General features: G+C 66.0%; 55 protein-coding genes and 1 pseudogene (2 of these 56 cut by a window edge). 33 read left to right on the plus strand and 23 right to left on the minus strand.

Translation table 11 applies throughout. The features are described from left to right. The 3 genes and pseudogenes from C935_RS0107305 to C935_RS13395 all read left to right on the plus strand — a co-directional run. Positions 1–227, plus strand: partial view of a hypothetical protein gene (locus tag C935_RS0107305; RefSeq protein WP_018861861.1) — the 3' portion only. The gene continues 100 nt to the left of window position 1, outside the view; the window shows 227 of its 327 coding nt (coding positions 101–327); its start codon lies off the left edge, out of view; it ends in the stop codon at positions 225–227. Next, positions 220–615 carry a thiol-disulfide oxidoreductase DCC family protein gene (locus C935_RS0107310; RefSeq protein WP_018861862.1) on the plus strand — a complete coding sequence of 132 codons (396 nt, stop codon included), beginning with the start codon at positions 220–222 and terminating at the stop codon, positions 613–615. Before C935_RS0107305 ends, C935_RS0107310 begins: the two co-directional genes overlap by 8 nt. 117 nt (positions 616–732) lie before the next feature. After that, positions 733–1,275, plus strand: a pseudogene (locus tag C935_RS13395) (histidine phosphatase family protein). A 26-nt stretch (positions 1,276–1,301) separates the two neighbouring features. On the opposite strand, the gene C935_RS0107325 reads toward C935_RS13395, so the two are convergent. Next, a complete protein-coding gene (locus tag C935_RS0107325; RefSeq protein ID WP_018861865.1) occupies positions 1,302–2,585 on the minus strand; it encodes a phosphatidylserine/phosphatidylglycerophosphate/cardiolipin synthase family protein in 1,284 nt (427 codons plus the stop codon). Positions 2,586–2,699: 114 nt separating this feature from the next. Between C935_RS0107325 and C935_RS0107330 the strand changes: the two genes are divergently transcribed. Beyond that, positions 2,700–3,140, plus strand: a complete 441-nt coding sequence (locus tag C935_RS0107330; RefSeq protein WP_018861866.1) for a nucleoside deaminase — start codon at positions 2,700–2,702, stop codon at positions 3,138–3,140. A gap of 176 nt (positions 3,141–3,316) precedes the next feature. Then, on the plus strand, positions 3,317–3,814 hold the full coding sequence (locus tag C935_RS0107335; protein ID WP_018861867.1) for a hypothetical protein: 498 nt from the start codon (positions 3,317–3,319) through the stop codon (positions 3,812–3,814). A gap of 306 nt (positions 3,815–4,120) precedes the next feature. Here C935_RS0107335 and C935_RS0107340 read toward each other — a convergent pair whose 3' ends face one another. Further along, on the minus strand, positions 4,121–4,873 hold the full coding sequence (locus C935_RS0107340) for a Crp/Fnr family transcriptional regulator (protein ID WP_018861868.1): 753 nt from the start codon (positions 4,871–4,873) through the stop codon (positions 4,121–4,123). Positions 4,874–5,062: 189 nt separating this feature from the next. Here C935_RS0107340 and C935_RS0107345 point away from each other — a divergent pair, with 189 nt between their 5' ends. The 7 genes from C935_RS0107345 to C935_RS0107375 all read left to right on the plus strand — a co-directional run bounded on the left by C935_RS0107345 (position 5,063) and on the right by C935_RS0107375 (position 14,492). Continuing rightward, positions 5,063–6,940, plus strand: coding sequence for a DUF294 nucleotidyltransferase-like domain-containing protein (locus C935_RS0107345; protein WP_018861869.1), 1,878 nt, complete (start codon positions 5,063–5,065; stop codon positions 6,938–6,940). Between the two features lie 55 nt (positions 6,941–6,995). Further along, positions 6,996–7,259: a DUF4212 domain-containing protein gene (locus C935_RS0107350; RefSeq protein WP_018861870.1), complete on the plus strand. Its 264-nt coding sequence runs from the start codon at positions 6,996–6,998 to the stop codon at positions 7,257–7,259. Between the two features lie 7 nt (positions 7,260–7,266). Further along, positions 7,267–9,045, plus strand: a complete 1,779-nt coding sequence (locus tag C935_RS0107355; RefSeq protein WP_018861871.1) for a sodium:solute symporter family protein — start codon at positions 7,267–7,269, stop codon at positions 9,043–9,045. Between the two features lie 230 nt (positions 9,046–9,275). After that, positions 9,276–11,123, plus strand: coding sequence for a putative nucleotidyltransferase substrate binding domain-containing protein (locus C935_RS0107360; protein ID WP_018861872.1), 1,848 nt, complete (start codon positions 9,276–9,278; stop codon positions 11,121–11,123). 37 nt (positions 11,124–11,160) lie between these two features. Beyond that, complete coding sequence (locus tag C935_RS0107365; protein WP_081616586.1) at positions 11,161–11,898, plus strand: 3'-5' exonuclease; 738 nt, start codon at positions 11,161–11,163, stop codon at positions 11,896–11,898. A 91-nt stretch (positions 11,899–11,989) separates the two neighbouring features. Further along, the gene (acs, locus tag C935_RS0107370; RefSeq protein ID WP_018861874.1) at positions 11,990–13,948 is read left to right on the plus strand and encodes an acetate--CoA ligase; all 1,959 of its coding nucleotides are present in this window, start codon (positions 11,990–11,992) and stop codon (positions 13,946–13,948) included. 166 nt (positions 13,949–14,114) lie between these two features. Then, on the plus strand, positions 14,115–14,492 hold the full coding sequence (locus tag C935_RS0107375) for a winged helix-turn-helix domain-containing protein (RefSeq protein ID WP_018861875.1): 378 nt from the start codon (positions 14,115–14,117) through the stop codon (positions 14,490–14,492). Here the strand turns inward: C935_RS0107375 and C935_RS0107380 are convergent. Beyond that, the gene (locus C935_RS0107380) at positions 14,489–17,815 is read right to left on the minus strand and encodes a bifunctional diguanylate cyclase/phosphodiesterase (protein WP_018861876.1); all 3,327 of its coding nucleotides are present in this window, start codon (positions 17,813–17,815) and stop codon (positions 14,489–14,491) included. The genes C935_RS0107375 and C935_RS0107380 overlap by 4 nt on opposite strands. Positions 17,816–18,107: 292 nt before the next feature. On the opposite strand from C935_RS0107380, the gene C935_RS0107385 reads away from it, so the two are divergent. After that, the gene (locus C935_RS0107385) at positions 18,108–18,332 is read left to right on the plus strand and encodes a hypothetical protein (protein WP_018138473.1); all 225 of its coding nucleotides are present in this window, start codon (positions 18,108–18,110) and stop codon (positions 18,330–18,332) included. 44 nt (positions 18,333–18,376) lie between these two features. Then, positions 18,377–18,580, plus strand: coding sequence for a hypothetical protein (locus tag C935_RS0107390; protein WP_018861877.1), 204 nt, complete (start codon positions 18,377–18,379; stop codon positions 18,578–18,580). A gap of 45 nt (positions 18,581–18,625) precedes the next feature. Here C935_RS0107390 and C935_RS0107395 read toward each other — a convergent pair whose 3' ends face one another. The 8 genes from C935_RS0107395 to sdhC all read right to left on the minus strand — a co-directional run bounded on the left by C935_RS0107395 (position 18,626) and on the right by sdhC (position 23,989). Beyond that, positions 18,626–18,961, minus strand: a complete 336-nt coding sequence (locus C935_RS0107395; protein WP_018861878.1) for an STAS domain-containing protein — start codon at positions 18,959–18,961, stop codon at positions 18,626–18,628. A 67-nt stretch (positions 18,962–19,028) separates the two neighbouring features. Beyond that, positions 19,029–19,442: an ATP-binding protein gene (locus C935_RS0107400; RefSeq protein WP_018861879.1), complete on the minus strand. Its 414-nt coding sequence runs from the start codon at positions 19,440–19,442 to the stop codon at positions 19,029–19,031. Positions 19,443–19,487: 45 nt separating this feature from the next. Next, positions 19,488–20,441 (minus strand): NifU family protein, encoded by a 954-nt coding sequence (locus C935_RS0107405; RefSeq protein ID WP_018861880.1) that lies wholly within the window; start codon positions 20,439–20,441, stop codon positions 19,488–19,490. After that, positions 20,395–20,649 (minus strand): succinate dehydrogenase assembly factor 2, encoded by a 255-nt coding sequence (locus C935_RS0107410; RefSeq protein WP_018175480.1) that lies wholly within the window; start codon positions 20,647–20,649, stop codon positions 20,395–20,397. The genes C935_RS0107405 and C935_RS0107410 overlap by 47 nt, the downstream gene beginning before the upstream one ends. Further along, a complete protein-coding gene (locus tag C935_RS0107415; RefSeq protein WP_018861881.1) occupies positions 20,649–21,350 on the minus strand; it encodes a succinate dehydrogenase iron-sulfur subunit in 702 nt (233 codons plus the stop codon). Before C935_RS0107415 ends, C935_RS0107410 begins: the two co-directional genes overlap by 1 nt. A 151-nt stretch (positions 21,351–21,501) precedes the next feature. Next, positions 21,502–23,277, minus strand: a complete 1,776-nt coding sequence (gene sdhA, locus C935_RS0107420; protein WP_018861882.1) for a succinate dehydrogenase flavoprotein subunit — start codon at positions 23,275–23,277, stop codon at positions 21,502–21,504. Beyond that, on the minus strand, positions 23,274–23,612 hold the full coding sequence (gene sdhD, locus C935_RS0107425; protein ID WP_018861883.1) for a succinate dehydrogenase, hydrophobic membrane anchor protein: 339 nt from the start codon (positions 23,610–23,612) through the stop codon (positions 23,274–23,276). Before sdhD ends, sdhA begins: the two co-directional genes overlap by 4 nt. Further along, a complete protein-coding gene (gene sdhC / locus C935_RS0107430) occupies positions 23,609–23,989 on the minus strand; it encodes a succinate dehydrogenase, cytochrome b556 subunit (RefSeq protein WP_018861884.1) in 381 nt (126 codons plus the stop codon). Before sdhC ends, sdhD begins: the two co-directional genes overlap by 4 nt. A 188-nt stretch (positions 23,990–24,177) precedes the next feature. On the opposite strand from sdhC, the gene C935_RS0107435 reads away from it, so the two are divergent. Together C935_RS0107435 and C935_RS13365 are read left to right on the plus strand one after the other, a co-directional pair. Further along, entirely contained in the window at positions 24,178–25,224 is a 1,047-nt protein-coding gene (locus C935_RS0107435; protein ID WP_018861885.1) for a folate-binding protein YgfZ, read from the plus strand. A 3-nt stretch (positions 25,225–25,227) separates the two neighbouring features. Beyond that, positions 25,228–25,392 carry a hypothetical protein gene (locus tag C935_RS13365; RefSeq protein ID WP_012983248.1) on the plus strand — a complete coding sequence of 55 codons (165 nt, stop codon included), beginning with the start codon at positions 25,228–25,230 and terminating at the stop codon, positions 25,390–25,392. A 45-nt stretch (positions 25,393–25,437) separates the two neighbouring features. Here the strand turns inward: C935_RS13365 and ribBA are convergent, their stop codons facing one another. The 5 genes from ribBA to glyA form a co-directional block, all read right to left on the minus strand. Beyond that, a complete protein-coding gene (gene ribBA, locus C935_RS0107445; protein ID WP_018861886.1) occupies positions 25,438–26,544 on the minus strand; it encodes a bifunctional 3,4-dihydroxy-2-butanone-4-phosphate synthase/GTP cyclohydrolase II in 1,107 nt (368 codons plus the stop codon). A gap of 27 nt (positions 26,545–26,571) precedes the next feature. Continuing rightward, the gene (locus tag C935_RS0107450) at positions 26,572–27,255 is read right to left on the minus strand and encodes a riboflavin synthase (RefSeq protein WP_018861887.1); all 684 of its coding nucleotides are present in this window, start codon (positions 27,253–27,255) and stop codon (positions 26,572–26,574) included. A 138-nt stretch (positions 27,256–27,393) separates the two neighbouring features. After that, on the minus strand, positions 27,394–28,569 hold the full coding sequence (gene ribD / locus C935_RS0107455; protein WP_018861888.1) for a bifunctional diaminohydroxyphosphoribosylaminopyrimidine deaminase/5-amino-6-(5-phosphoribosylamino)uracil reductase RibD: 1,176 nt from the start codon (positions 28,567–28,569) through the stop codon (positions 27,394–27,396). After that, a complete protein-coding gene (nrdR, locus tag C935_RS0107460; RefSeq protein ID WP_018861889.1) occupies positions 28,569–29,120 on the minus strand; it encodes a transcriptional regulator NrdR in 552 nt (183 codons plus the stop codon). The genes ribD and nrdR overlap by 1 nt, the downstream gene beginning before the upstream one ends. A gap of 22 nt (positions 29,121–29,142) precedes the next feature. Next, the gene (glyA, locus tag C935_RS0107465; protein ID WP_018861890.1) at positions 29,143–30,402 is read right to left on the minus strand and encodes a serine hydroxymethyltransferase; all 1,260 of its coding nucleotides are present in this window, start codon (positions 30,400–30,402) and stop codon (positions 29,143–29,145) included. A gap of 586 nt (positions 30,403–30,988) precedes the next feature. Between glyA and C935_RS0107470 the strand changes: the two genes are divergently transcribed. The 9 genes from C935_RS0107470 to C935_RS0107510 all read left to right on the plus strand — a co-directional run bounded on the left by C935_RS0107470 (position 30,989) and on the right by C935_RS0107510 (position 41,130). Then, the gene (locus C935_RS0107470) at positions 30,989–31,678 is read left to right on the plus strand and encodes a PEP-CTERM sorting domain-containing protein (RefSeq protein WP_026278712.1); all 690 of its coding nucleotides are present in this window, start codon (positions 30,989–30,991) and stop codon (positions 31,676–31,678) included. A gap of 345 nt (positions 31,679–32,023) precedes the next feature. Beyond that, a complete protein-coding gene (locus tag C935_RS0107475) occupies positions 32,024–32,656 on the plus strand; it encodes a PEP-CTERM sorting domain-containing protein (protein ID WP_026278713.1) in 633 nt (210 codons plus the stop codon). 234 nt (positions 32,657–32,890) lie between these two features. Next, positions 32,891–33,892, plus strand: coding sequence for a TAXI family TRAP transporter solute-binding subunit (locus C935_RS0107480; RefSeq protein ID WP_018861893.1), 1,002 nt, complete (start codon positions 32,891–32,893; stop codon positions 33,890–33,892). Next, complete coding sequence (locus C935_RS0107485) at positions 33,889–36,681, plus strand: TRAP transporter permease (protein WP_018861894.1); 2,793 nt, start codon at positions 33,889–33,891, stop codon at positions 36,679–36,681. The genes C935_RS0107480 and C935_RS0107485 overlap by 4 nt, the downstream gene beginning before the upstream one ends. A 27-nt stretch (positions 36,682–36,708) precedes the next feature. After that, positions 36,709–37,113 carry a DUF302 domain-containing protein gene (locus C935_RS0107490; RefSeq protein WP_026278714.1) on the plus strand — a complete coding sequence of 135 codons (405 nt, stop codon included), beginning with the start codon at positions 36,709–36,711 and terminating at the stop codon, positions 37,111–37,113. Between the two features lie 11 nt (positions 37,114–37,124). Next, the gene (glcE, locus tag C935_RS0107495) at positions 37,125–38,237 is read left to right on the plus strand and encodes a glycolate oxidase subunit GlcE (RefSeq protein ID WP_018861896.1); all 1,113 of its coding nucleotides are present in this window, start codon (positions 37,125–37,127) and stop codon (positions 38,235–38,237) included. Positions 38,238–38,240: 3 nt separating this feature from the next. After that, the gene (glcF, locus tag C935_RS0107500; RefSeq protein WP_018861897.1) at positions 38,241–39,506 is read left to right on the plus strand and encodes a glycolate oxidase subunit GlcF; all 1,266 of its coding nucleotides are present in this window, start codon (positions 38,241–38,243) and stop codon (positions 39,504–39,506) included. A gap of 64 nt (positions 39,507–39,570) precedes the next feature. Beyond that, positions 39,571–40,752, plus strand: a complete 1,182-nt coding sequence (locus tag C935_RS0107505; RefSeq protein ID WP_018868450.1) for an alanine--glyoxylate aminotransferase family protein — start codon at positions 39,571–39,573, stop codon at positions 40,750–40,752. Between the two features lie 48 nt (positions 40,753–40,800). Beyond that, entirely contained in the window at positions 40,801–41,130 is a 330-nt protein-coding gene (locus C935_RS0107510) for a hypothetical protein (protein WP_018861899.1), read from the plus strand. 108 nt (positions 41,131–41,238) lie between these two features. Here C935_RS0107510 and C935_RS0107515 read toward each other — a convergent pair whose 3' ends face one another. The 3 genes from C935_RS0107515 to C935_RS0107525 form a co-directional block, all read right to left on the minus strand. After that, on the minus strand, positions 41,239–41,988 hold the full coding sequence (locus C935_RS0107515) for a 1-acyl-sn-glycerol-3-phosphate acyltransferase (protein ID WP_026278715.1): 750 nt from the start codon (positions 41,986–41,988) through the stop codon (positions 41,239–41,241). Between the two features lie 169 nt (positions 41,989–42,157). Beyond that, complete coding sequence (locus C935_RS0107520) at positions 42,158–42,571, minus strand: rhodanese-like domain-containing protein (RefSeq protein WP_018861901.1); 414 nt, start codon at positions 42,569–42,571, stop codon at positions 42,158–42,160. Between the two features lie 92 nt (positions 42,572–42,663). Then, entirely contained in the window at positions 42,664–44,697 is a 2,034-nt protein-coding gene (locus C935_RS0107525; RefSeq protein WP_026278716.1) for a thioredoxin domain-containing protein, read from the minus strand. Between the two features lie 72 nt (positions 44,698–44,769). Here C935_RS0107525 and lgt point away from each other — a divergent pair, with 72 nt between their 5' ends. The 3 genes from lgt to C935_RS0107540 are packed head-to-tail and all read left to right on the plus strand — an operon-like array spanning position 44,770 to position 46,926. Then, positions 44,770–45,615: a prolipoprotein diacylglyceryl transferase gene (lgt, locus tag C935_RS0107530; RefSeq protein WP_018861903.1), complete on the plus strand. Its 846-nt coding sequence runs from the start codon at positions 44,770–44,772 to the stop codon at positions 45,613–45,615. Between the two features lies 1 nt (position 45,616). After that, entirely contained in the window at positions 45,617–46,435 is an 819-nt protein-coding gene (locus C935_RS0107535; RefSeq protein ID WP_018861904.1) for a thymidylate synthase, read from the plus strand. Then, positions 46,435–46,926, plus strand: a complete 492-nt coding sequence (locus C935_RS0107540) for a dihydrofolate reductase (RefSeq protein WP_018861905.1) — start codon at positions 46,435–46,437, stop codon at positions 46,924–46,926. The genes C935_RS0107535 and C935_RS0107540 overlap by 1 nt, the downstream gene beginning before the upstream one ends. A 24-nt stretch (positions 46,927–46,950) precedes the next feature. Here the strand turns inward: C935_RS0107540 and C935_RS0107545 are convergent, their stop codons facing one another. Both C935_RS0107545 and C935_RS0107550 read right to left on the minus strand, forming a co-directional pair. Further along, entirely contained in the window at positions 46,951–48,495 is a 1,545-nt protein-coding gene (locus C935_RS0107545) for a BCCT family transporter (RefSeq protein WP_018861906.1), read from the minus strand. A 24-nt stretch (positions 48,496–48,519) separates the two neighbouring features. Next, positions 48,520–48,951, minus strand: a complete 432-nt coding sequence (locus tag C935_RS0107550; protein ID WP_026278717.1) for a YbhB/YbcL family Raf kinase inhibitor-like protein — start codon at positions 48,949–48,951, stop codon at positions 48,520–48,522. Between the two features lie 464 nt (positions 48,952–49,415). Here C935_RS0107550 and C935_RS0107555 point away from each other — a divergent pair, with 464 nt between their 5' ends. The 3 genes from C935_RS0107555 to C935_RS0107565 are packed head-to-tail and all read left to right on the plus strand — an operon-like array spanning position 49,416 to position 53,614. Beyond that, complete coding sequence (locus tag C935_RS0107555; protein ID WP_018861908.1) at positions 49,416–50,816, plus strand: MBL fold metallo-hydrolase RNA specificity domain-containing protein; 1,401 nt, start codon at positions 49,416–49,418, stop codon at positions 50,814–50,816. Between the two features lie 21 nt (positions 50,817–50,837). Then, the gene (locus tag C935_RS0107560) at positions 50,838–52,517 is read left to right on the plus strand and encodes a Na/Pi cotransporter family protein (protein WP_018861909.1); all 1,680 of its coding nucleotides are present in this window, start codon (positions 50,838–50,840) and stop codon (positions 52,515–52,517) included. Continuing rightward, entirely contained in the window at positions 52,514–53,614 is a 1,101-nt protein-coding gene (locus C935_RS0107565) for an RNA ligase (protein ID WP_018861910.1), read from the plus strand. Before C935_RS0107560 ends, C935_RS0107565 begins: the two co-directional genes overlap by 4 nt. A 13-nt stretch (positions 53,615–53,627) precedes the next feature. Here the strand turns inward: C935_RS0107565 and C935_RS0107570 are convergent, their stop codons facing one another. Then, positions 53,628–54,218, minus strand: coding sequence for an RNA ligase partner protein (locus C935_RS0107570; protein WP_018861911.1), 591 nt, complete (start codon positions 54,216–54,218; stop codon positions 53,628–53,630). Between the two features lie 136 nt (positions 54,219–54,354). Here C935_RS0107570 and C935_RS0107575 point away from each other — a divergent pair, with 136 nt between their 5' ends. Continuing rightward, on the plus strand, positions 54,355–55,206 hold the full coding sequence (locus C935_RS0107575; protein WP_018861912.1) for an HDOD domain-containing protein: 852 nt from the start codon (positions 54,355–54,357) through the stop codon (positions 55,204–55,206). 84 nt (positions 55,207–55,290) lie between these two features. Further along, entirely contained in the window at positions 55,291–55,881 is a 591-nt protein-coding gene (locus C935_RS0107580; protein ID WP_018861913.1) for a BLUF domain-containing protein, read from the plus strand. Between the two features lie 19 nt (positions 55,882–55,900). On the opposite strand, the gene guaA is transcribed toward C935_RS0107580, so the two are convergent. Next, a protein-coding gene (guaA, locus tag C935_RS0107585; RefSeq protein WP_018861914.1) for a glutamine-hydrolyzing GMP synthase crosses the window boundary here: on the minus strand, positions 55,901–56,958 show its 3' portion. It continues 520 nt past the right edge of the window; the window shows 1,058 of its 1,578 coding nt (coding positions 521–1,578); its start codon lies beyond the right edge, outside the window; it ends in the stop codon at positions 55,901–55,903.

Below are 56,958 nucleotides of genomic sequence, written 5' to 3' on the forward strand. Positions count from 1 at the left end.
AGTTGCTGGATCGGCTGGTCGACACCCTCGATCACGAGATCGGATTGCTGGGCGATACCTGCAACGGTGATGTACTGCAGGCGTTGGCGATGGCGCTCGCCGTACGGACCGACATGATCCCCGCACACCCGGAAATGACGCACGACCTGGCACGGGACGTCGTCGAGCGTGCACTGGGGTCGCTGCAGGCCGAATATCAGTACATGGGCCCGGTGGGCCATGCGTGACCGCCTGTCTGGCGACCGGCGTCCAGTTGTCTTTTTTGATGGCGGCTGTCCACTTTGCCGGCGCGAGATCGGCCACTATCAGCGGCTGGATCCGGTCGGTCGCCTGGACTGGAAGGACATTCATGCCGACCCGGGGCCACTGGAGCCATGGGGAATCGGCTGGGATGTGGCGATGCGGCGTATGCATGTGGTTGATGCCCAAGGGCGTATCCACAGCGGCGCTTGGGCGTTTGTAGTCGTCTGGCGGCATCTGCCGTATTACCGCGCACTGGGGGAGGCGCTGTACCGAGTGCCGGCTGTCGTGTGCCTGATGGACCGGGTGTATGACTGGATTGCCGTGCGACGCTGGCGATCGCGCTGCAGCGATGGGGCCTGTCGCTCGGATTAGGGAAACACTGGTGGTTGCTGGTGGGTCAGGTGACTGACTGTTTCGGCGTCTGCTGGCGCCGCGTTACTTGAGGAAACCGGAGCCGTGAAACAGCTGCTGGTGGGGCTCGCTTTCGCAATGGGTATAGTGCTGGGTGCGCCGGGCTGGGCGGATGACCTGGACACAGAGCGGGCAATTGTGGGCCAGTTGCAGGAGCCCCATCGGATCCTGCTCATGCGCCATGCGGCGGCGCCGGGTATCGGCGATCCCCCGGACTTCGATCTTGCAGACTGCGACACACAACGGAATCTCTCCGAGGCGGGCCGGGAACAGGCGCGCGGGCTTGGCGAGCGCCTGCGCGCCGCCGGGCTGGAAGAGATCCGTGTTTTCGCGGGTCCCTGGTGCCGCAATGCCGACACGGCCCGGCTTCTGGGGTACGGTGAACCGGAAATTCTGGATGCGCTGGGCTCGATCATTTCGTACCAATGAACTCGATCGGGAAGCCGCATGCGTGCCTGGCATCAGCATCTTGCGGAAGAATTCGCGCGCGCCGCGGGCCCGGCGGTGTATGTCACGCACCGTGCGAATATCATGGAGTTGTCCGGTCGCAACATTGGCGCGGGCGACATGGTGGTGGTGGAGATCGATGCCGAGGGTGGAGCCCGGCCTGTCGCCGACTGAGAAGGCGGACGCCGACACCCGGACGCCTACATGTATGGCCCGATGATGCGCGCGATCCAGCCGTAGATGCGGTACTTCCAGGGCCGGTTTTCCCAGGCCTCGATCGTCATGCGCTCGGCCTCGGCCTTGTCTTCCTCGATCAGTGCCCGGATGGAGCGGGCAAAGTCTTCGTCATAGACGTTGAGATTGGTTTCGTCGTTCAGGCGGAACGAGCGGTTGTGCAGATTGGCGGAGCCGATGGTGGCCCAGCGGTCATCCACGCTCATCAGCTTGGAGTGGTACATCCGCGGGTGGTATTCGTACAGCTCCACACCGGCTTCGAGTATCGGACGCCAGCGATTGACCGACGCGTGGCGCACGAAGCCGAAGGTCATGGTGTCGCCCGGCATCAACACGCGGATCCGGACACCGCGTTCGGCGGCCTCGGTCAGGGCATCGAGAAAGTCTGGATCGGGATAGAAATACGCCGTTCCAATCGTTACCTGGTCTTCGGCTGCGGCCAGGGCGTGCAGGAACATCTTGCGAATGCGATGGCGCCCCTCGCGAGGGGCGCTGACTACGACCTGCGCATCCAGATCACCTTCCTCCTCGAGTTCCGGGTAATAGGCATTGCCCAGCAGCAATTCGCCCATGGCATCCAGCCAGGTCTCCATGAAGGCCGCTTGCAGGTTGCCCACCACGGGCCCGCTAATGCGGAAATGGTTGTCGCGGTAGGGTTCGTGGTCCTCGTCGGGTACCCAGGAATCCGCTACGTTGGCGCCCCCGACGAATCCCGTGTGGCCGTCCACGACCAGGATCTTTCGGTGCGTGCGGTGGTTGAACCGCGACATCTCGTACCAAGACGGTTTGCGCCAGCGCACGACCTCCGCGCCGGCATCGGTCATGCGGTCGAACTTCTCCTGGGCGGCCGCCACGGAGCCGATGTAATCGATGACCACGTGCACCTTCACCCCACGCTCGGCGGCGCGCGCAAAGGCCTCAGCGAAGCGGGCGGCCTGATAACCCCAAAATTCGTATACCTCGAACGTAACCGTGTGTTCGGCGTTCTCGATCGCCTCGATCTTGGCGTCATAGATGGCCTCTCCGTCGCGCAGCAGCTCCAGACTGTTGCCGGAGACGATCGGCTGTTGCAGCGTGAGCCCCATTCCGCGGCGAAACGCACTGTCCGAGGTGCCGTAGTCGATGGCCACCGGGACCTTCACCCGGTCGGGTTTCGGGAGGAGGTTGAAGAGGGCAACGTTTGCCAGCACGAAGGCGAGCGCGAGGCCCAGGAGGATGCCGACAGGGATGCCGATGACGCGGCGGCGCATGGAGGGCCTCTTGTATCGAACCCGCTGCAAGGAAACGGGGGGATTGGGTGGCCGGTATCGCACCAGCATCGTTCAGTGTACACAATGCACAGTGAACCACCCTGGACGAATGTCATGAATCCGTTTTTGGAAGCCGCACTGGACGAAGCGCGAACCGGTTGGGACGAAGGGGGTATCCCCATCGGCTCGGTGATCGAGCACGCGGGACAGATTGTCGGGCGGGGGCATAACCGGCGGGTGCAAAATGGCAGTGCCATCCTGCATGCCGAGATGGATGCCCTGGAGAACGCCGGGCGGCAACCTGCAAGCGTTTACCGCGAGTGCACCCTCTACACGACGCTCTCGCCCTGCGCGATGTGCAGCGGGGCGATCGTGTTGTACGGCATCCCGCGTGTGGTGGTCGGCGAGAACGCCACCTTCATGGGAGAGGAGGACTGGCTGCGCTCGCGCGGCGTGCAGGTCGATGTGCTGCAGGACGCCGCCTGCCAGGAGCTGATGGCCGCCTTCATTGAACGCCACCCGGATCTCTGGCACGAGGACATCGGTTGCGAATAGCCCCGTTATGACCGGAACGCACTTTCTGGCGGGCGGATCGTGCTTGCCACCCGGCTCCTGTAGCAGCACAGGCCCGATGACCGAGAAATGCCTCATGGTGCGTTGCGCGCCCAGGTCGGGTGTTCTGGCATGGTTGCTGCTTTGGTGCCGGGTGCAATGCAGACCAGGAGTACCCCATGATCGATGGCATCGGAATGAACCAGGCGGCCCTGGCACGACCGACCCATTCGGCGCAAAACCTGAACAATGCCGGGCAGGCCGGCAACCAGGCACCACAGGCCGGACAGGCGGCCCACGCACAGCCCGCCCAGCCGGCCCAGGCCCAGCAGGCACAGACCGCCACGCAAGCGCAGTCGAACGGTCAAATCAACGGGCAGGGCGCGGGCGTCTCGACTTCTCCACATGTCGCCCAGCCGGCGTCCACCACGCAGGCCCCCTCGGCATACGAGGCGGCATTCTCGCCCCAGGGCGTGAACGCGACTCCGCCGACGCAGGCCACCGCAATGCCGCTGGCCGGCGGTCAGGTCAACGGGGCCCCGCAGGCCGACGATGCCTCCCGGATGGACGCCGTTCCGGACGACGAAGTGGACATGGGCCAGACCTTCATGCCCGACGGCTCGGTGCAGTCCAACTCCAACGAGAACCTCGGATCGCACTTTGACCTGCAGGCGTGACTCTAGGGAGACGCTGATTTAATCGCACGTCCGCGTTGGTGCCCCCTGTTTTCCGAGACAAGGCGCGTCGTGCAGCGGGTAGTGGTTCTACCCGCAAGCGGCGCAACGCAGGATCGGGGAACAGGGGGCACCAACCCCACAAGCCATTGAAAGCAGGGGCTCGGCCGCTTTTGCGCGCGCACTGCGTTGCGGTTCCCTTGTGCAGAATGACTGCACGGCAGTCACCGCGCCTTGTTCGCACGCAAAAGCGACTCGAGCGCGGACGTGCGATTAAATCAGCGTCTCCCTTGCGCCGGGCGTTTCTTGTTATGAGGCCTCACCCATGCAAACGGGGTCTGTCCTGCTCACCCAGTTCGCTTCGCAGTCCAGGTAGGCGCGATTGAATCCAGAGAAACGCACCAGCCCCTCCATGTCATGGATCCAGATCGCACCGCCATCGGTACGGATGAGATCCCGTTTTCGCAGCTGGCTGAACGACCGGCTCACATGTACCGCGGACATGCCCAGCGCATCCGCCAGCACGCTCTGGTTCATGGGAAGCCGCACCTCGTGCGACGGACGCTGCAGGCGGACCTTCATTTCCAGAATGAAATGCGCGAGACGCTCGGCAGCGGGGCGTCGGCCGATGTTGATAATGCGTTCCACCAGCATCGACTGTTCCCTCGCCAGAATCAGGAAGAACAACGAGGCAAGTCGTGGTGCCTGCTCGAACACCTCGGTCAGCCTCGTTCGCGGAAAAGGACACGCCTCGATGTCCGTCAGCGCGACGAAGTCCGAACGGGCTTCGTTGAACCCCATCTCGCGCAGACCCAGGATCTGCCCCGGCAGAAAGATGTCCAGCACCTGACGTCGACCATCGGCCAGGTCGCGTACCGCACAGGCCCAGCCGGAGCTCAACGTATAGAACCTCTCTGCCTCCTCACCAGCCGCACACAGGCAGGTTTCGGCGGCATAACGCTTCGGGTCCTTCTCCAGGTCCAGCAGCAACGCCTTCTCTTCGGGTACCAGTTCGGCAAACTGGCCGATCTGCGTGAGGATGCAACCTTCCAGCATTGTCATCGCTGGCTCCTTGTTACGCCAAAGTGCGGTCGTGTCACATAACGAAACACTGGTGTTACGTTAAGTAACGATCAGTAGAAAAATCGTACGCCCAAACGACTGATTCCCAATACTGACGATTCGTGGCGTGTTTTTTGCAGGAAATGGGCCATTTCGTGAACCGGTTCACCTCGGAGCCATGCCAACGCCATGACCGATGCGCTCGACAGCACCCGGGAATTCCTTGGCGCCCATGCCCCGTTCGATCAACTCGAACCCGACGCGCTGGAATTTCTGCTGCCGCGTCTGGAGAGTCGCTTCTACGCACGCGGGGCCCGCATTACTGACCCCGATGCCGGCCCCGCTCGCCGCTTTCACATCATCCGACAGGGCCGCATCCGCGGCGAGACGCCCAGCGAAGACGAACAGCTCTCGGGCAAAGCCTGGGAGCTGATTCCCGGCGAGTGTTTCCCGATTGGCGCCCTGCTTGGCCGCCGCGCCGTCCACACGGTGCACCGCGCGGCCGAGGACACGGTCTGTCTGGAACTGGACCTGGAGGACTTCGACCGCCTGCGCTCGCGATCCCGCGTCTTCAATGATTTCTGCACGCGACGGTTGGCCAACCTGCTGGACCGCCTGCAGCAGGGGCTGGATACCCTGTCCAGCCGCGACGGGGGCGCGGCCGGACAGCTGAATACACCCCTGGCCCTGCGGATCTCCCGGGGACCGGTGACCTGTCGGCCGGACACTCGACTGCGCGAGGTACTGACCACCATGCGCGACGAGCGCGTGGGCTCCGTGGTCGCCGTGGACGACGAACAGCGGCCGGTCGGCATCTTCACCCTGCATGATCTGCTTTCACGGGTGGTGCTGGAGGATGTCGGCCTGGACGCCCCCCTGGAAGCAGTGATGACATCCGACCCGGTCGCGCTGGAGGAAAGCGCCCCCGGCTTCGAGGGCATCGAGGCGATGACCGAACACGGGATGACGCACCTGTGCGTGGTACGCGACGGTCGCCTGGTCGGCGTACTCGGCGAACGCGACCTGCTGACCAGCCAGCCCCTGACCCTGGACGGCCTGGTACGCGAGATCCGCCGCGCCGACAGCGTATCGGCCATCGCCGAGCGGTTGCACCAGGTGCCACGACTGATCGAGGCCGTAGTCGGCCAGGGCGCCGAGGCGGATCAGGTGCTGCGCCTGATCACGCGCCTGAACGAACACGCCACCCGCCGCGTGCTGGCCCTTCTGCGCCCGCAATACGAGGCGATCGAAGGGATCGAGTTTACCTGGCTGGCCTTCGGCTCCCAGGCGCGCGAGGAACAGGCGCTGGTCACGGACCAGGACAACGGCATCCTGTTCGACACCGAGGACGGCGATGCGGACGCGATCCGCGAACGCCTGCTGCCCTATGCCCGGGCCGTGAACGAGGCACTCGCCGAATGCGGCTTCATGCTGTGCCCGGGCAACATCATGGCAGGCAACCCGGAGTGCTGTCTGAGCAAGACCGAGTGGGACCGGCGCTTTACCCGCTGGATCGAACAGGGCACACCCGAACATCTGCTCAAGAGCACCATCTTCTTCGACCTGCGTGCGGTGGACGGCGACCACGGCCCTGTAGAGGCCCTGCGTACGCAGCTGCTGCAGAAGACGGCCTACAACAGCCGCTTCCGTCGCCAGATGGCCGCCAACCAGCAGGCTTTTCGTCCCCCACTGGGGCTGTTTGGCGAGATCAAGAGCGGCGCGGACGGCATCGACATCAAGAAGCAGGGGCTAACGCCGTTCGTGGATGCGGCGCGCGTGATCGCCCTGGCCGCCGAACTGCCGGCCACGCGTACCCATGAACGGCTCGATCAGGCGGTCAGCGCGGAGGTCATGCGCGAATCCGACGCGCGGGACTATCACGCCGCCCTGCGCTATCTGCAAATGCTGCGTCTGCGCGCCCAGCAAAAGGCGCTGCGCGAAGGGCGCGACGACGACAACCGAATCCGGCCGGAGGAACTGGGCACCCTTGAGGGACGCATCCTCAAGGAGTCCTTCCGGCAGGCTCGCAAGCTGCAAGGCCAGCTTGAAGTGCAGTACCAGCTGTGACGAATCGCATAGACGAGTCACGGCGAACAACAAAACCTATGAGAGGAGCTACGTCATGTCACAAGAAGACCTGAGCCGGCAGGCCTACTGGCGCGCGCACCTGCGCCTGTTGGCCATCTGCCTCGCCATCTGGTTCTTCGTGTCCTTCGGGCTGGGGATCCTTCTGGCCGCGCCGCTGAACGCATTCTCCATCGGCGGGTATCCGCTGGGCTTCTGGTTTGCCCAGCAGGGCGCGATCTACACCTTCATCGTCCTGATCTTCGTTTATGCCTGGCGCATGAACGTCCTGGATCGCAAGTTCAACGTCCACGAGGAGTAAGCCTGTCATGGATCAACAGACCCTAAGTCTTCTCGTGGTCGGGGCGACCTTCGCCCTCTACATCGGTATCGCCATCTGGGCGCGTGCCGGTTCGACCAGCGAGTTCTACGTCGCCGGGCGCGGCGTCAACCCGATCGCCAACGGGATGGCCACCGCTGCGGACTGGATGTCCGCCGCGTCGTTCATCTCCATGGCCGGCCTGATCGCGTTCCTCGGCTTTACCGGGGGCGCCTACCTGATGGGCTGGACCGGTGGCTACGTGCTGATGGCCCTGCTGCTGGCCCCGTACCTGCGCAAGTTCGGCAAGTTTACGGTGCCGGAATTCATCGGTGACCGGTTCTACTCGAAGGTCGCGCGTGTGGTGGCGGTCATCTCGCTGCTCGCGATGTCCATCACCTACGTGATCGGGCAGATGCGCGGCGTGGGGATCGCGTTCTCCAACATCCTCGAGGTGCCGCTGGCCATCGGCCTGCTGTCCGGTATGGCGGTGGTGTTCATCTACGCGGTGCTCGGCGGGATGAAGGGGATCACCTACACCCAGATCGCGCAGTACGTGATCATGATCTTCGCCTATACGGTGCCTGCGGTCTTCATCTCGCTCACGCTCACGGGCCAGGTGTTCCCGCAGATCGGACTGGGTTCCACCCTGCAGGGCCAGGACACCTACCTGCTGGACGCGCTGGATCAGACCATGGTGGATCTTGGCTTCACCATGTACACGGCCACCGAGGGCGGCATGAGCATGCTCAACATGTTCCTGCTGACCCTGGCGCTGATGATCGGTACCGCCGGTCTGCCGCACGTGATCATCCGGTTCTTTACGGTTCCGCGTGTGCGCGATGCGCGCAAGTCCGCCGGCTGGGCGCTGGTCTTCATCGGCATCCTCTACACCACCGCCCCGGCGGTCGGTGCGATGGCCATCTGGAACCTCGTCAATACCGTGCATCCGGGTGAGATCGGCACCGAGGAAGGCCACCTGGCCTACGAGGACAAGCCGGCCTGGATGGAGCGCTGGGAACAGACCGGTCTGCTCGCGTTCGAGGACAAGAACGAAGACGGCCGCATCCAGTACTACAACGAGGACAACGAAGAGTTCGCCGCGATGGCGGAAGAGGAATACGGCTGGGAAGGCTCCGAGATCGTGACCCTCGACCGTGACATCATGGTGCTGGCCAACCCCGAGATCGCCGGTCTTCCGGGCTGGGTGATCGCGCTGGTGGCAGCGGGCGGTATCGCGGCCGCGTTGTCGACGGCTGCCGGGCTGCTCCTCGCCATATCGTCGGCCATCTCGCATGACTTGCTGAAGGGGGTCTTCATGCCCCGCATCAGCGAACAGGGCGAGCTACTGGCCGGACGTATCGCGATGGCGTGCGCAATCCTGTTTGCCGGCTACCTGGGGTTAAACCCACCGGGCTTTGCGGCCGAGGTGGTAGCACTCGCCTTCGGTCTTGCCGCCGCCTCGCTGTTCCCGACCCTGATGATGGGCATCTTCATGAAGAAGATGAACAAGGAAGGCGCGATCGCCGGCATGCTGGTCGGTCTGGTGACCACCCTGCTGTACATCTTTACCTACAAGGGGTGGTTCTTCTTCTCCGGCACCGCCATGCTCCCGGATACCGAGGAGTACTGGCTGTTCGGCGTGAACCCGACCGGCTTCGGCGCCATTGGTGCGGTGTTCAACTTTGTCGCGGCCTACATCGTGATGAAGCTGACCAAGGAGCCGCCGCAGCACATCCAGGAACTGGTGGAAAACGTGCGTGTCCCGCGCACCGACAACCCGAGCTGACGCTCTGCCCGGTCATGCCACTGGCATGACCGGGCCTGTCGGCCCACCATGAATGGATATGCTTAACATTCATGCAAGGAAGGGAGATCACCATCTCCCTGAGGTCGGCTCGGCGCATGCCGGGTCGGCCTTTTTTCCTTCGGGACAATTCTCCAGTGCCCGGGAGGGGCACTGGAGAATTGCTCTGACCCCGCCATCCACGCCGCGAAAGAAGGGTGCCCGGAACGCAGATGAACGGTGAGCTGGAAGAGATTCGCGAATTTCTCGAACGCTGCCCGGAACTCGCGCGGCTGTCCTCCGAGACGCGCACGGGCCTTGTTCGCCGTCTGACCCTGCGCTACCTGCGCGAGGACAGCCCGTTCCCACCCAGGGATGCGGAACCCGGCGAACTCTGGATCGTGCGCACCGGGGCCGCTGAACTGTACGACATGCAAGACCAGCTGCAGGACCGTCTGGGCGAAGGCGACCTGCTCAACACGACGCGGGTCGCCGACCTGCGCGGGCGCATCACCGAGGATGCCCTGATCTACCAGCTGGCCGCCGAACGCGCCCGCGACCTCGCCGACCGGGATGAAGCCTTCCACGAATTTCTGGAAACCGATTCGGATCGCTTGCGGGCCCAGACCATGACCTGGCCCGGGGGGGAGCGCAGCCTTCTCACCACTCCCGTGCGCGCCCTGATGACGCCGCGACCGATCATGTCGCCGACCAGCATCACCCTGTGCGAGGCGGCCCAGCGCATGACCGAGGCCGACATCTCGGCCCTGCTGCTGCACGAGCCGGGGCGGGAAGATGTCCCGGTGGGTATCCTGACCGACACCGACCTGCGCCATGCCCTGGCCGAAGGCACCGATCCGGGATGCAGCGTGGCCCGATGCATGGCACAGCCAGTGGCCTCGGTCAGCCGCGATACCCCGGCCTTCGACGCCCTGCTCCGCATGGCACGACGGGATATTCATCACCTGCCAGTTACCGATGGCGACGATGGCCCACTGGTCGGGATACTCTCCAGTACGGACCTGATCCGCCATCAGGGGACGAGCGCGGTCTACCTGGTGCGCGACCTGCGCCGCGCCGATGATCTCGACGCCCTGCGCGACGTAATGCGCGCCCTGCCCAGCCTGCAGGTGCAGCTGGTCGAGGCGGGGGCCGATGCGACCCAGATCGGCCAGACCATCACCACGGTGATCGACACGCTCACGCAGTGCCTGATCGAGCTGGCGGAAGCGAAGCTCGGCCCCGCGCCGGCCGCATATGCCTGGCTGGCCAGCGGCAGCCAGGGCCGCCACGAACAAACCGTACACACCGACCAGGATACGGCGCTGGTCTATGACGACATGGCACCGCCCGAAGCGGACGCCTGGTTCCAGCGCCTGGCCGACGAGGTCGGGGAGGGCCTTGCGGCCTGTGGCATCCCTCGCTGCCCGGGCGAGGTTGACCCGAGCCAGCCACAGTGGCGCCGAACGACCAGCGACTGGGAGCGCGAGCTGCGGCGGGTTTTGAGCCACCCCTCGCCACGCGATGCGATGCTCGCCAGCCATTACCTGGACCTCAGGGTCATCCATGGCCCGACGAGCCTGTTCGAACCGATGCGCCACGAGGCCCTGGAACAGGGCTATCGCAGCGAGGCCGTGCTGACCACCCTGGCCGACCAGGCGCGGGATCTACGCCCGCCGCTGGGGTTCTTTCGTCAGTTCGTACTTGAACGTGGAGGCGAACACGGCGACACACTGGACCTGAAGATGCGCGGCCTGATGCCAATCGTCGCGCTGGCTCGAGTGTTCGCCCTGCGCGCCGGTTCGGATGCGCGCGGCACCGTCGAACGACTGCGGGCCGCGCGACATGCGGGCATTCTGTCGGCGAATACCGGAGCCGACCTGATCGATGCCTGGCAGTTCATCGCCACGTTGCGCGCCCGCCATCAGGCCGACCAGATCGGGCGGGGCATCGTTCCCGACAATGCCCTGGCCCCGAGCGACTTGTCGGGACTGGAACGCAGCCATCTGAAGAACGTCTTTCGCCTGGTGGCCCATGCGCAGAAGGCCTCTCTGGCTCAGACCGAGCAGGTGCACGGGTGATCGGCCCCTTGCCGCCCACCCCCGAGGCACTCCGCTAATGCCCTGCCCGCTGCCCCAGGACACGCCATGGGTACGCCCCATCGGGCACTGGCGCTTTTGCCGCCGCCGCCAAAGGGCCGCACAACGCGCGCCGGCGGGGGCACTGCGCAGCTGCCTGGAATCTGTCCTGCCCTCCGCCCGGCAATCCGTTGCGACATGCCGGTTTCTCGCGGTGGATCTCGAAACCACGGGCCTCGACCCGGAGCACGATGTCATCCTGAGCATCGGCTGGGTCGCGATGGACGGTGTGCGCATCGACCTGGCCACCGCGGATCAGCGGCTGGTGCGCGCGGACTGCCCGGTCCCGGAACAAAGCGCCGTCATCCACCGCATTACCGACCGCGAGACGGCCGGCGGAGTCACCGTGGACACTGCCCTGGACGCACTGTTCGCGGCACTCCAGGGCCGCATCCTGGTGGCCCATCATGCGGCGCTGGAGCTGGGTTTCCTGGAGCAGGCCTGCCAGCGCTTGTACGACGTAAGCCCCCAGCTAGCCGTAGTCGACACCCTGCGCCTGGCGGAACGGCAACTACGCCGGGCGGGGCAACCCATTGCACTGGACGGCATGCGGCTTCACGCCCTGCGGGCACGCTACAACCTCCCCCAGTACCGTGCGCACGACGCGCTGTTCGATGCCCTGGCCGCTGGCGAGCTGTTTGCCGCCCTGGTCAGCCAACTTTCCCCGGACGCACAGGTTCCGCTGGAGCGGGTGCTGTTCCGGCCCGGATGGCTCTGAGCGGGCGGATGCCGGCGATTGACATGCTATCCTCACTCCCCAAAAACCCGCGTTTATGTGAACGCGCCCGAACGAAATCACGGAGGCCCTGATGAGCAACACCATCGAGTCCACGCTGCACGAGACCCGTCACTTTGCGCCGCCGGCAGAGTTCACGAAGAACGCCCGCCTGAAGCCCGAGGATCTCGAGGCCCTGCACAAGAAGGCCGACGCCGACTACGAGGGCTTCTGGTGTGACCTCGCGCGCGAGAAAATCGACTGGCAGGAAGATTTCACCGCAGGTCTGGACAGCTCGAATGCCCCGCACTACCGCTGGTTTGCCGACGGGCGCATGAACGTGTCCTACAACTGCATCGACCGTCATCTCGAAGTACGGGGCAACAAGACCGCGATCATCTTCGAGGCGGAAAATGGCGAGACCCGCAACCTGACCTACCGCGACCTCTACAACGAGGTTGGCAGGCTCGCCAATGCGCTCAAGTCCATGGATGTGGAAAAGGGCGATCGGGTGATCATCTACATGCCGATGAACGCCGAGGCCGTGATCGCCATGCAGGCCTGCGCCCGCATCGGCGCGATCCACTCCGTGGTCTTCGGGGGCTTCTCCGCCGATGCCCTGCGTGACCGTATCGTCGACTCCGGTGCGAAGCTGGTCATCACAGCGGATGGCGGCGTACGCGGTGGCAAGACCGTGGCCCTCAAGGCCAACGTCGACAAGGCACTGGATTCCAATCCGGCCGACGTCGAGAAGGTCATCGTCTGCAAGCGCGCCGGCAACGACGTGACCATGCAGGACGAACGCGACGTCTGGTGGGACGACGCCGTGGACGGCGAGTCGGTGGACTGCGAACCGGAATGGGTCGAGTCCGAGCACCCGCTGTTTCTGCTCTATACCTCCGGGTCCACCGGCAAGCCGAAGGGCATCCAGCACTCCAGCGCCGGCTACCTGCTGGGCGCGATCATCACCAACCAGTGGGTGTTCGACCTGCAGGGCGACGACGTCTACTGGTGCACCGCCGATGTCGGCTGGATCACCGGCCATACCTACGTCGCCTACGGCCCGCTGGCGATCGGCGCCACCCAGGTCGTTTACGAGGGCGTGCCGACCGTGCCCGATGCCGGCCGCTGGTGGAAGATGTGCCAGGACCACGGCGTGACGGTGTTCTACACCGCCCCGACCGCGATCCGTGCGCTGATGAAGGCCGGCGACGACTTCCCGTCCCAGTACGATCTGTCGAAGCTGCGCCTACTGGGTACGGTCGGCGAGCCGATCAACCCCGAGGCCTGGATGTGGTACTACCGCGTGATCGGCGGCGAACGCTGCCCGGTGGTCGACACCTGGTGGCAAACCGAGACCGGCGCCAACATGATCGCGCCGATCCCCGGCGCGACGACCCTCGTCCCGGGCTCCTGCACGCAACCACTGCCCGGCGTCGATGCCGACGTCGTCGACGAGGGTGGCAACAGCCTGCCGGCCGACCAGGGCGGATATCTGGTGATCAAGAAGCCGTGGCCCTCGATGCTGCGCACCGTGTGGGGCGACGATCAGCGCTACAAGGACACCTACTGGCCCAAGTTCGGCGGCAAGTACTACCTGGCCGGTGACTCCGCGCGTCGCGATTCCGAAGGCAACTTCTGGATCATGGGCCGCATCGACGACGTGCTGAACGTCTCCGGCCATCGCCTGGGCACCATGGAGGTCGAGTCGGCCCTGGTCGCGCATGCCGAGGTGGCCGAGGCCGCCGTGGTCGGGCGTCCGCACGACGTGAAGGGCGAAGCCATCGTGGCCTTCGTGATCCTGAAGGGCGACCGCCTGACCGGCGACGAGGCCGACGCCATGATCAAGGATCTGCGCAACTGGGTGGCCGATCAGATCGGCCCGATCGCCAAACCGGACGACATCCGCTTTGCCGACGGACTGCCCAAGACCCGCTCCGGCAAGATTATGCGCCGGCTGCTGCGCTCCATCGCCAAGGGCGAGGAGATCACCTCGGACACCTCGACGCTCGAGAACGAGGCCGTGATCCCGCAACTCCAGGGCAAGGCCTGAGTCACGGGCCGGGGCCCGGCGCCCCGGCCCTGCTTCGACCTTCCTGTAGGAGGCCAGCCCCCTGGCCGATCGGGCGCCGGAAAGGTCCGATCGGCCAGGGGGCTGGCCTCCTACAGTTCGCCCCCCTACAGGACACCATATCCGTTCCACCCGGGGCACCCAACGCATGACGACGCACCACTCCGATCACCCGCAAACCCCGCGCCTGCGCGTGCTGCTCGGCGAGGTCACGGCCATGGGTCCGGGCAAGGCCATGCTGCTGGAGGCCATTCGCGAGAAGGGCTCCATCTCGGCCGCGGCACGCAGTGTAGGCATGTCCTATCGGCGCGCCTGGGATCTGGTCGAGACGATGAACCAGAGCTTCCGCGAGCCCATGGTCGAGACGGCCAAGGGGGGCTCGGGTGGTGGCGGTGCACAGGTAACGGAATTTGGCGAGCGGGTGCTGGCGCGCTACCGGGAGATGGAAGCCCGCGCGACGGCAGCCATCCGCGAGGAGCTGGACGACTTCAGCGAATTCCTGGCCAACCCAGCCCGCCCGGACTAATACTCTTCCGCCACCAACCCTTCGGCCAGCAGCGCGGCAAAGCGCTCGGCGGGTAGCGGGCGGCTGGCCAGATAGCCCTGGTAGTGATCGCAGCCCAGCTCGCGCAGCGCGCCGAGCTGCTCGCGCGTCTCCACCCCCTCGGCCAGCACGCTCAGACCCAATCCGTGTCCCAGCGCCACGATCGCCCGTGCAATCGAGCGGTCATCGGCATCGTGCGCACCCGCCGCCAGGCCATCCACGAAGCTCTTGTCGACCTTCAGCGTGTCGACCGGGAAGCGCTTGAGCTGGGCCATGGACGAATACCCCGTCCCGAAATCGTCCACCGCGAAGCTAACACCCCGCTCGCGCAGTCGCTGGAGGATACGCCGGGCGCGCTCGGGGTCGAACATCAGTGCCGATTCCGTAATCTCCAGCTCCAGATACTTGGCCGGATAACCATGCCCCTCCAGCAGATCAGCCACCTGCTGGTCGATCGCCACCCGCTGAAACTGAAGTGCGGAGACATTCACCGCCAGGCGCACAGCCGGATAGCCGGCATCGCGCCAGGCCTGCCCCTGCGCCAGCACCCGCCTCAGCACCCAGTCGCCCAGCTCCACAATCAGGCCAGTCTGCTCCGCCACCGGGATGAAGCGTCCGGGCGATACGGGCCCCAGTTCGGGATCAGTCCAGCGCAGCAGGGCCTCGGCCCCGATCAGCACACCATCGCTGACGCGATACTGTGGCTGGTAGTGAACCTCGAGGCTGTCCTGCTCGATCGCACGCCGCAACCGGGCATTCAGGTCGATACGCTCGCGGGCCGCCTCGGTAAAGGCATCCGAGTAGTAGCGATAACTCCCGCGTCCGTCTTCCTTGGCGCGCGACAGCGCCGTGCCAGCCTCCTGCAGCAGGGTCTCCGCGTCGGCACCATGATCCGGGAACACGGCGATTCCGATGGTCGCGGCGATCTCGATCTCGACGCCATCGCCGATGTCTGCCGGACGCCCTACCTCGCGAAGGATGTCCTCGGCGACCAGCGCCGCATCGTCCACGTGGGACAGGTTGTCCGCCAGCACGGCAAACTCGTCGCTGGCCAGACGGGCGACCGTATCGGTCCCCCGTCGCCCCGCCTGCAGGCGATCGGCGACAATCTTCAGCAGGCGATCCCCAGCCGCATGGCCCCGGGAATCGTTGATGTCCTTGAAGCGATCGACGTCGATGATCAGCACGGCCAGAAGGCCCTGACGCCGGCGCATCAGCGCAATGGCCTGGGCCAGCCGGGCACGCAACAAACGGCGGTTCGGGAGCTCGGTCAGGGGATCGTGATGCGCGAGAAAGTCGAGCTCCGCCTCCGAGGCCTTGATACGGGATATGTCCGCAAATACCGAGACATAGTGGGTCAGGCGTCCCTCGCTATCGTATACCGCCGTAATGCTTTGCAGCTCGGGGAAGATCTCGCCGCTCTTGCGACGGTTCCAGATCTCGCCCTGCCAGTGGCCCTCGGTTGCCAGCTGGTGATACAGGTGCGCGTAGAACGCCTGATCATGACGCCCCGACTGGAACATCTTGGGTGTGCGGCCCACCACCTCGTCCTGGGTGTAACCCATCAGTTCCGTGAACGCGCGATTGACCGACAGGATGTGGGCCGTGGCGTCGGTAATCACCACACCCTCTCGGGTATTCTCGAAGACCACCGAGGCCAGCCGCTGACGTTCGTCGTGCTCACGGCGTTCGGTGATGTCCTCGATGATTGCAACCACGCGGTCGACGGCGCCATCGGCGGTACGTGTGCACTTCACGTCGATATCGGCGACCAGCACCCGACCATCGCGGCGCAACAGTCGCTGCTGAACGCTGTAGCCCTCGCGCTCGCCCGCACGCATCGCGGCATCCAGCTCTGTCGCACAACCGCGATCCTCGGGCACGGTCAGCCTTTCCCATTCGATCCGGGTGAGCTCTTCGGGGGCGTAGCCGAGCATCTGTGCCAGCAGCGGGTTGACCCGCTCCCAGCCTTCGCCACCCGGGCGCGAGATCGCCATACCGACGAACGGCATATCGAAGAACACCCTCAACAGCCGGTCCTGCTCGGCATGCGAGCGCATCAGTTCCAGGTGGTGGTGCAACCACTGCTGACGCCACAGCAGTGCCCCGACTGCGAGCATGATCAACCAGACAAACAAGGTGGCCGCACCCATCCAGACCGCCTGCTGGCGGGGCGCTATGGACAGCGGTGCAAGATCACGTTTCAGGATCAGGTCCCAGCCCGGTACCGCCAGCGGCTGCACGCCAGCGAGAAAGCCGCCCCGGGTGTCGTCGAAGGATGCTACGCGAACACCCGTCCGTTCCTGATCAAGGATCTGCCCGCGCAGCCGGGCGAAGGCCTGGGGCGGCTCGATAATGTGTCCACCCCTTGCGTTAATGCGTGCAATCGTGGCCCAGCGGGTGTCGTCCCGCACCACCACATGAGGGTCCACCGAGGCCGCATGCGGTCCTTCACTGATTGCCAGCAACGGGTACAGCGTATCGATCCCGGAAGACAGTACGACGACCGCCACCGCCGGCCCCTCGGGGTCCACACGATCCTGCACGGGTACGGCCCAGCTGATCCGGGCCGCACCATCGGTATTCGCATGCAGGCGGGGCACGCTCACCGTGCCGCTGGCCAGGGCCTCCGTGACCGCTTCCTCCACGGCTACGTCATCCACCACATTGCGCCCCACTTCCACGAGCGGCGTCCAGTCACGGTCGATCAGGGCAATGGCATCGTAGTCATAGCGCTCCTGCATCAGCTCCAGGCGATGCCGTACCTGCTCCAGGGCCAGCGTCGAATGCATCTGGGTAGCGGTTCGCGCAAATACCGAGAAGTCCCGAGCCTCGGCGAGCACCATCGCGTCACCTTCACGCTCGGCCAGCCATCGGTCCAGGAGCCCTCCCTTCAGAAAGGCCGAACGCCGAAGATCGTCGCGGGCTTGGTCCACCGCGGAGGTCGCCTGAATCTGCCAGGTGCCAAACGCCATGCCCGCCGTCGACAGAACAACCGCCAGGGCAAGAACGCTCCAGCCACCCGCGCCAAAGCGCTGCGTGATGGAAGGGGCCCGGGATGACCGGACGGTTCCCGCCACCTGTCCGACTGCACTCCAGCGCATCGCGACATACAAGGCCAGAGCCGATACCGTGATAAAGCCCAGCCCCTTGCCGAGATTGGCCAGCGTCAAGGCATCGCCAACCCCGGCGCCCAGCCACCAGGCGACGGCAACATCGGACAGGGTGACCCAGAGCAGGCCAACGAAAAAAAAGGTCCCGGCAATCCACTCAGGCGCACGCGATCGCTCGGTCGTTTCTTGCAACGTATTACTCCCCGATTTCGGGTGACAATGCGCGGAAGACGCCCACTGGACACTGCGTCCCAAACACGAAAAGGTTGAGGCAGGCGGCACGCAACAGGCCACCTGCGGTGGATTCCGCGGAATCCAGTGGAACCCTGTTCAGCAAGGGGCTGTCTCCACACACAGGAGCCGCGCAGCCGCAGCAGTATGCTGGATTCGCGAGGCACGCGGTTTGAGGCAGATCAATTGCTTCCCGCCAGCCCGACGGGCCGATCGGGCCACCAGTCACCCACCAGACGACAAGGAGCACGACATGGAGGCCACACTGAAGGACGGGACCCTGACCCTGAAGATCGACAAGAAGACCGCCGAGAGCATCGCGGAGAACATCACCGAGCTTGAGGGCGAGATCAGCAACGGGGCGCGCGCGCTCGGCTCCGTACTGCAGCAGGGCGTCTACGAGCTGGGGAACGAATTCCGCCAGCCGCCGCATGCCTTCGACGAGCACGCGCCCAAGCAGCCATCGATCGAGGACTGATCCGAGCCCTCTCGCACGTACACGGAACCCGCAAGGAGGACACCATGCACCTGGAAAAAGCCGAAAACGGCGAACTGGTGATCACAATGCCGGAGGCGGAGGCCTCCGATACCCTGGCCACGCTGAAAAAGCGCGCCGATGAACTGGACGAATGCGAAGAACTGACCGAGGCCCTGGAAGAGGCCGGGATCCAGTTGCCCACGCAGCCCGATCACATACGGCACGAGTACATGCCTCCGGCGGACTAACCACGCGATATACGACCCGGCCCGTCCCCGGGCCGGGTGTTTCCGTCAAGCGTTGACGCGCTCCACCGCCCCGCGGGGGTCATCGCACACCTCGAGGATGGTCAGGAAACCGCTGATCTCGAACACCTCGCGTATCGGATCCCCGATCTCGCACAACACCAGTCGCCCCCCGTTCTGCTTGATCTTCTTCGCGGTCATCAGCATCACCCGCAGCCCCGCGCTGGAGATGTAGTCGACATCACCGAACCGAATCACCAGCGAAGGGTGTTCCTCCATCCGCTGGAACAGATGGGCCTCGAATTCCGGCGACGTATTGCTGTCCAGGCGACCGGCCGGACTGACGACCAGCACGCCGTCGATCGTCTCTTCGTTGACTTGCATCGGTTCGCTTTGCCTGTGTTGTGTTGAGTGGATCTCTCGTCCCGCCACTCGCCCAGCGGCAATCGGATCAGACCGGCTGCTTGCGCAGGGTCAGGCGATTGACGCCATCGGCGGAGTGATAGTCGATCTCGTCCATCAGCGTCTTCATGAAGTGGATCCCCAGCCCGCCGACCTGACGCGACTCGATATCACCGTCGAGCTGGGCCTCGGGGGCATCGGTCAGCGGATTGAAGGCCTGGCCATCGTCGGTGACCGTGATCGTCAGTCCGTCGTCCGCCTTGCACAGATTCACCTCGATCGTGTGCTCCGCCTCATCATCGAAGGCATAGGTGATCAGATTGGTCAGCCACTCGTCCAGCACCAGATTGATCGGGTAGACCGAGGACATCGAAATCCCCGCCTCCTCGCAGAACGCTTCCACCTGCTCGGCCAGGTGCGGGATCTCCCGCAATTCAGTCCGGATCCGGAAAGCCCGCTGCATCATGCACTCCCTGATGGCGACCGACGCACGGACCGCCCCGTCGAATCAAAAGGTGTTCGCGACGCTTGCCACGCCCGGCGCGCGCGAGCGCACCAGGCGCTCGACCACGTTCTTCAGGTCCAGCGTCGAACGCGGACACCCCACGCAGGCCCCCTTGAGCCGCACACGCACAGTGCGCCCGTCGAGCTCCACGAACTCGATATCGCCGCCGTCCTGCATCAGGATGCGACGCGCCTCCTCGACAGCCGCGCGCACCGCGTCCTCGTCGATCGGCCCGTCCGCCGGGACATCGGCGGCCTCGCGCTCGGCGAAGGTCTGTGCCCGATCCAGGCGCAGTGCCAGTTCCGGATCGAGCTCCTCGATCGCGTCCAGCTCGTCCTCGCTGTACACATGATCCGGGTCGTCGTTCAGCAGGTGGGAGACATCCACCATCACCTGAGCCTTGTCGGGTCCCGCCATCGTCGGTCCTCCGCGTGATCGCATTCGCGCCAGTATAGCAACGGCCCGTTCCCGACCGGCCCGAAGCCGCACGCGCCAACCGGATTCCGGTGGCGCGACCGGCGGCCAGCGCAGGCGGACCCGCATCCGCCGCAGATCATCGCGATCCATGCGCGCGGCATGCAGCCAGAGCCGCATCAATCGGCCGCCGTCCCGCTCGCGCAGCACCAGCAGGACCATCCCGGCCAGCACCCGGCTGTCGGGCAACAATTCGACCCACGTCACCTGCTCCTGGCGCAGACCCTCGAGTGTCGCCACCCAGGTATCCCCCTCCGGCGTCTGTCCCAGCCAGACCCAGCCCGGTGCCACAGCACGGCGCTGCCACCACCAGCCAACCGCCGCCAGGCCCCAGACCGGCAGCAGCATCCACAAGGGGCTGTAGACCAGCACAAACCCGGAGACGGCGAGGACCAGCAGGATCTGCCCGGCTAGCGTCAGCCGTGGCAGAACGGAGTCAGGGTGCAGTCTCAGCCGCAGCGGCGGCGCGGATCGCCGGGACAAGCCGGGCTATTCCGTCATCCACCGTGGTCTGGCGACCCATGACCACATCCAGCAGCACATTGTCGGGGTAGTCGAGCAGGCGCTCGAAGGCATCGCGACCCTCCTGGTCCAGTTGCGCATATCCCTGCGCGAGAAACTGCCCGAGCAGCCAGTCGTTCTCCAGCATGCCGCGGCGGCAGCGCCAGCGGGTACGGCTGTCGGGTTCCATCAAAGCGATTTCTTCAGCATGGTGCGGCGAATATCGCCGATCGCCCGGCTGGGGTTCAGCCCCTTCGGGCAGACCTGGGTGCAGTTCATGATGGTGTGGCAGCGGTAAAGCTTCCAGGCATCGTCCAGCTGTGCCAGGCGGTGATCGGTGGCCTCGTCGCGGCTGTCCTGGATAAAGCGCGCGGCCTGCAGCAGTGCGGCCGGGCCGAGGAACTTGTCCGGGTTCCACCAGTACGACGGGCAGGCGGCGGAACAACAGCCGCACAGGATGCACTCGTACAGTCCGTCCAGTTCTTCACGATCGTCCGGACTCTGCTTGCGTTCGACCTCGGGCTCAGGGCTGTCGTTGATCAGCCAGGGCTCGGCTCTTCGGTACTGCTCCCAGAAGTTGCCCATGTCCACGATCAGGTCGCGGATCACCGGCATCCCCGGGAACGGGCGCAGCGTGACCGGCGCCTCCAGGTCCGCCAGCGGCGTGATGCAGGCCAGGCCGTTCATGCCGTTGATGTTCATGCCGTCGGAACCACAGACCCCGTGCTGGCAAGAGCGGCGAAAACCCAGGGAATCGTCCTGCTCCTTCAGTAGCAGCAGGGCATCCAGCAGCATCATCCCTGGCTCGACCTGGTCGTCGGGCAGGGTGAAGCGCTGCATCTTCGGCAGCGTGTCCGTCTCCGGGTTGAAGCGGTAGATCGAGAATTCCAATGGTCTCTCCTGTCAGCGTTGCTACAGGTTGCCTATTTCAATCCGGGCCCCTGAATCGCCGCATCCTGCCTCGCACAGCCCAGGGTGCGCAGGGCGCGTTGAGCCCCGCGAAACGCATCCTACGGCCCCGTATTTCGGCACCGGTCGATGATCAATAGACCCGCTCCTTCGGCGGGAACGAGGCCACGGTGTTCGGCTGGGTACGCACCGGCTTGTAGTCCAGGCTGTCGTCCACCAGCGAGTACAGGCTGTGCTTGAGCCAGTGCTGGTCATCACGCTCGGGGAAGTCGATGCGCGAATGCGCCCCGCGGCTCTCCTCGCGCCCCAGCGCGGAACGGATGGTCGCGAGCGCGCAGTCCATCAGGTTCTCCAGCTCCATTGCCTCGACCCGCGCGGTGTTAAAGGTGGCCGAGTGGTCGGCAATCACCGCGTGGTTCAGGCGTTCGCGCAGGGCACGTACCTTCTCCACCCCCTCGCGCATCACCTCGTCGGTGCGGAACACCGAGCAGTGGTCCTCCATTACCTTGCGCAGCTCCCGCCGGAGCGGCTCGATGCGTTCCGCCGTACCATCGCCCGGGTCCTTGCGGTCCCAGCGTGTGAGCCGTGCCATTGCCCGTTCCACCGCGCCCTCATCCAGCGGCCGGTGATACCGGTTCTCGGAAAGGTACTCAAGAATGTGATTGGCGGCCGCGCGCCCGAACACGAGGATATCCAGAAGCGAATTGCCGCCGAGGCGGTTGGCCCCATGCACCGATACACAGGCCGCCTCGCCGGCCGCGTACAGTCCGGGGACTGGATCTTCCGGCGTATCCTTGACCGGCGCGACCACCTGCCCGAGGCAGTTGGTCGGGATACCGCCCATGCTGTAGTGACAGGTGGGAAACACCGGGATCGGGGCTTCGATCGGGTCGATGCCGAGAAAGGTCATGCTCGCCTCGCGAATGCCCGGCAACCGGTGGTGAATCGCGTCTGCGCCAAGGTGGCGCAGATCCAGCAATACGTGATCGCGGTTGCGTCCGCAGCCACGGCCTTCGCGCACCTCGGTGGCAATGGAGCGGCTGACCACGTCGCGCGAGGCCAGGTCCTTCGCCCGCGGGGCATAGCGCTCCATGAAGCGCTCGCCATCGGCGTTGACCAGGAACCCGCCCTCGCCGCGCGCACCCTCGGTAATCAGCATCCCGCGCCCGGCGATCCCGGTCGGGTGGAACTGCACGAACTCCATGTCCTCCAGCGGCACCCCGGCTCGCAGGGCCATCGCCATGCCGTCCCCGGTATTGATCAGGGCGTTGGTGGTGGTGCGGAACAACTGCCCCGCCCCGCCGGTGGCGATCAGCGTGGTCTTGGCCTCGATCACGATCGGCTCGCCGGTCAGGATCTCGAAGGCCAGCACACCGAGCACGAAGCCCTGTTCGTCACGTAGCAGGTCCACCGCGAAGTACTCGTCGAAAAAGTGCGTGCGTGCGCGCAGGTTCTGCTGGTACAGCGAATGCAGGATTGCGTGCCCGGTCCGATCGGCCGCCGCACAGGTGCGCGCCGCCTGAGTCTGGCCAAAGTTCTGGCTCTGCCCGCCGAAGGCACGCTGATAGATATTGCCGTTGTCCAGGCGCGAGAACGGCACGCCGAAGTGATCCAGTTCGTATACCACCTTGGATGCGGCGCGACACATGTACTCGATCGCGTCCTGATCGCCCAGATAGTCCGAGCCTTTCACGGTGTCGAACATGTGCCAGTGCCAGGAGTCCGGCAGCACGTTGGCCAGCGCGGCATTCACTCCGCCCTGCGCGGCCACCGTGTGTGAGCGCGTGGGAAACACCTTGGAGACCACCGCGACCTTGGCATCGCCATTGGACAACTGCAGCGCAGCACGCAGGCCCGCGCCGCCGGCACCGATAATCAGCGCGTCGAATTTGCGCCGGGTCAGGTTCATGCAAGCCCCGTTCGAATCAGGAGGTAGAGGGCCCACAGGCCCAGAAAGATGAGCGCACCCGCGCCAAGGGTCAGCACGGTCAGGCGCAGTGCCAGTGGCTTCGCGTAATCGAGCACGACATCACGCAGCCCGATCCACGCATGCAACAACAGCAGCACGACAAACAGCGAACTGCCCAGCGCCACAGCCGGGTGCCCGACCACCGCCACCCAGGCCGCGTGATCCGCCGGCGGGGCGATCAGGAAATAGCCCAGGGTCACGATCACGAACAGCCCGACATAGACAGCCGTGATGCGCTGCAGCAGCCAGGCCCCCTGCCCCGACAGCAGCCTCACAGGATCAACCCCAGCCAAACGGCGAATGTGGCGAAGATCGCGGCGTACAGGGCATCACGTGCGGTGCGCAGCGAGCCCGCCCGGTCCTCGCCCACACCAAATTCCATCAGCAGAAAGCGAATCCCGGCGAACAGGTGATGCAGCAGCCACCACAGGCCGATCAGCAGCAGCGCCAGCCCAACCGGATGCTGGATGATCGCGGCCACCTGGGCAAAGCCCTCCGGGCTCGACAGCGAGCGATCCAATAGCCACAACAGCACGGGGATGGCGAGAATCAGGAGAATCCCGGTAATACGGTGCAGGATGGAAACCACGGCATTCAGCGGTAGGCGGATCTTGCGCAGATCCAGGAAAACGGGCCGTGCCGGAGAACTCATGCCACCCCCAAAACCGGATGATAAAAAATGTCGGGCTGACACCCTGCAAGAGGTTCGTCTACTATCGACCCGCTTGGTTCAGCCGGTCGCCCGACCTGTGTTGAGCTTACCACCTCAATCCGCCGCCGTGGGTCCCCAAGGCCACAAGCCGAACGGACACACGACGCGCTGCCACGGGAGAGTTTTCGATGCGCGAAGACTGGAAGAATCACCTGATCGACGCCGGGGCCGAGTTCGAGGACGACGACCTCCTGCACTACGGCAACCCCGAGCGCGAACGCCGCATGGCCATCAATGGCGAGGTGATCTGCGACCTGTCCCACCGGGGCCTGCTGGAGGTCCGCGGCGAGGATGCGACCGACTTCCTGCAGGGCCAGTTCGGCAACGACATCACCCAGGTCGATGCCAGCCACAGCCAGATCTCCAGCTATTCCAGCCCGAAGGGGCGCGCCTACGCGGTGTTTCGGGTGCTGCGCACCGCGGACAGCTACCTGCTGGAGATGCCGGCCGACCGCCTGGAGACGATCGCCAAGCGGCTGCGGATGTTCGTGCTGCGGGCCCATGTGGTAGTCGAACGCGCCGACGACTCGCGCATCCACTTCGGGCTTTCCGGCCCCGACGCGGAATCCGAATTGCAAAACGCCCTGGGGGCCTGTCCCGCGAACGTGGACGACGTGGTGGAAAAAGACGGTGTGACCATCGTGCGCGTACCCGGGGTGCACCCGCGCTTCGAGTTGTTCGGCGAGTTCGAGCCGATGCGCAACGCCTGGGACAAACTGAACGTGCGCTCGGGCCCGGTGGGGCCGCGCGAGTGGGCATTGCTCGACATCCTTGCCGGGATGCCGACCGTGGTCGAGGCGACCAGCGAGATGTTCGTGCCGCAGATGCTGAACCTGCACGCGCTGGGGGCGATCAACTTCGAGAAAGGCTGCTACCCGGGACAGGAGGTAGTGGCCCGCATGCACTACCTCGGCAAGCTGAAGCGACGCATGTTCCGCCTGGCGATCCATGCCGCGGAGCCGCCGCAGCCGGGCTCGCCGGTGTTTCGCGCCGACGGCAAGCCGGAGCAGTCGGATGGCGAGATCGTGGCCGCGGAGCTGCACCCGGACGGCCTCTACTCGGCCCTGGCGGTGTTGCAGGTCGCGGCTGCCCAAGGCGAACTGCGCTGGGGGTCACCGGACGGTCCGCCGGCGGAGGTCGTCGACCTGCCCTACGCGGTACCGGAAGGAGCCTGATCCATGCGATTCCTGTTCTTCTTTTTCGTCCTGATCCTGCTGGCGCTGTGGGCGGCCTTCTTCAGCCGCCCCAACAACCCCACGCTGTCCAACTGGCTATACGTGCTGGCCGGGGTCCTCGCCGTGCTGTTCCTGATCGGCTACCTGCGCCTGGACGGGGTGATATAGCGCGGACGCATCACGCAGAGCTCCCTGCGCTATTCGTAGCCCGGGCTATTCGTGAATGTAGTCGACGACCTCGAGCCCGAAACCGCCCAGGCCATGGAAGCGCTTGGGCGCTGACATCAGCTGCATGCGGCCCACACCGCAGTCGGCCAGAATCTGCGCACCGATGCCGTACATGCGCCACTCGGCCGAATTCTCGCGCCCTCCGCGCTCCTCCTGCTGAGGCTGCCCGAGCTGTTCCAGCCGCTGCGCCAGGGCCTCGGCGCTCTCGTGCTTGCGCAGCACCACCACAACCCCCTCGCCGGCCTCGTCGATGCGGCGCAGGGCATCGTCCAGCGGCCAGCCACGATCCGGGCCGGCATAGCCCAGGGTGTCATGCAGTGTGTTTTCCAGGTGCACGCGCACCAGGGTGTCCTGCTCCGGATTCGGCTCCCCGCGCACCAGCGCAAAGTGCAGCTGGTGGTCGACCTCGTCCTGGAATGACAGCAGGCGGAATTCACCATGCGCGGTCGGGAACGGGCGCTCCGAGACCCGCTGAACGGTCTTCTCGTTCTCGATGCGGTAGCGGATCAGATCCTCGATCGTACCCATCTTCAGGTCGTGTTCGGCACAGAAGCGCTCGAGGTCCGGGCGCCGCGCCATGGTGCCGTCCTCGTTGAGGATCTCCACGATCACCGCGGCCGGCTCGGCCCCGGCCAGGCGCGCAAGGTCGCAGCCGGCCTCGGTATGGCCGGCGCGCACGATCACCCCGCCCGGCTGCGCCATCAGCGGGAACACATGCCCCGGCTGGACGATGTCGCCCGGCTGCGCGTTTGGCGCCACGGCCGTGCGAATCGTGTGCGCGCGGTCATAGGCAGAAATACCCGTAGTCACGCCCTCGGCGGCCTCGATGGACAGCGTGAAGTTGGTGCCGTGCACATCGTTGGTGTCGGTCACCATCAGCGGAAGCGCGAGCTGCTTGCAGCGCTCGCGGGTCAGCGTCAGGCAGATCAGCCCGCGGCCATACTTGGCCATGAAGTTGATGTCCTCGGGGCGCACATGCGAGGCGAGCATCAGCAGATCGCCCTCGTTCTCGCGGTCCTCGTCGTCGACGATGACCACCATGCGGCCGGCCTGCAGTTCCTCGAGGATGGTTTCGGTATTGGAAAATTCCATGCGTGCCTTCGGTCGGGGGCCGTGCGCTCAGTCGCGCGGCCCGGGATGATTGGGGAAGCCCTGTTCGGCCAGCCAGGCCTCGGACAGATCGCCGGCGTCCGTGCCCGGCTCCGCCGCGCGTTCGCCCAGCATCAACCGTTCCAGGTAGCGGGCGATCAGGTCGACCTCCAGGTTCACCGGCGTACCCACGGCGTACACAGAGAAGCGGGTCAGCGACCAGGTGTGGGGGATGATGTTGACCTCGAACTCGGCCCCGTCGACCTGATTCACGGTCAGGCTGGTGCCGTCGATGGTGATCGAGCCCTTCGCCGCGATGTAGCGCGCCAGCGCGGCGGGGGCACGAAAGCGCACGCGGGTCGAGCGCGCGTCCGGCTCCATCGCGACCACCTCGCCCACGCCATCGACGTGGCCCGAGACCATGTGGCCGCCGAGGCGGTCGCCCAGGGCCAGCGCCCGCTCCAGGTTAACCCGGTCGCCGGGCTCCAGCCCGCCCAGCGTGGTCACGTTCAGGGACTCGCGCGAGACATCGGCGGCGAAGCCCGCGGCTGTCAGGTCGGTCACGGTTAGGCACACGCCGTTCACCGCGATGGAATCGCCCAGGCGCGTGTCCGACAGGTCCATTCCGGGGGCATCCACGTACAGGCGTACGTCGCCGCCACTAGGCGTCAGGCGATCCAGGCTGCCGAGGGTCTCGATGATTCCGGTGAACATGGGCCTTGTTTCAGTTGCAGGCCGCCCCGGGAGAGGGTGCCGCGAGCCGCCCATCTTAGGGAAACGCGAAGGCGTTCGCACCACACGATGGAGGACGTATGGATTTAGCACCCGACAAGGCACAGGACGATCGGACCATCAGGAGCGCGGGCGGGCCCGCAGGCGCAGGCTGTCGCCGACCCAGCGGCTTTCGAGGATCTCCAGCTCCGCGCGCTCGTCCATGCGCGCCAGCGGCCACTCCACAAGCGGGCGGGCACTCGAGCCCAGCAGCAACGGCGCCTGGTACAACAGCCACTCGTCCACCCAGCCCCCGCGGGCCAAGGCCCCGGCGAGGCCCGGGCCGGACTCCACATGCAGCTCGTTGACCTCGGCCCGCGCCAGTTCCGCCAGCACCTCGCCGAGATCCAGCCCGCCCTCGGGCGAGTCGCTGGCCAATGCGATCGGACGCACGTCCGCGCCGTGCCCGCGCAAGGTATCGGCCGCCGGCGAGCGCGCGGCATCCGGCCCGGTCAGGACCCACACAGGGCCGCTCTTCAGGATCTGGGCGCCGGGGGGCGTGCGCAGACGGGCATCCAGGATCACCCTGAGCGGCTGGCGGGTCGGCAGATCCGAGTAGTGCGGGTCATCGGGGAAGCCGGCCTGGGCGGCCAGCTGGTGCGGTTTCATGCGCACGGTCAGGCGCGGGTCGTCGGCCACCACGGTACCGCTGCCGGTCAGGATCGCCCCGGCGCGCGCCCGCCACAGCTGTACGTCGCGACGCGCCGCCTCGCCGGTAATCCAGCGCGACTCGCCCGAGGCCATCGCCGTGCGCCCGTCCAGGCTCGCCGCGAGCTTGATCCGGACCCAGGGGCGTCCCTGCTCCATGCGCTGGACAAAGCCCGGGTTCAGCGCCCGCGCCTCGGCCTCGAGCACCCCGGTTTCGACCTCGATCCCGGCCGCGCGCAGGGCCTCCATGCCGCCGCCACAAACCTGCGGATTCGGATCCTGCATCGCGATCACGACCCGGGCCACTCCGGCCTGGATCAGCGCCTCGGTGCAGGGTGGGGTGCGGCCGTAATGACTGCACGGCTCGAGCGTCACGTAGACGGTGGCCCCGCGCGCGTCGTCGCCGGCCGCGCGCAGGGCGTTCACCTCGGCGTGCGGCTCGCCGGCACGCCAGTGCAGCCCCTCTCCGACGACCTCGTCATCGCGTACCAGCACACAGCCCACCCGAGGATTGGGATCGGCACTGAAGCGGCCCAGATCGGCCAGCTCCAGCGCCCGCGCCATGTGGAGTCGATCGTCCACCGCCTGCTCGTGTCCCGGCTGTGCCATCAGTCGTCCTCCTGCGAATCCCCCGACGCGGCGGTATCCGTGTCGGAGAGTCCTTCATCGATCAGGCGCAGCTGTGAACGGCGCATCTCCGGCGTCAGGTCATCCTCGAGCCGTTCGATGGCCTCGCGGAAGGATTGCACGCTGGCAAAGCTCAGATAGATGGAGGCAAAACGGATATAGGCCACATGGTCCAGGGCATGCAAGGCCGCCAGGACCATCTCGCCAATACGGTCGGACTTGACCTCGGGGGCCGCCAGGGAGGCGAGCTGGCGCTTGATGTCGTCGATCACGCGCTCGACATCCTCGGTCTTCACCGGGCGCTTGTGCAGCGCCCGGCGCAGACCGCTGCGCAGCTTGTCCTCGTCGAAGGCGACGCGCTCGCCGGAGCGCTTGACCACCCGCGGCAGGCTGAACTCCGCCCGTTCGAAGGTGGTGAACCGCGCCCGGCATTCGCGGCACTCGCGCCGGCGCCGGATCTGTTCCTGCTCCGGGCCGGCCACCCGCGAGTCCACCACACGGGTGTCGTGGGCGCCACAGGCCGGGCAGCGCATGGCAGGCCGCCGCTACGCCGCGTTATTCGGGGGCGCCATAGACCGGGAAGCGGCGGCAGATCTCGACGACCTTGTCGCGGGTCGCGTCGATCACCTGCTCGTTCTCGTGGTCGTCCAGCACGTCGGCGATCCAGCCGGCCAGCTCGCGCGACTCGGCCTCGGTGAAGCCACGGGTGGTCAGCGCGGCGGTGCCGATGCGGATGCCGGAGGTCACGAACGGGGACTGCGGGTCGTTCGGCACCGCGTTCTTGTTGACCGTGATGTTGGCGCGACCCAGCGCGGCGTCCGCGGCCTTGCCGGTCATGCCCTTGGACACCAGGCTCAGCAGGAACAGGTGGTTGTCAGTGCCGCCGGAGACGATGTCGTAGCCGCGCTCGACCAGGACCTCGGCCATCGCGCGGGCGTTGGCGATCACCTGCTTCTGGTAGGTCTTGAATTCCGGCTCCAGGGCCTCCTTGAACGCCACCGCCTTGCCGGCGATCACGTGCATCAGCGGGCCGCCCTGGGTCCCCGGGAAGATCAGCGACTGGAACTTCTTGTTCAGCTCCGGCTGACCCTTGGTGATGATGAAGCCGCCACGCGGCCCGCGCAGGGACTTGTGCGTGGTCGAGGTGACCACGTGGGCGTGGTCGATCGGGTTCGGATATTCGCCGGCGGCGATCAGGCCGGAAACGTGGGCCATGTCCACCATCAGGTAGGCGCCCACGGAATCGGCGATCTCGCGGAAGCGCTTCCAGTCGACCACGCGCGAGTAGGCGGAAAAGCCGGCGACAATCATCTTCGGCTGGTGCTCGGTGGCCAGGCTCTGGACCTCGTCGTAGTCGATCAGGCCCTCGTCGGTGATGCCGTACTGCACCGCGTTGTAGATCTTGCCGGAGAAGTTCGGCTTGGCACCGTGGGTCAGGTGACCGCCGGCGTCCAGGCTCATGCCGAGCACGGTGTCATGCGGCTGCAGCAGGGCCATGTACACGGCTGCGTTCGCCTGCGAGCCGGAATGCGGCTGCACGTTCGCGTAGTCGGCACCGTAGAGCTCCTTGAGGCGATCGATCGCAAGCTGTTCAACGATATCCACGTACTCGCAGCCACCGTAGTAGCGCTTGCCCGGATAGCCCTCGGCGTACTTGTTGGTCAGCACGGAGCCCTGGGCCTCCATCACGCGCGGGCTGGTGTAGTTCTCGGAGGCGATCAGCTCGATGTGCTCTTCCTGGCGCTGCGCCTCCTTGCTGATCGCGCCCCAGAGTTCATCGTCGTAGCCGTGGATGCTCATGTCGATCGAAAACATTCGGATCTCCCGTTTCATTACTTTCGTGGATTCGGTTTCCCGGCGCGCCGACTCACCGGCGCAGGCCAGGGAAGGGGGAAACAAAGACGCGTAATGATAGGGGATGCGGGTCTTTTTTTCAGGCCGGCGCTGCGGCGTCGACCTGCCGGCGGCGGACCGACATGCCGTACCTGAACGACTTTATTGCAATTTTTTCAGAACGATACACCCGACGATCTCATTCGCTAATGCCGCCGTCATCACCGCGTTCGCGACATGGGACACCCTGCTCGCGCCCCCCTTGTCCAGTTTCTTTACACCAACCCGGACTCGAAAGCGGCCAACCCGACTCCAGGTGCACTCCCTTCGCCTGCAATGGCTACATTGATTCAACCACAGTAACAACAGTGTCGTATTTCTTTACGCATCCACTGCGACTGATTCGCGACAGCATCTGGAATATACGGCTATGCGTATGTTTTTCCAAACCGATTTTCCGCACCATCCAACATGGCACCGTTTCTGCTTCGAATTCATATGCAGGAGGACCGGACTGTCCGGAACCGCGCATTTTCCCGGAGGCAATACCCCCGGGGAGGCCAACAAAATGAAACCAACACGATTGACACCCTATTTCGCGAGTGCGGTCTTCTTGCTGGGCCTGGGATTTTCCGGCGCCGCGCAGTCTGCCGTAATTGACCCGTTGCTCGACTGCGCCAACCTGGACGGGGGCGTACAGAATCGCGTGACCACCAACATCGGCTGCCAGATTCTTTCTCCGCTGGGCGGGAATGTGAATGACCCCGTAGGGGGCGACCCCTCCAACTGGATCGTCAACACGGCCGGTGGCACGGGCTTCTTCGGCATCAGCAACTGGCAATACGATGGACGCTGGGAAGACCCGCCGGACAGCAATGGCGATCCCCTGGAATTCGATCCGGCGGACCCGACCCTCAACCTGGTCACTCTGAACGGCCACGCGCAGAGCGGGACCTGGACGCTCGATCCGAGCTTCGTCTACGGCGACCTGCTATTCCTGTTCAAGGACGGCGGCAGCACCAACCTGACCGGCTTCCTGATGACCGGCTTCAGCGGCTCCTACGCCACGCCGTTCACCAGTCCGCCCTTCCCGCTGCCGGGCGCGGGGAATGACAGGGATATCTCGCATGTGAGTATTTACTACCGTCCGGGCGTACCGGTCCCCGAACCCCGTACCCTGCTGCTGCTGGGCCTGGGGCTGGGCTTGCTGGGTATCGTCTTCCGGCGCAAAGCGCACAAGGGCTCGATTGCGGCCTGAGCATCCCCACTGCACAACACGAAGATGGCGCCACGTGGCGCCATCTTCGCGTTCAAGTCTTCTGGCCAGCGATGCATGTGCCCGGCCGCCGCCGGCCATGTCGGGATTTTTTACACCTGAACCCTGATCGTCCGCTGGTCCCTCCGCACCATTCGCTACAACCCGTTGTTTTGAGAACCCAATCACCGCAACACCCCCAAATTGGCATGGACCATGCTTAATTACCTCTCGGTGAGTGATGGCACTTTCGGGCGATGTCGGCCACAGCCGCATTCATGAGGGAAACACTACAAACCATGGAGGGACTTTGGTCCCATGGAGGTAGGTCCGATGTCATCCAAGCCTTTGCCCTCGTTCTTGGCCGGGACGTTGCTCCTGTTGAGCCTGTCGCTCTCCGGGACCACCCAGGCCGCCCTTCTCGACTGCAGTGCCCTGTCCGGCAGTGTCGCTGACCGCGTCACCAACAATGCCGGCTGTCAGATCCTGTCGCCCCTGGATGGTGCGGCTGCCGACTTCACCGCCGGGGACCCCTCGAGCTGGCTGGTCAATACTGCCGGGGGTACGGGATTTTTCGGGTTCAGCGACTGGCTGTTCGACGGCCGCTGGACCTCTCCCGGCACAAACAGCTCGACCCTCGCCAGCTTTGACGGCAATCGCCACAGTGGCCAATGGGCCCTGGATGCGGAATGGGAATACGGCGACCTGTTGTTCCTGTTCAACCATGGCAGCGGCACCAACCTGGTCGGGTTCCTGATGACCGGCATGAGTGGCAGCTACAACAGCCCCTTTACCCAGCCCCCGTTCGATTATCCCGGCATGGCCACGCGCAACATCTCGCATATCAGCGTCTATTACCGTTCGGGCGCGGCCGGCACCGTCCCCGAACCCCGGACGATGCTGCTGATGGGCCTGGGACTCGGGCTGCTCGGGCTGGTTCTACGCCGCAACCGACGATTGGGGCCCAGTTCTCCGGTTTGACCCAACTTCCTGCGACCCGCCACCAAGCAATCACGAGCACGCCCGCCGGGCGTGCTCGTGCATCTGACGGAGGGCTGTCCTGCGCGGGACCCCAGACTTCCCGAATGAGGATTGCCCTCATCGCTCCGGCCCACTGGCAAGATCGACCTGAAGGCGAACGTGCTATTTGATCTGCGTCTCCCTAGAATCCTCGGCACTGCCGCGATTCATTCCCGGCATAACCCCGGAGGGCGTATGAGTCGATCCAGTGTGCCGAGAGCCAACCGACCATGGCTGCAACGCCTGCTGCCATTGCTTGCTCTTGTCGGCCTGCTTGTTGCCCCCACCGCGCAAGCCGAGTCTCGATTCATCAACATCGGCACCGGCGGTGTAACCGGGGTGTACTATCCGGCGGGACAGCATCTGTGCCGCCTGTTCAACACCCGGCGCGGCGAACACGGGATGCGCTGTACGGCCGAAAGTACCGGCGGCTCGGTATTCAATCTCAACATGATCCGTTCGGGCGACATGGATTTCGGTGTCGCGCAGTCGGATCTTCAGCACCACGCCTACCGGGGCTCCGGGCGCTTCGAGGAATTTGGCCCCGCCGCCCACTTGCGAGCGGTCTTCAGCTTGCATGCCGAACCCCTGACGCTGGTGGTACGCCCCGACTCGGGTATCGAGGGCCTGGATGACCTGCCCGGCAAGCGCGTCAACATCGGCAACCCGGGCTCCGGCCAGCGCATCCTGATGGAAGACCTGATGGAAGCACTGGATTGGGACCATGCCACCTTCCGCCGGGTCAGCGAACTGCCCTCCCGCGAACAGGCCCAGGCACTGTGCGACAACCGCATCGATGCCTTTGTCTTTTCGGTTGGGCATCCCTCGGCCGCGATCCAGGAGCCCATCGCAACCTGCGACGCCCGCCTGGTTTCGATCACGGGGACAACCGTCGACCAGTTGGTCGAGGAGACCCCCTACTACCTGCGAGCCGTGATCCCGGCCGGCACCTACCCCGGCCAGGACGACGACATACACACCTACGGTGTCGGCGCCACACTGGTCACCTCGACCCGCACCTCGGACCGGGCTGTATACGAGATCACCCGCGCGGTTTTCGAGAACTTCGAGACCTTTCGCGGCCTTCACCCGGCTTTCGCACCGCTGGAACGCGAGACGATGGTGGACGAGGGACTGTCGGCCCCCCTGCACCCGGGGGCCCAACGCTACTTCCGTGAAGCGGGGTTGATTGAATGAGCGAGACCAGGGGGACGACCGAACCCGCCACGGAATCGGCGGACAAGGCGGCCGAGACCGCCCAGGAACTGGAATCCGGCGCCCGTCATCCAGGACGCCCCACGCGCAGCCTGATCTGGCTGACTGCCGTGGCCTGGTCCCTGTTCCAGATCTGGATTGCCTCGCCCCTGGGCGACTGGCTGGACTTCTTCGTGGTCTCGGACACCGAGGCGCGCTCGATTCATCTTGCGTTTGCGGTATTCCTGGCCTACCTGCTGTTTCCCGCGATCCGTCCGGGCACTCGCCACGCATCCTGGCCACGTGCGATCGGCCTGATCTATGCCCTGGGCGGGCTGTCGCTGATGGTGCTCGGGACCTGGCAGCTACTGGGCCTGGAACGCCTGGCCGAGGTCTATGTGATCATCGGCCTGACCCTGCTGGTGATTGCGTTGCCACTATTGCGCGGCCGCGACCCCATCCACCACGTACCATTGACCGACTGGATGTTTGCGGCAATCGCGGCCTTCAGCGCGCTGTATCTGTATCTGTTCCACAGCGAGCTGGCCGATCGCCCGGGGGCCCCGACGGATGTCGACCTGATTGTGGCCGGGATCGGCCTGATCCTGCTGCTGGAGGCCACTCGTCGCGTACTGGGTCCGGCACTGACGATCATCGCCGCGATCTTCCTGTTCTACACCTTCGCCGGCCCGATCATGCCGGACCTGATTGCCCACCGCGGTGCCAGCTACCCGCGCGCGATGGCCCAGCAGTGGCTGTCCAACGAGGGCGTGTTCGGAATCGCGCTCGGGGTCTCGACCAGCTTCGTATTCCTGTTCGTACTGTTCGGCGCGCTGCTGGAACGAGCCGGCGCGGGCGACTACTTCATCCGGGTCGCCTTCTCCCTGCTGGGGCATCTGCGCGGTGGCCCGGCCAAGGCGGCGGTGATGGCCTCGGGGATGACCGGCGTTGTCTCGGGCTCGTCCATCGCCAACGTCGTCACCACCGGGACCTTCACCGTGCCGCTGATGAAGAGGATCGGCTTTGCACCACACAAGGCCGGGGCCGTGGAGGTCGCCAGTTCGGTGAACGGACAATTGATGCCACCGGTCATGGGGGCCGCTGCGTTCCTGATGGTCGAATACGTCGGCATCCCTTATGTCGAGGTCCTCAAGCACGCGATCCTTCCGGCCCTGATCGCCTATATCGCGCTGATCTACATCGTGCACCTGGAGGCGTGCAAGAACGGCATGGAGGGGCTCAAGCGCGCCACTGTCACCACCTGGCGGGGCCGCCTGATCAGCTTCGGGATCACTGTCTCCAGCCTGATCATCCTCGCCGCCGCGGTGTACTGGGGGCTCGGCTGGATCAAGGACGTGGCCGGCGACGCGGCCGCCTGGATCATCGCCGGTCTGCTGTTTACCGCCTACCTGGTGCTGCTGTGGATTGCTGCCCACGAGCCGGAAGCGGAGCCGCTGGATACCGAACGCCCCCTGCCGCGCGTGCTGCCCACGGTGCTGGGCGGCCTGCACTATGTGCTGCCCCTGGTGGTACTCGTCTGGGCCCTGGTCGTGGAACGCCTGTCGCCCGGGCTATCCGCCTTCTGGGCCGTTGCGTTCATGATCTTCATCGTGCTGACCCAGCGGCCGCTGGTGGCGCTGTTCCGGCGCCAGGGCCGGCTCGCCCAGGCGGCCTGGGTCGGCGTATGGGAGCTGTTCCAGGGATTCGAGACCGGTGCGCGCAACATGATCGGCATCGGTGTCGCGACCGCAGCGGCCGGGATCATTGTCGGCACCGTCGCGATGACCGGGGTCGGTCTGGTGCTGACAGATCTGGTCGACACCCTCTCCGGCGGCAACCTGCTAATGGTGCTGCTGCTGACCGCACTGATCAGCCTGGTGCTGGGCCTGGGACTCCCTACGACCGCGAACTACATCGTGGTCGCAACCTTGATGGCCCCGGTGATCGTCGAGCTGGGGGCACAGAACGAGATCCTGATCCCGCTCATTGCCGCACACCTGTTCGTGTTCTATTTCGGCATCATGGCGGACGTGACGCCACCCGTGGGCCTGGCCTCCTTCGCCGGTGCAGCTGTCGCGAAGGCGGACCCCATTCGCACCGGTCTGCAGGCCTTCGCCTACAGTCTGCGTACGATCGCACTGCCGTTCTTCTTCATCTTCAACAGCCAGTTGCTACTGATCGGTGTGGACAACGTGTTCCAGCTGACGCTTGTCTTCCTCGGTTCGCTGGCGGGTATCCTCGCGTTCACCGCGGCGACTCAGGGATGGTTCCTGACCCGCAACCGATACTGGGAGTCGGCACTTTTGCTGGTCACCGCAATCGTGCTGCTGGCCCCGACCGTGCTGATGGACCGAGTGGTCGATCCGTACGAACGCCTGCCGGCCGATCAGCTGTTCGAGGTGGTGGAAACCATCCCGGACCGCGACTCGCTGCGGGTGGAGGCCACCGGCATCGACCTGGAGGGCCGCGAAGTTACCCGTACCGTGATGTTCCCGCTGGGTGACCCGGATCTGGAGCCACGCGAACGCCTGGCCGATGCCGGGCTCGACGTAACCTTCGACGAGGACGCGGAAAAGGCTCGCATTCAGACGGTTGCTTTCGGCAGTCCGGCCGGGCGGGTAGGCTTGGAAGGTGGCTGGACGATTACCAGTGTGCTCGTGGAGACGGACCGTCCGAGCCCCTACTGGTGGTACCTTCCGGGTCTGCTGCCGGCACTGCTGGTGGCCTGGAACCAGCGCCGGCGCGAGCCGCCCACCGGGCCGACCGCGACGGCCCCCGCACTCAGCGCGTGAATCCCATCCCGACAGGACGACTGCACCATGGAACAACCAAGATATAGCTTCAACGTGGTCGTGAACGAATCGATGGATACGACCATTGAGCGCACGACGGCTGCACTGGGCGAGGAGGGCTTCGGCATCCTCAGCGAGATCGACGTAGCCGCCGCTTTCAAGAAGAAACTGGACCTCGACCATCGTCCCTACCGCATTCTCGGTGCCTGCAATCCGCACCTCGCCCGCCACGCCATCGAGGCCGATCCCAACATCGGGCTGCTTCTGCCCTGCAACGTCCTGGTGCAGGACAACCAGGACGGCACCTGCACGGTTGGTTTCATGGACCCGGTGGCAGTAATGAGCCTGGTCGACAAACCCGGTGTCGAAGCCCTCGCCAGCGATGTACGGGAACGTCTAGAGCGGGTGCGCCAGGCACTGGAAACCGGCTGAGTCACCCTCCCGTGACCGACACCAAGGACCATGCTGCTCCGCTCGCGGAGGCGATCCGCGAGGCCAGCGTGGCCGGGACACGAATTGCCCTGCGCGGTGGTCGCCAGCATGGTGAACAGAGCTTCCCCGATGGCCTCCCCTCCGGTGTACTCCAGCTGGAGACCCGAGAACACCGGGGTATCGTGACCCTGGAGCCGAGCGAACTGGTCGTCACCGTACGCAGCGGCACCCCCGTGGTCACCCTGGACCAAGCCCTGGCCGAGGTCGGCATGATGCTCCCCTTCGAGCCCGCGCTGGGTGCACCGGAATCCAGCGTCGGTGGCATGGTCGCGCTGGGGCTCTCGGGGCCACGCCGGCCATGGGCGGCTGCGCTGCGCGACGCGGTGCTGGGCACCCGGATCGTGAACGGGCGCGGCGAGATTCTGCAGTTCGGCGGGCAGGTTATGAAGAATGTCGCGGGCTTCGATGTTTCGCGCCTGATGTGCGGCAGCCTGGGCGGTCTTGGGCTGATCCTGGAGACAAGCTTCAAGCTGCTGCCACGACCGGCCTGCGAGCGCTACCTGCAACGCGAAGACGATGCCGAATCGTTCGTCGCGCGCTGCAGCGCCTGGGGGCGCACCGGGTGGCCGTTCTCGGGAATCGCCTGGCACGAGGGCGTCACCCATATCCGTCTTGGCGGCGGCGAGGAGGCGGTGGACGAGGCCATCCAGCGCATCGACGCAGAACCGGGCGACCCGGCCCGGGGCTTCTGGAACGGGCTCAGGGACCGCAGCCTGCCCTTTTTCGCTGACGAACTGGCTGCTAACGCCCGACTGTGGCGGATCAGCCTGCCACCGGCGACGGAACCACTCGCACTGACCGGCGAGTGGCTGATGAACTGGGGCGGTGCCGAACGCTGGCTGCGCACAACGGAATCCCCGGAGACGGTGCGCCGTGCGGTGACCGCGGCCGGGGGGCATGCCCGCCTGTGGTTGGGCGACGCCCCGGACGTGCCCCGACTGCACCCGCGCGGCGATGGTCTGGAGACTCTGGAAGGCCGTCTGCGCGAGGCCCTGGACCCGGACGGCGTCTTCTTCGCCCCCCTGCTGCCGAACCCCCGTGCCCGCCGGCCGCGCGCGACCTGAGCCATGGAGACCCGACTGCACGAACGCTTCGCGAACGATCCGGCCGCACGCATTGCGGAGGATGCGCTGCGCGCCTGCGTACACTGTGGCTTCTGCAACGCGACCTGCCCGACCTATCAGGAACTGGGCGACGAGGTCGACGGGCCGCGCGGGCGCATCTACCAGATCAAGGAAATCCTCGAGTCCGGCGAGGCCAACCCGACCGCGCGTACCCACCTGGACCGCTGCCTGACCTGCCTCAACTGCATGACCACCTGCCCTTCCGGGGTGGACTACAACCACCTGGTCGCCTATGGCCGGGAGGTGATCGAGCACGACCTCGACCGGAACTGGCGCGAGCGGGCCCTGCGTGGTCTGCTGGCCCGGGCCCTGCCCGCACGCTGGCCGTTCCGAATGGCCCTGGGGCTGGGGCGCCTGGTGCGCCCCGCCCTGCCCGCGACCCTGCGCCGCCGGGTACCCGAGCGACAGGACGCCAAAAAAGCGACGCAACCGGCCCCTTCGCAAGCGCTGGAAGGCTTTCCCCACGGGCGCATCCTGCTGCTGGCTGGCTGCGTGCATGACGCGATTGACGCGCGCACCAACGCCTCGCTGAAGAACCTGCTGGGGCGCCTCGGCATCGACGTCGTGGAAATCGCTGAAACGCGTTGCTGCGGCGCGGTCGAACATCACCTGGCGTTCGAGGAGCGCGCCCGGCAACGGGTGCGCGCCAACCTCGACGCCTGGAAAGGCGTGCTCGATCAGGGCGTGGACGCAGTGGTCAGCACCGCCAGTGGCTGTAGCGTAATGCTGCGCGACTACGGCCACCTGCTGGCTGGCGACCCCGACTACGCGGAACGCGCACGCACCGTTTCCGAGTGCGTACGCGACCCGGTGGAGCTGTTCACCCCGGCTGCCATCCAGACGCTGGGCATTCGAGCGCCGCAGGGCCACGACCCGATCGCCTGGCACGCCCCCTGCACCCTGCAACATGGCCAGCGCCTGGCCGGGCACGTAGAGCCGCTTCTGCAGGCGGCCGGCTTCGAGCTGACACCCGCAGCCGAGCCTCACCTGTGCTGCGGCTCGGCAGGGACCTACTCGATCACCCAGCCGACCATGGCCGCCCGACTGCGTACCCGCAAGCTGGGCAACCTGGAGGCCGCCGCGCCCGCGCGCATCGTGACCGCCAACGTCGGCTGCCAGACGCATCTCCAGTCCGGGACCGACACCCCGGTCGAGCACTGGCTGACGCTGCTCGAGCGCCATTGCCCGACAACTCCCGCCGGTGCGTAGGGGCGCTTGCCCGGGCCCCTGCGGCGAACTAGATTCCCCCTTTTCCAATCCGGTAGACGCATCCATGCAGGCAAAATCCTTTCTCCCCCCGCAGCGCACCCTGATGGGCCCCGGCCCCTCCGACGTGAACCCGCGCGTGCTGAGCGCGATGAGCCGCCCGATCATCGGCCATCTGGACCCGGTGTTCGTCGGCATGATGGAGGAGATGAAGGGCCTGCTGCAGTACGCGTTCCAGACCAACAACGCACTGACCCTGCCGGTCTCCGCCCCCGGCTCCGCCGGCATGGAGACCTGCTTCGCCAACCTGGTGGAGCCGGGCGACAAGGTGATCGTCTGCATCAATGGCGTATTCGGCACGCGCATGAAGGAGAACGTTGAGCGCTGCGGCGGCACCGCCGTGGTGGTCGAGGATGACTGGGGCGCCCCGGTCTCCCCGGACAAGGTCGAGGACGCACTGAAGGGCAACCCGGACGCGAAGATCCTGGCCTTCGTGCATGCCGAGACCTCCACCGGAGCCTGCTCCGATGTCGAGACCCTGTGCCGGATGGCCCGCGAACACGACTGCCTGACCATCGTGGACGCCGTCACCAGCCTGGGCGGCAGCCCGCTGAAGGTCGACGACTGGGGCGTGGATGCGATCTACTCCGGCAGCCAGAAGTGCCTGTCCTGCACCCCGGGTCTGTCGCCGGTCAGCTTCAGCCAGCGCGCGGTGGAGCGCATCCAGGCGCGCAGCCACAAGGTGCAGAGCTGGTTCCTCGACCTGAACCTGGTGATGGGCTACTGGGGTGGTGGCGGCAAGCGCGCCTACCACCACACCGCGCCGATCAACGCCCTTTACGCGCTGCACGAGTCGCTGGTCATCCTCGCCGAGGAAGGCCTGGAGAACAGCTGGGACCGCCACGCCCGCCACCACGCGGCACTGCGCGCGGGCCTCGAGGCGATGGGCCTGACGTTCCTGGTCGACGAGGCCCACCGCCTGCCGCAGCTCAACGCCGTACACGTCCCCGAAGGCGTAGACGAGGCCGCCGTGCGTTCGGAGCTGCTGGAGCGCTACAACCTCGAGATCGGCGCCGGGCTCGGCCCCTATGCCGGCAAGGTCTGGCGCATCGGCCTGATGGGCCATGGTGCGAACGAGCGCAACGTGTCGCTGTGCCTGTCCGCGCTGGAGGCGGTACTGGCCGACATGGGCGCGGTGAAGCCGGGCCAGGCCCTGGCCGCCGCCCGTGCGAGCTACAAACAAGCGTAGGGCCAGACAGACCGCCCGAGCCGATAACGAACCTGCGGGAGACGCAACATGACGCTTTCCGAACTGCTGCAGTACCTGGACGAGAACATGGATGGGGTCTTCCTGGACGGCGACCCCGCCAGCACCCTGGAAAAGGCCCGTGCAGGCCAGCACCGCAACCCGATCGCGGCCGAGGTGCTGACCACGCTGATGGACGGTGCCGGTGCCGACGGCCCGGACACCACCCTGGAGCGTGCCGAGGCGGTAAAGGCCATCGGCCCGCTGCGGCTGAAGTACATGGCCGACGACGCCCCGGTCGAGGGCTTCCGCCTGGTCGAGAAGACCATCGTCACCATCGACGCCGCCTACAACGACGAGGCCCTCTCCTCGCGCGGCTGACACCCCTCGGCCCAGTCATCCTCCCGGATCATCGCTTCACCGCCTCCGGGTCAGGGCTGCCTGGTTCGGCGGGTAGAACCGGGTTGTGTCGCGTGCTGACCCTTGCGGTCAGTGCGCCTTTCTTCTTCGCTTCGCGGCGGGTGGATCCAGAGGCTTTGCAGGAAGCCCCAGTCGGTCGACGATCGCGGACCGCGAGGCCTCGGCCAGCGAGCGACGATCCTCGTCAGCGGTTTCGATAGGCTCCAGGAAATGCACCCGCACCCGTGTCTCGCGGCGGCACAGCAGGCGCCAGGCGTTGGCAAGCAGGCGGTCGTCGTCGGCGTAGGCAACCGGGACCGGGCCGCCCTCGGGGCGCTCGTAGTCCAGCGCTACCGGCTGCACCGGATGGCCGTTCTCGGCCACCGCGGCAAACAGGCGCGGGTGGAAGCGGCGCACGCCCTGCCCGCGACTGGTCGTCCCTTCCGGGAACACCACGAAGTGCCGACCCTCGTCGAGGCCCTCGCGCATGGCCTCGATGTGGGCGTTGGCCTCGCCCGCGCCACGGCGGATGAAACGCGTGTCATGCTGCCGCGCCAGCCAGCCGATCACCGGCCAGCGGGCAATCTCGTCCTTGGACAGAAAGCATGGATCCACGGCCGCACCGATCAACGGGATGTCCAGCCAGGAAACGTGGTTGGCGACCACCAGCGAGGCCCGTTCCGGCGGAGTACCGGTCGGGCGGAAACGCACGCCCGCCAGCCACAGCGCACGGTCGTACCAGTCGCGGCGGATGCGGCTGCGCGTCTCGAAGTCATCACCCCGGCGCGACATGCGCCAGGTCAGCCAAACGCCCTTCAGCAGGTGCAGGAGAATGCGCATCAGCCTACCCGATGCCCGCAGGTTTCCCATCATGTTGCGATCCCTGGCTGGCGAATGCGTGGCCGCACCCGGAAAACATCAATCCTGGTCCTGGCGGCCCACAAGACCCCTGTCCGAGAGCCACCACGCCCCTGCGAGCAGGCCATGCAGGTCAGCCGCAACGGGTTCTTTACGGGAGCTGGCCGGTATAGACGCCGGATTCCACCGGCAGGTCCTCGGCCTCCCAGCCCTTGATGCCGCCGGCCACGTTCACGACCTGGCCGAAGCCCATTTCGCGCAGGCGCTGCACCGACATCGCGGCACGTCCGCCCGTGGCGCACATCACGGCCACCGGCTTCTCGCGGGCGTTGACCAGCGCATCGATGCGATGCGGGGTGTTCGGGTCCGCCGCGCCTTCCAGCAGGCCGCGCGGGATCAGGAGCGAGTTCGGCACATGGACCTTTTCGTATTCGTACGGTTCGCGCACGTCCACCAGCAGCCAGTCCTCGCCGGCCTCCATCTTCTCGGAGAGCTCCTCCGGGGAGATCTCCTCGACGTGCTGGCGCGCCTCGGCGACGAAATCCATCAACTTCTTCTCGCTCATTCGAACCTTCCCTTTTGCAATGATCTGGATGTTTTTGTGGGAGCCTGCTTGCGGGGCTGACCCATTCTACTGTGGGTACGCGACCAGGCGTTTCAACCCGGTGAGAGCGCGTTGTCCAGCGCCGCGGGGTCGGTTACCGGCGCCTCGCAGTGCAGGCTGCGGCAGAAATAGGCGCACACGCCGCTCTCCGGCGGCACCTTCTCCGCCAGGGCGGACGGCAGGTCGTCGGCCTCGCCCGCGATGGCGAAGCCCCATGCCGGATGGCCCTGTGAACGCAGGCGCTGCTGCCAGGCCGGCAACTCGTCCGCCTTGCCGCGCAGCACGACCAGCGGCGGCGGCTGATGATGCATGTCCAGTGCGATCAGCAGGCTCATGTGCCCCAGCGGGGCCTGCTCGATCATCGGCCCCGCGTTGACCAGCGTGCGCTCGGCGGCCTCCAGATAGCGCGGCTCGGCCAGCAGGAAACCGAGCTTCTGCAAGGCCTGCGCGGCAATGCCATTGCCGGCGGCCATCGCATCGTCGGCGTAGACCTTGGGCCGCTGGATCAGCGCCTCGTGATCACGCGCGGTGTAGAAGAAGCCGCCGTGCTCGGCATCCTCGAAGTCGGCCAGCAGGGCCTCTGCCAGGGTCGTCGCCCAACCGAGCAGGTCACTGTCCCATTCGGCCTCCAGCAGCGCCAGCGTCGCCTCCAGCAACAGGGCATGGTCGTCCAGATAGGCGCGCGGCTGTTCGCTGGTCGCCCCTTCGCGGTAGCTGGCGAACAGCCGGCCGTCGCGCCAGAGCCGTTCGCGCACCGCATCCATCGCCGCGCGGGCGAGTCCCAGCCAGTCGGGCCGTTCGAGCGCGCGCGCCGCGCGGGCGAGCCCGGTGATCATTAGCGCGTTCCAGGCGCCCAGAACCTTGACGTCGCGATGCGGTCGCACGCGCTGCTCGCGCGCGGCCAGCAGCCGTTCGCGGGCACGGTCCAGGCGCGTGCTCGCCTCGGACTCGTCGATGCCCAGGGCATCGGCCACGGTCGCGATCGGGGCCACCTCGTGCAGGTGCCAGCGACCCTCGAAATTGGCCGGCCCGTTCAGCCCCCAGACCCGGCTGGCGACCGCCCACTCGTCCTCCGCCAGCAGGCCCTCGACCGTCTCCGGGTCCCAGACGTAGAAGCGCCCCTCTTCGCCCTCGGAATCGGCGTCGAGGCTGGAGTAGAACGCGCCGGAGGGGTCGCGCATCTCGCGCTCCAGCCAGGCGACCGTCTGTTCGGCCACACACCGCGCACGGTGGTCGCCGGCGCCCGCGCGCTCGGCATACAAGCCCAGCAGCGGCCCGTTGTCGTAGAGCATCTTCTCGAAGTGCGGGATCATCCAGCGCGCATCCACCGAGTAGCGGCAGAAGCCGCCGCCGACCTGGTCGAAGATCCCGCCGGCGGCCATCGCTGCGAGCGTCCGCTCGAGCATGCGGTCGGCCTCGGCATCATCGTGGCGCGCGGCGTGCCAGGCCAGCCATTCGAGGCTGGCCGGGTGCGGGAACTTGGGTGCGTCGCCGAACCCCCCGAATTGCGCGTCGAAGGTCTGCGCGAGTTCCGCGCGCGCCTTGTCCAGCACGGCGATCGCTGGGATCGCCCCGCCCGCCGGACGGTAGATGCGTGCCAGCGCCTGCTGCAGGGATTCATTCTGGCGCTGGATCTCGTCCGGGTGCTCCGCGAGGAAATCGGCCACCCGGTTCATCAGGTCGACGAACGACGGAAGCCCGTGACGCGGCGTACTGGGGAAGTACGTCCCGGCAAAGAACGGCACCTGGTCGGGGGTCAGGAACACCGTCAGTGGCCAGCCACCCGGGCGCTGGGACAGCAGCATGTGGGCGTTCTGGTAGATGCGATCGAGGTCCGGGCGCTCCTCGCGGTCCACCTTGATGTTGATGAAGCGACGGTTCATCACCTCGGCGGTGGCCGGGTCCTCGAACGATTCGTGCGCCATCACGTGACACCAGTGACAGGCGGAGTAGCCGATCGACAGCAGGATCGGCTTGTCCTCGCGGCGGGCACGCTGCAGCGCCTCCTCGCCCCACGGGTACCAGTCCACCGGGTTGTCGGCATGCTGCAGCAGGTACGGGCTGCTGGCTCCAACCAGTCGGTTCATCGCGCGACCTCCCTGGAAATCGGATTCGCCCCGGCGGGTACAGGTGCAAGCCAGGGCCAGGCCGGGTAGCATGTGCAGCCGATTTTCCATCCGCAAGCGACCATGCCCACGCACCCGTTTATCGATCCGGTAGCCCTGTCGCTGGGCCCACTGACCCTGTACTGGTACGGGCTGATGTACCTGATCGGCTTCGTGGCCTTCTGGGCACTGGGGGCCTGGCGTGCGCGCACACAGGGCTGGGCGCCCCTGCAGCCGGTACAGGTCGGCGACCTGCTGTTCTGGGGCGCGATCGGCGTGATCATCGGCGGGCGTCTGGGCTATGCCCTGTTCTACAACCTGGATGCGACGCTGGCCGACCCGATCAGCCTTTTCCGCGTCTGGGAGGGCGGCATGGCCTTCCACGGCGGGCTGGTCGGGGTGCTGGTGACCGCCTGGCTTTATGCGCGCCGTCTCGGGGTGGGCTTCTTCCGGCTGACAGATTTCATTGCCCCGCTGGTGCCGATCGGCCTGGGCGCAGGGCGCATCGGCAACTGGATCAACGGCGAACTGTGGGGCAAGCCCACCGACCTGCCCTGGGCGATGATCTTCCCGGCCGCGGACTACGTGCCACGCCACCCGTCACAGCTCTACCAGGCGTTCCTTGAAGGACTGGTGCTGTTCGTGGTGCTGTGGATCGTCTCGCGTCATCCGCGCCGCACGGGGCTCGTCTCCGGGCTGTTCCTGACGCTCTACGGCGGCTTCCGCTTCCTGGTCGAATTCGTGCGCGTGCCGGATGCACATATCGGCTATCTGGCCTTCGACTGGCTGACACTCGGCCAGGTCCTGAGCCTGCCGGTCATCCTGTTCGGGATCGGTCTGATCCTCTGGTCACGCAAGAACGCCGTGCCAGAATCCCGACCGGCCAGCGAGAACCCCTGACATGCAGCAATACCTCGACCTCGTCCGCCATATTCGCGAGCACGGCACCGACCGCCCGGACCGTACCGGCACCGGCACGCGTTCGGTGTTCGGCTACCAGATGCGCTTCGACCTGGCTGCGGGCTTTCCGCTGGTCACCACCAAGCGCACGCACCTGCGCTCGGTGATCCACGAGTTGTTGTGGTTCATCCGCGGCGAGACGAACATCGGCTATCTCAAGGAACACAAGGTCCGCATCTGGGACGAGTGGGCCACCGAGCACGGCGACCTGGGCCCGATCTACGGGGCGCAGTGGCGCAACTGGGCCGGGCACGACCAGCTGGCCGAACTGGTGGACAACCTGAAGCAGCGCCCCTACTCGCGGCGCCACATCATCAGCGCCTGGAACGTGGCCGACCTGCCGGACGAGTCCGTCTCGCCACAGGAGAACGCGAACGCCGGGCGCATGGCGCTGGCACCCTGCCACACCCTGTTCCAGTTCTACGTCGCCGACGGCAGGCTATCCTGTCAGCTCTACCAGCGCAGCGCCGATGTCTTCCTGGGCGTGCCATTCAACATCGCCAGCTATGCCCTGTTCACGCACATGCTGGCGCAGGTGGCCGGCCTGGAACCGGGCGACTTCGTACACACCTTCGGCGACGCCCACCTGTATCACAACCACGAGCAGCAGGTGGTCGAGCTGCTGGGCCGCGAGCCCCTGCCGCTGCCCACCCTGCACCTGAATCCCGAGGTCACCGACCTGTTCGCCTTCACCTTCGATGACATCGAGGTACGCGACTACCAGTCGCACCCGCCGATCAAGGCACCAGTGGCGATCTGATGGTGACACCCGAGATTCACCTGATCGTCGCGCTGGACCCGGACCATGTAATCGGACGCGACAACGATCTGCCCTGGCATCTGCCGAAGGACCTGCAGCACTTCAAGCGCGTGACCAACGGGCACCCGATGATCATGGGACGGCGCACGTTCGAGTCCATCGGCCGCCCCCTGCCGAAACGCCGCAACCTGGTGCTGACGCGCCAGGCGGACTGGCAGGCAAACGGCGTGGAGGTCTACCCGGATCTGGACAGCGCCCTGGCCTCCATCCCGGAGGGCCCGGCCTTCGTGATCGGCGGCGCCGGGCTGTTTGCCGAGGCCCTGCCCCGGGCCTCGGTGCTGCACCTGACACGCGTGCACGAACCCCATGCCGGGGACACCTGGTTCCCGGTCATCAACCCCGATGACTGGGACCGCGTCTGGTCCGAACGCCACGAGTCGGACGACCGCCACGCCTGCGCCTTTACCTTCGAGCGCCTGGAACGGCGCTGACGCCCGTACGCCCCCTCACCCGGATCAGCGCCAGGGCGGGTCCACGCCCTCGACCCGGTATTCGCGGCTCAACGCGCGCAGCAGGCTGAAGCAGCAGAAGACCAGGATGATCGCCACGGGCAGCCCGGCGGTCAGGGAACCGGTCTGCAGGCTGTCCAGCGCGCGCTCGCCGCCGACGATCAGCAGGGTGGCGGCCACCGCCCCCTCGGTAATCCCCCAGATCACCCGCTGGCGCTTCGGCGAGTGCTTCGAGCCGCGCGAGATCAGCGCATCCACTACATAGGTGCCGGAGGCCGACGAGGTGATGAAGTAGGTCGCGATCAGCAGGGTTGCCACACTGGAGGCGATCGTGGTCCAGGGCAGCTGGGCAAGGGTTGCGTACAGGGCCACGGTGGTGTCCTCGGCGACCGCCGCGGCGATGCCCGCGCCGTCGTCGAACAGCTCCATGTGCAATGCGGTGCCGCCGAAGATCGCCATCCAGGCGAACACGAACAGGCTGGGCAGCGCGAGCACGCCGACGATGAACTCGCGGATGGTGCGCCCGCGCGAGATGCGCGCGATGAAGATGCCGACGAACGGTGACCAGGCGATCCACCACGCCCAGTAGAACATGGTCCAGTCCTTCTGCCACTGCGAGCCGCCGATGGCGTCGGTGTGCAGGCTGAGCTGGATGATCTGCTGCAGATAGCCGCCGGTGGAGTCGAGGAAGAAGCGCAGGATGAATAATGTGGGCCCGGCGATCAGCACGAACAGCATGAAACTGACCGCCAGCACCAGGTTGAACACGCTGACCCACTTCAGCCCGCGATCCAGCCCGGAGATCACCGACAGCACCGCCACCGCGGTAATCGCGGTGATGATGCCCACCTGCCACCAGTGCGAGACCGGCATGTCGACCAGCACGTTGAGCCCGGTATTGAGCTGCATCGCCCCGAACCCCAGCGAGGTGGCCAGCCCGAACAGGGTGCCGAACACCGCGAGGATGTCGATCACATGCCCGATCGGGCCGTAGATGCGGTCCCCCAGCAGCGGGTAGAAGATCGAGCGGATGGTCAGCGGCAGGCGGTGACGGAAGCTGAAATAGGCCACGGACAGCCCCAGCACCACGTACACCGCCCAGGCGTGCAGCCCCCAGTGGAAGAAGGTGTAGACCATCGCCTGGCGCGCGGCTGCGTCGGTCTCGCCATCGCCGGTCGGCGGATGCTGGTAGTGCAGGATCGGCTCGGCCACGCTCCAGAACACGAGGCCAATCCCCATACCGGCGGAGAACAGCATCGCGAACCAGGCGGCAAAGCCGAACTCCGGCCGGTCGTCCGGCTGCCCCAGCCGGATCGCGCCGTAACGGCTGAAGCCCAGCCAGATCAGAAAGCCGAGGAAGAAGGTCACCACCAGCAGGTAGCCCCAGCCGAGATACTCGGTGATGAAGCCGTGGATAGAGGCGAACACCTCGCTGGCCGTGGACGGGAAGATCACCCCGAAGGCGACGAACACCACCACCATGATCGCGGAGGCGGTGAACACCGTCGGGTTCACCGTGGCGAAGAAGGCCTCCGGTCGGTAGTGGTTCATGCCGCGGCCTCCCTGCGGGCGGAATCAGGCCGGATCATCGGCATCCGCGTCCTCGTCCGCGGAGCACAGCGCCCCGGTGAGATCCGCCTCGTCCAGTACGTGCCCCTCGGCCGAGGCATCGAACTGGCTGCGGGTCGCCCTCGCCTCCAGATCCAGCTCGGCATCCAGCGCCAACAGGCGGAAGCGGTAGTGATGACAGCCCTCCGGCGGCACCGGGCCGAGATAGCCGACCTTGCCGAAGGCATCCATCCCCACGCGCCCCTCACAGGGCAGGTGCAGGGCATCCACGCAATGCGTATCCGGTGGCAGGTTCCAGACCAGCCAGTGGGTGACCTCCCCCAGCGGCGAGTCCAGGTCCTCCAGGATCAGCGCGAGGCTGCGCGTACCCGCCGGCACCTCGCCAATCTCCAGCTGCGGCAGCTCGTTGGCATCCCGCGCCGAGACCTCGATCGGCATCCGTTCTCCATCGGCAAAGGCCGGACTGCTCAACCGCATGGCCCGCATCCTCCTCCATGACCCGGTTACAGGCTCGCCCGCGGCCGGGGGCGGGTCAAGCCGTCAAGGAGACGCTGATTGAATCGCGCGTCCGCGTTGGTGCCCCCTGTTTTCCGAGACAAGGCGCGTCGTGCAGCGGGTAGTGGTTCTACCTGCAAGCGGCGCAACGCAGGATCGGGGAACCTGGGGTACCAACCCCAAGGGGCTCGGCCGCTTTTGCGCGGGAACGGCGTTGCGGCTCCCTTGTGCAGAGTGACTGCACGGCGGTCACCGCGCCTTGTGCGCACGCAAAAGCGACTCGAGCGCGGACGCGCGATTCAATCAGCGTCTCCTTAACCCCAACAATCCGGGGGCCAGATTGATCGGGATCAAGTCCGGACCCATTGGTTGCCCATTGCACCCGCGTCCCGCGTACACTTCTCCTCATGGCACAACTGACCTTTCAGGGGGCGACCGGCGAGGTCACCGGATCGCGTTATCTCCTCGAGACCGACGACGCCCGCATCCTGCTGGAATGCGGCATGTATCAGGGCAACAGCGATGCGGACGAGGCGAACCGCGCCCCGCTCGCCGAACTGGCGGAAAGCCTCGACGCGGTGGTGCTCTCGCACGGCCACCTCGACCACTCGGGGCTGCTGCCAAAGCTGGTGCGCGACGGCTACCGCGGTCCGATCTACTGCACGCCGGGCACCGAGGAGTTGCTCGAGATCATGCTCGAGGATGCCGCGTTCGTGACGAGCAAGGACATCGAGTGGGAGAACAAGTGGCGCCGGCGGGCGGACAAGCCGCTGCTGGAGCCGGTCTACGACATCGATGATGTCGCCACCACCCTCGGGCTGTGCGAGGCCGTGCCCTACGGCCAGGCGCGCAAGATCGCGGGCGGAATCGGCCTGACCTTCCGCGATGCCGGGCACATCCTCGGTTCCGCGATCGTGGATCTGATCGTGCCCTCCGGCGGGCGCGACCGTCACTTGGTGTTCTCGGGCGATCTCGGCAATGACGACGCCGTACTGATGCACGAGCCCGCGCGCCCGGAACACGCCGACCACGTGCTGCTGGAGAGCACCTACGGCGACCGCGACCACCGCCCGATGGAAGAAACGGTCGAGGAGTTCGCGCAGGTACTGGCCGAGGCCGACGAGAGCGGCGGCAACGTGCTGATCCCGGCCTTCGCGGTCGGCCGCACCCAGGAGATCCTCTACCACCTGAGCATGCTGCACCACGCCGGGCGCCTGCCGCAGCAGAAGGTCTTTCTCGACAGCCCGATGGCGATCAAGGTCACCGAGCTGTACACCCGCCTGCGGCGGACGCTGGACCCGGAGGACATGGACCGCCTGCATGAAGCCGCAAATGGGAATCCAGCGGCCTACCTGCCCGGGCTGCAGGTCTGCCGCTCGGTGGAAGAGTCCATGTCGATCAACCGCATCACCGGCGGCGCGATCATCATCGCCGGTTCCGGCATGTGCAATGGCGGGCGCATCCGTCACCACATGAAGTACAACCTGTGGCGACGCGAGGCCCATCTGGTGATCGTCGGCTTCCAGGCCTCCGGTACGCTCGGTCGGCGTCTGGTGGATGGCGCCGAACGGGTCAAGCTGTTGGGCGACGAGGTCGCGGTGAACTCCAAGATCCACACCCTGGGCGGCTTTTCCGCCCACGCCGGGCGCAGCCAGCTGCTCGACTGGGCGCGCGGCTTTCAGGACCAGCCGGTGTTCCATCTGGTCCACGGCGAGCCAGAGGCGCGCGAGGCCCTGGCTGCCGGCCTGCGCGACGAGCTGGGGGCCGAGGCGCATGTGCCGGCCTTCGGCGAGACCATCACCCTGTAACGCCGCACCCCCACAACCGCGATGCCGGAGGCCGAAGCCGTCAGCACCTACGCCCTGATCGCCGGCTTCCTCGGCGGTCTCGGGCTGTTCCTGCTCGGCATGACCCTGCTGACCGACGGCCTGAAGACCGCTGGCGGCAAGGCGTTGCAGCACATCCTCGGGCAGTGGACCCGTACCCGGCCGCGCGCCCTCGCCTCGGGCATGGGCGTGACCGCGCTGGTGCAGTCCTCCAGCGCGGTCACCGTTGCCACCATCGGCTTCGCCAACGCCGGCCTGCTGACGCTCGGACAGTCGGTCTGGGTGATCTTCGGCTCCAACGTCGGCACCACCATGACCGGCTGGCTGGTCGCGCTGATCGGCTTCAACATCCGCATCGAGGCCTTCGCCCTGCCGGCGATCGGCATCGGCGCCCTGCTCTACCTGTTCATGAAGGCCGCGCGGCCGCGCTATCTGGGCCTGGCCCTGGCCGGCTTCGGCCTGCTGTTCTTCGGCATCGACGTACTGCGCGAGGCCTTCGAGGGGCTCAGTGCCACCTTCGACCTGGGCGCGCTGGCCCGCCCCGGCTTCCTCGGGCTGGTCATCATGGTCGGGATCGGCGCGCTACTGACGGTGCTGATGCAGAGCTCCTCGGCCTCCATGGCCATGGCCCTGACCGCCGCGATGAGCGGCGCGGTACCGCTGGAGGCGGCGGCCGCCGCCGTGATCGGCGCCAACCTCGGCACCACGGTCAAAGCGCTGCTGGTGGTGATCGGTGCGACCCCGAACGCCAAGCGCGTCGCCGCGGCCCATGTGATCTTCAACGGCCTGACCGCAATCGTCGCCCTGCTGATCCTGCCCTGGTTCCTGGCCGCGATCGCCTGGATCTGGGGCAGCACCGGCGAGGCCCCGGCCCCGGCGGTGCTGCTGGCGCTGTTCCACACTGCGTTCAACCTGCTGGGCGTGGCGCTGATGGTCCCGGTCGCTCCGCCGATGATCCGCTGGCTGCAGACTCGCTTTCGCACCATCGAGGAAGACATCGCCCGGCCCCAGTATCTGGACCGCAGCAGTTCCGGGGTACCGGATCTTGCCCTGCAGTCGCTGATCCAGGAGACCGAACGCCTGGCCGACATCGGCCACTCGATGGCACGCGAAGCCCTGCAGACCGCGCCGCCGGCGGCCGGCATCCTCGACCGCCGGCGCCTGGCCGCAGAGCAGCTGACCCAGGCCATCGCCGACTTCGCGGCAAACACAGCCAACCACCCGATGCCGGAACAGGTCGGACACGGCATCGCCGAGGCCGTACGCATCGCCCGCTACCACCGTGAGGTCGCCATACTGGCCGACGACATCGCCGATCTGCGCCGCCAGTCCAGTGGCGAGGAGCGCCCGATCGTGACCGAACAACGCCGCGCCTGGCAGGAACAGGCGATCCGCGCCCTGGACCTGTGCAACCTGGAGGCGGACGATGGCGACAACGGCCATGACCTGGCCGCCGCCGAGGCTGTGGACACGGTGGAAACCACCTACGCCGAACTGAAGGCCGCCCTGCTACGCGAAGGAACCTTTGGCTCGCTGAGCATGGCCGAGATGGAACGCCAGCTGCGGATCATCAGCATGGCGCGGCGCCTGGTCACCCAGGCAGCCAAGGCGCGTCGCCATACCGAGGCCCTGAGGGCTCAGATACGGGGCCTGCGGAAGGCCCTGACGGAAGAGGACGCATGATCGAGCAGGAAACACTGCAGGATGCCATCGCAAATCGCCGCGCCGAGGCTCTGACCTTTGACGGGCTGGAATACGCCCGATTGCTGGAGCCGGTAAATCACTACCCCCGCGGGTCCGTGGTGCTGCCGGATGGCTCGGTGGTGCCCGGGTACCCGTCGATCGGGCGCATTCAGTCTCTGGAGGCCGGACTTCCCCGCCAGTTCGAGCAGCCGTTCTGGGCAGAAGAAAAGATCGATGGCTTCAACGTGCGCATCCTGCGCTGGCAGGGACGCGTCTATGCCTTCAGCCGCGGTGGCTACGTCTGCGCATTCAGCAGCGACCGGGTGACGGATTTCATGGACCCGGCGATCTTCGATGCCGAACCCGACCTGATCCTGTGCGCGGAGATCGCCGGGCCGGATACACCCTACCTGGAGGGCTCCACACCCCGGGTCGCCCACGATGTGGGCTTGTTCGTGTTCGATCTGATGCGCCTGGGTCAACCCGGTTTCGTTTCCCAGCCAGAGAAATTCTCCCTGATCGAGCACCACGCCCTGCCCCCGGCTCCGCTGCACGGGCAGTTCACCCCACGCGACACCAAGCCACTCGGACGGTTGATTCAACAACTGGACGAAGAAGGTGCCGAGGGACTGGTGCTGAAGACTGCGGACGGGCAGCACCGGGCCAAGTATGTCACCGGGAGTTCCTGTGTCTCCGATATCCGGGTGTGCGCAGAACAGCTGCTGGATCTGCCGCCCGAATACTTCACCAACCGCCTGACACGCCTGGCGATTTTCCTGTCCGAGCACCCGAACCAGCATCATGCCGATCTCGAACAGACACTGGGACAGGCGTTTTTGTCAGGACTCTATGGCGCGGTCGCGCAGCACCGTCGACAGGGGCATGTCGGCCATCGCTATCGCTGCCGCTTTCGCGAACATACCAACGCATTGCATTTCATGAAGCACATGCGCACCACGGGCGGGCGTCACGTGAGCTTTGCCGACGATTCGCCGCGACAGGAGGATGGATACTGGGTACTGGAATTCGAGCGCCAGTTCGACCGCATCACCGGTACACTGGCCTCCGCCCTGGCCGGTGACCGCCAGTACGACTGACCCGGGCGCCGAGTCAAGCGCCGGGGCGCTCCATGTCCGAAAGGTTCTCCATCACCCGGCGCAGGTAGTCGGCCGTGACGAGCTTGATCCCCATGCGATTGCCCAGCTTGCGCATGCCCTCATCGGCGCTGGCGAGTTCTGCATCCAGCTCCATGGCCAGCAGGACGGCGTCGACATCCTCGCGCGAATCTACCAGCCCCTTACGCATGGCCTCGCGAAATCGTTCGCGCAGCTGGGTGATGAGTTCCGGTCGGAGTGAGTCGGCCGCACCCGCCTGGCGGGTGTGCTCCTCGGCAATGCGGAGCCCGCGGTCGATGCGCGTGCGCACCTCGTCGATGAATTCGTAGAGGATGTCGCTCGGCAGCGTCAGCGCGAAGCGGCGGGGAGAACGTACCCAGACCACGGTCTCGAAATCCGGAGCCAGGGCCTCGAGATCGCGCATGCCCCGAAACTCCTCGTACACCGACAGCGGCATGTAGAACTCGGCCGGGCAGTCCCGCGCCAAATGCAAAAAGGTCCTCAGGATGTCTTCCGGGTCCGCACCGAACTGACCCGCCACATGCGGGTTGGTGAACACGCTGGTATCCAGCACAAAGCGGCGCATCACGACCTCCTGTCGGGTTCTTTCTCCATCATCGGCGGCGGTCGGAAACCCGTCAACCAGGGACACCCGTCCGATCGGCGTCAGGGGCACCCTGTGGCATAATCGCGCCTGATCTCCCAGCCCACAGGGACAACCCTTGGCTACCCGCGCGGAAGTGGAAAAATTCCTCGAGCGCCTGCGCTCGGATCTGGAACGTCAGCAGATCGATATCCCGACGCTGCCGGACATCTCCGTGCAGGCGCTGTTCATCGTGCAGGACGATTCCAGTTCCATCGCCGATCTGGTGAACCTGATCTCTCGTGATACGGCGCTGGCCACGCGGCTGGTGCGCCATGCCAACAGCCCCGCCTATCGGGGACTAAGTCGCTGTGCAACCATCCGTTCCGCGGTGACCCGCCTGGGGATGGAACGTGCGCGCCAGACCATCATCGCCCTGTCGATGAAAGAGGTGTTTCAGAGCGGCAACGACATGATCCGGCAGCGCATGGAGGCGTTGTGGAACCACAGCCTGGAGGTGGCGATCATCAGCTACCTGCTGGCCCGCCGGCATCCCCATCTGGACCCGGACACCGCCCTGCTCGCAGGCCTGGTGCACGACATCGGCATGATCCCGATCCTGCGCCGTGCGGAGAAGACACCGGAGATCTACGAGGACCCGCGTGCCCTGCAGGCGGCGGCGGATGCTGCGCATGTCGCGATCGGCCGCGCGATGCTGAAGTACTGGAATTTCGAGCCCGACATCATCCGCGCGGTCGCCGATCACGAGAATCTCCAGCGCGAGTCAGAGGCCGAAACCCCCATCAGCTACAGCGACATCGTGCAGGCCGCGAACATCGAAAGCCACGCCGGCACTCGGCACTACCTGGCCCACATCGACCGTGAGGGGGTCGCCGCATTGCGTCGTCTAGCCCCGCGTTCGCCTCGCCGCGAACTGGAATGGGAAAACGACGCGATCGGGCTGGAACACGTCAACCAGATCATCGAATAGCGGCAAGGCACCACCGCTTCCTGCGGAACGCAGTACCACGCGGATGGTCTTCTCTTACAGTACCCTGCCAGGGATGTTCCGCTGATGACGCTCCAACTGGTGTATGTCAGCCGCGCGGCCTTCGCGCCCCACGAGCATGAGGCCCTGGGCATCGAGCCCGAGGTCGGGCGGATCTTGCTGCAATCGCGTCAGAACAACCCGCACGCGGGTATCGTCGGTGCCCTCTATTACGGCGATGGCCACTTTTTCCAGTGTCTGGAGGGCGAACCCGAAGCGGTGTACGCGACCTTGGAGCGCATCCGGCGCGACCCGCGCCACGAAGAGATCACCGTACTGCGCGAACGTGAGCTGGAACATCCCGGCTTCGGAGAATGGTCGATGAAATATGTACCCGCGGCCGGCGAGGTACGCGCCCTGCTGCAGCAATTCGGGCAGCGCCGGTTTGATCCCTTCGGCTTCGACGACCAGCAGATCGAGGCGATGCTGGATCTCCTGCGCAGCGGCCGTGACACCGAGCTGGAGGCCACACCCGCTACCAGCGAACGCACAGCGTCAACGAACACTGCCCCTCAGGGCGACCGTCGGCGCCTGCTGGCCCTGACGGGCTGGGTTGCGGCCGCCGTGGCCGCGGGCATCGCCGGTACGGCGGGCTATCTGTTCCTGGCCGGGGCCTGAGTTAGACACCCCGCAGCAGCTATTCCCACTCGATGGTGGCGGGAGGCTTGCCGGAGATGTCGTAGGTCACGCGCGAGATGCCGGGGATCTCGTTGATGATGCGGCGCGAGACGTGGTCGAGGAAGTCGTATGGCAGGTGCGCCCAGCGCGCGGTCATGAAATCGATGGTCTCCACCGCGCGCAGCGCGACCACGTAGTCGTAGCGCCGGCCGTCGCCCATTACCCCGACCGACTTCACCGGCAGGAATACCGCAAATGCCTGCGAGGTCTTGTCGTACAGATCCGCCTTGCGCAGCTCCTCGATGAAGATCGCATCGGCCCGGCGCAGCAGATCGGCGTATTCCTTCTTTACTTCCCCGAGGATGCGTACGCCCAGACCCGGCCCAGGGAACGGATGGCGGTAGACCATCTCGGTGGGCAGGCCCAGCTCCACGCCGATCTTGCGCACCTCGTCCTTGAACAGTTCGCGCAGCGGCTCCACCAGTCCCAGCTTCATGTTCTCCGGCAGCCCGCCCACGTTGTGGTGCGACTTGATCACATGCGCCTTGCCGGTCTTGGAGTCGGCTGACTCGATCACGTCCGGGTAGATCGTGCCCTGGGCCAGCCACTGCACGTTGTTCAGTTTCGCGGCCTCCTCGTCGAACACGTCGATGAACAGCCCGCCGATGACCTTGCGCTTGGCCTCCGGGTCCTCGACCCCAGCGAGCGCACGCATGAAGCGGTCCTCGGCATCGACGCGGATCACGTTCACGCCCATATGGCGGGCGAAGGTCGCCATCACGTGGTCGCCCTCGCCCTCGCGCAGCAACCCGGTATCCACGAACACGCAGGTCAGCTGATCGCCGATCGCCTTGTGCAGCAGCGCGCCCACCACCGAGGAGTCGACCCCACCGGACAGACCCAGCACCACGTGGTCGTCCCCGACCTGTTCGCGCACCCGCGCGGCCATGTCGTCGATGATGTTGTCGGCGGTCCACAGTGCCTCGCAGCCACATATCTCGTGCAGGAAACGTTCGATGATGCGCTGGCCCTGGGTCGTGTGCGTGACCTCGGGGTGGAATTGCACGCCGTAGAAGC

This window comes from Thioalkalivibrio sp. ALJ3, from assembly GCF_000377205.1.
Lineage (GTDB): Bacteria > Pseudomonadota > Gammaproteobacteria > Ectothiorhodospirales > Ectothiorhodospiraceae > Thioalkalivibrio.

Coding starts and splice junctions, on each gene's coding strand:
- C935_RS0107510 (WP_018861899.1), top strand. CDS start 40,801: ATGACGCTTTCCGAACTGCTGCAGTACCTGGACGAGAACATGGATGGG.
- C935_RS0107570 (WP_018861911.1), bottom strand. CDS start 54,218: ATGCGCCGCTTTGTGCTGGATACCAGCGTGTTCACCAACCCGCATGTG.
- sdhA (WP_018861882.1), bottom strand. CDS start 23,277: ATGAACCTGACCCGGCGCAAATTCGACGCGCTGATTATCGGTGCCGGC.
- C935_RS0107410 (WP_018175480.1), bottom strand. CDS start 20,649: ATGGAACCCGACAGCCGTACCCGCTGGCGCTGCCGCCGCGGCATGCTG.
- C935_RS0107580 (WP_018861913.1), top strand. CDS start 55,291: ATGACGCTCCAACTGGTGTATGTCAGCCGCGCGGCCTTCGCGCCCCAC.
- C935_RS0107560 (WP_018861909.1), top strand. CDS start 50,838: ATGCCGGAGGCCGAAGCCGTCAGCACCTACGCCCTGATCGCCGGCTTC.
- glyA (WP_018861890.1), bottom strand. CDS start 30,402: ATGTTTTCGATCGACATGAGCATCCACGGCTACGACGATGAACTCTGG.
- C935_RS0107545 (WP_018861906.1), bottom strand. CDS start 48,495: ATGAACCACTACCGACCGGAGGCCTTCTTCGCCACGGTGAACCCGACG.
- C935_RS0107395 (WP_018861878.1), bottom strand. CDS start 18,961: ATGCAAGTCAACGAAGAGACGATCGACGGCGTGCTGGTCGTCAGTCCG.
- C935_RS0107490 (WP_026278714.1), top strand. CDS start 36,709: ATGGAACAACCAAGATATAGCTTCAACGTGGTCGTGAACGAATCGATG.
- ribBA (WP_018861886.1), bottom strand. CDS start 26,544: ATGGAATTTTCCAATACCGAAACCATCCTCGAGGAACTGCAGGCCGGC.
- C935_RS0107435 (WP_018861885.1), top strand. CDS start 24,178: ATGCGCGAAGACTGGAAGAATCACCTGATCGACGCCGGGGCCGAGTTC.
- C935_RS0107485 (WP_018861894.1), top strand. CDS start 33,889: ATGAGCGAGACCAGGGGGACGACCGAACCCGCCACGGAATCGGCGGAC.
- C935_RS0107555 (WP_018861908.1), top strand. CDS start 49,416: ATGGCACAACTGACCTTTCAGGGGGCGACCGGCGAGGTCACCGGATCG.
- C935_RS0107335 (WP_018861867.1), top strand. CDS start 3,317: ATGATCGATGGCATCGGAATGAACCAGGCGGCCCTGGCACGACCGACC.
- C935_RS0107325 (WP_018861865.1), bottom strand. CDS start 2,585: ATGCGCCGCCGCGTCATCGGCATCCCTGTCGGCATCCTCCTGGGCCTC.
- C935_RS13365 (WP_012983248.1), top strand. CDS start 25,228: ATGCGATTCCTGTTCTTCTTTTTCGTCCTGATCCTGCTGGCGCTGTGG.
- C935_RS0107365 (WP_081616586.1), top strand. CDS start 11,161: ATGCCCTGCCCGCTGCCCCAGGACACGCCATGGGTACGCCCCATCGGG.
- C935_RS0107540 (WP_018861905.1), top strand. CDS start 46,435: ATGGTGACACCCGAGATTCACCTGATCGTCGCGCTGGACCCGGACCAT.
- C935_RS0107480 (WP_018861893.1), top strand. CDS start 32,891: ATGAGTCGATCCAGTGTGCCGAGAGCCAACCGACCATGGCTGCAACGC.
- nrdR (WP_018861889.1), bottom strand. CDS start 29,120: ATGCGCTGCCCGGCCTGTGGCGCCCACGACACCCGTGTGGTGGACTCG.
- C935_RS0107400 (WP_018861879.1), bottom strand. CDS start 19,442: ATGCAGCGGGCTTTCCGGATCCGGACTGAATTGCGGGAGATCCCGCAC.
- acs (WP_018861874.1), top strand. CDS start 11,990: ATGAGCAACACCATCGAGTCCACGCTGCACGAGACCCGTCACTTTGCG.
- C935_RS0107350 (WP_018861870.1), top strand. CDS start 6,996: ATGTCACAAGAAGACCTGAGCCGGCAGGCCTACTGGCGCGCGCACCTG.
- C935_RS0107345 (WP_018861869.1), top strand. CDS start 5,063: ATGACCGATGCGCTCGACAGCACCCGGGAATTCCTTGGCGCCCATGCC.
- C935_RS0107360 (WP_018861872.1), top strand. CDS start 9,276: ATGAACGGTGAGCTGGAAGAGATTCGCGAATTTCTCGAACGCTGCCCG.
- C935_RS0107355 (WP_018861871.1), top strand. CDS start 7,267: ATGGATCAACAGACCCTAAGTCTTCTCGTGGTCGGGGCGACCTTCGCC.
- C935_RS0107340 (WP_018861868.1), bottom strand. CDS start 4,873: ATGACAATGCTGGAAGGTTGCATCCTCACGCAGATCGGCCAGTTTGCC.
- C935_RS0107385 (WP_018138473.1), top strand. CDS start 18,108: ATGGAGGCCACACTGAAGGACGGGACCCTGACCCTGAAGATCGACAAG.
- C935_RS0107390 (WP_018861877.1), top strand. CDS start 18,377: ATGCACCTGGAAAAAGCCGAAAACGGCGAACTGGTGATCACAATGCCG.
- sdhC (WP_018861884.1), bottom strand. CDS start 23,989: ATGAGTTCTCCGGCACGGCCCGTTTTCCTGGATCTGCGCAAGATCCGC.
- C935_RS0107515 (WP_026278715.1), bottom strand. CDS start 41,988: ATGCGCATTCTCCTGCACCTGCTGAAGGGCGTTTGGCTGACCTGGCGC.
- C935_RS0107470 (WP_026278712.1), top strand. CDS start 30,989: ATGAAACCAACACGATTGACACCCTATTTCGCGAGTGCGGTCTTCTTG.
- ribD (WP_018861888.1), bottom strand. CDS start 28,569: ATGGCACAGCCGGGACACGAGCAGGCGGTGGACGATCGACTCCACATG.
- C935_RS0107525 (WP_026278716.1), bottom strand. CDS start 44,697: ATGAACCGACTGGTTGGAGCCAGCAGCCCGTACCTGCTGCAGCATGCC.
- glcF (WP_018861897.1), top strand. CDS start 38,241: ATGGAGACCCGACTGCACGAACGCTTCGCGAACGATCCGGCCGCACGC.
- C935_RS0107565 (WP_018861910.1), top strand. CDS start 52,514: ATGATCGAGCAGGAAACACTGCAGGATGCCATCGCAAATCGCCGCGCC.
- C935_RS0107375 (WP_018861875.1), top strand. CDS start 14,115: ATGACGACGCACCACTCCGATCACCCGCAAACCCCGCGCCTGCGCGTG.
- C935_RS0107535 (WP_018861904.1), top strand. CDS start 45,617: ATGCAGCAATACCTCGACCTCGTCCGCCATATTCGCGAGCACGGCACC.
- C935_RS0107520 (WP_018861901.1), bottom strand. CDS start 42,571: ATGAGCGAGAAGAAGTTGATGGATTTCGTCGCCGAGGCGCGCCAGCAC.
- C935_RS0107505 (WP_018868450.1), top strand. CDS start 39,571: ATGCAGGCAAAATCCTTTCTCCCCCCGCAGCGCACCCTGATGGGCCCC.
- C935_RS0107550 (WP_026278717.1), bottom strand. CDS start 48,951: ATGCCGATCGAGGTCTCGGCGCGGGATGCCAACGAGCTGCCGCAGCTG.
- C935_RS0107310 (WP_018861862.1), top strand. CDS start 220: ATGCGTGACCGCCTGTCTGGCGACCGGCGTCCAGTTGTCTTTTTTGAT.
- C935_RS0107330 (WP_018861866.1), top strand. CDS start 2,700: ATGAATCCGTTTTTGGAAGCCGCACTGGACGAAGCGCGAACCGGTTGG.
- C935_RS0107450 (WP_018861887.1), bottom strand. CDS start 27,255: ATGTTCACCGGAATCATCGAGACCCTCGGCAGCCTGGATCGCCTGACG.